We start from the raw sequence: 57,671 nt of genomic DNA, 5'->3' as shown, positions 1-57,671 counted from the left end.
TCAATGTGCTCAAGGGGGAGATGTCGCTGATCGGCCCCCGTCCGGAGCGGCCAGGGATCGCCAACCGGCTGGAAGATGCGGTGCCTTTCTTTATCGAACGTACCTATGAGGTCGCGCCAGGTATCACAGGTCTGGCGCAGGTCAATCAGGGCTACGACGAGTCGCTGGATGATGTACGCAGCAAGCTGGCGTTTGACCTTGCCTACTCGGTCGCGCTGCTCCACCCCTGGCGCTGGCTGGTGCAGGATGTACATATCATCGGCAAGACGATCGCCATCATGGTTGGCAAGAAGGGACGCTAATCCCGCTGCACAAACGTCAGCCACACCTCAACGCCCATCAGGCCACTGCCACTGCCACTGCCACTGCAATGGCATTTTTTATGGGGCATCCGCAGTGATCAAGCACGAGGCGACGGCGTGATCGCCATCATGTGGGAGATCAATCCGCAGGCATTGATGCCACCTTAGCCAATCCCCGAACCCCAAGCGCCGCATGATCACAGAGGTGATCTACCCCATCCCCCCTGCCCCGGCACATAAAAAACGAGTGGCCAGTAGCCACTCGTTTGAGCGGTTATCCCCCGTTATTCAGGCCCCGTAGACGGCCAGAATATCGGTCACTCTGTTGTTTACGCTGTAACCTCTGGCGATGGTGTTGCGCGCCGCCAGGCTCATTCTGCTGCGCGTCGTTTCGTCACTGCGCAGCCAGTAATTGACCAGTTCCGCCATGTCACGAACATGGCCGGGCTCTACCAGCCAACCATTTGATTTGTGATAAATCAGGTTGACCAAGCCCCCCACCGCAAAGGTACAAACGGGGATGCCATGTGCCATCGCCTCAAGGGCAACCAGAGGCAGTCCTTCAAAACGGGAGGTAATACAGAGCAGGTCTATGTTATGCCACTCATTGGCCATGGTTCGAAAGCCATGAAGCTGCACCCGATCCCCATACTGCTGCCACAAAGCGCTCTTCAAGGGGCCATCCCCGTAAAGATGAAATTCCCCGTCCGGACACAATGCGGCCAACTGACAGAACGCCTCCGGCCCCTTTTCTGGCGAGAGGCGGCCGACAAACGCAATACGGTTACCTGCAACCGATGCCGGCGTCGCAGGCATCGGCACAAAGTTGCTGATCACCGTACTCGGCACTGGCAATCTGCGAGCAATCGGCTCACTGACTGCAATACACTTCGCAAAACGCGCTGTGATACGATCCAGCCAGCTGTACAACTTCAGTAATCCTTCTCCCTCGTCACCACTGTGAAACGTGGAAACCACCGATTTGCCGGTACACCAGGCCGTCAGACGCCCCAAGATCCCGGCTTTATAGCCATGGGTGTGGAGCAAAACAGATGCAGGTTGACGAGCCAGCCGCCGCACAAAATCACGGCTATTGCGGCATACCTCGTACGGCAGACCCTGCTGTTTGAGCAGGATCGTAAAGGGGGTCATGCCATGGTTGCTCACCAGCACTACGGTGGGGAACAGCCCTCTTGCCAGCAGATCGTTGGCCAGGTGGATGATGTGAACTTCAATTCCACCGACCTGACGCGCATCGATGGCCAGCCAGATTTTTTGCATGGGTAACATAAGCCCCCTCCTCCCGTGGCACCATGCCACCTGAGATGAAGCACTGCATAGAGTGGGCCAGTCAGGTAAAGAGAGTCAGAATCAGGCTCCGGGACAGGCGACCAGCAAGAGGGTCATGTCGTCGAGGGCTGCATCATTGATGCGCTCATCAAACCAGTGGGCGATACGATGAGCCAGCTGCTCAAGACCGGGACCCGAGGTCAGGCAGATCTCCTTTAGCTGCGACTCCCAGCGCTGACGTTCCACGGCATCACGGCTATCGAGCAAGCCGTCGGTCCAGAACAACAGTATCTCGCCGGGCTTGAGCTGACGTTGATTGGTCACGAAATGGGGGTCCGGGCGCAAACCGGGCAAGGGGCCGGTCACGCCGACCTGGCGAATGGAGCCGGGCCCGACCAGCCAGGGCGCAGGGTGGCCCGCACTGGCCCACTGCACCCGCCCCTCGTTCCCGAGCTCGATGCAGAGGGTGGTGAGCAGGGTGGCTCCCAATAGCGGATCACTGTGGACAGCATTGGACAAGATGGTCAGCAAGCGTGCGGGGGCGCGCTCCAGATCGTGTGCAGTCAACAAGCCACGCAGATAACCGGCATAGGCATGGGCAAAAAACTTGGCTTCCGCATCGTGGCCCATTACATCCCCGAGCCACAACACCCGATCTTTGACCAACAGGAAGTCCCCGCCCCCTACGGTGGCCGCGCGGGTTTGCAACGCCAGCTGGAACTCCCCTATCGAGGTCGCGGGCAATAACGGGCGCAGCGCGGAGGTCATGCGCTGATCCAGCTGCTCACCCCATTGCGACCTGAGCTGTATCGAGCGTTGCAGCACCCGCGAAACTGCCAACAACAGATCCTGTTTGGTGATGGGTTTGACCAGAAAATCATCGATCCCCAAAGCCCCCGCCCGACTCTGGGTCCACTGATCCTGATGACCGGTCAGGAAGATAAAGGGCACCCCCTTCATCTTGGGATCCTTCATCAACTGCTGGCGTAGCCCAAAGCCATCGATCCCTTCCATCTCTATGTCGGAGAGCACCAGCGCGGGGGGCTGCTTCCCCAGCGCCAACAGAGCCGCATGGGAGTCGGCATAACTTTCAACCCGGTAGTGCTCATGGAGATAGGCCGTGAGCAGTGCTCGCATCACCTTGTCATCGTCTATCACCGCAATAACCGGCAATTGATTGACCGTGCCGTGTTGGCGAAGGGTCACGCGATTGCGCGCCCCCTCGCGGGAAAAGTGGACCTCGGCAAACAGCTGATGCACCAACGCCAGCCCGTATCCCCCCTCCTGTAGCTCATCGGGTAACGGCGCACTGGCAAGACCGGGTTGAGGGCCGCCATCATCCTCCAACAATAAACTCAACCCCGTTTCATCTGCTTTCAGGGTGAGCCAGAGGTGGGTAGCGGGAGGGTCTGTGTGCTTGACGCTATTGGTAGCCAGTTCACTGAAACAGAGCAGCCAGTTGGCTTGATCCTGCGTGGAGATCTGAAACAGGGACAGCCCCTGTGCCAGCCGGTTGCGCAGTTCGCGCACCGCCTGCAGGGTTGCCGGAGCAGATCGCAACCAGTCATCCATATCATGCCTCCATCAGCGGGCGATCAGATCCGGAAATTGAGCAAGGCACTGCGCCGACACCAGCGCTTGAGCCATTCGGTCACCCGGTTACTGGGCAGCCGGTTGAGTTCACGCAGGATCTCGCTGGCCAGCCCCGGGTTGAGCTTGTCGTTATAGACAGCGCCAATCAGATTGGCTTCGGCACGAGTCAGTTTATCCACTGCACTTTGCACCACTGTCGTCGGGGTCACCCCGGCCAGTACCACCAGCAGCGCCCCTTCACAGGCACCACAGACCTGATCGGCCGGAATATTGCCCCGATTGAGAGCGGTGAGCGGCGAGGTGTCGAAGATGACTACATCGTAATGTTCCAGCCAGCGAACCAGCAGCTGGCGCAAGGTATCCTTGTTGCGAAAGGCCATCAGATCCTTGCCCGGCGCCGGGAGCAGCGACAAGGAGCGACCATTGGCCACCGGCTCGGGCACATCATTGGGTCCCCAGGCAACCGCCGGGGCGCGGCCGGGGTGATAGAGATTGAGATCCACCAGCAGGGTGCGCAGCCCATCCGCCTCCGAGCGCCTTGCCAGCGCATCGCAGATGGAGCTCACCCCCTCTCCACCTTCCGACGAGGTGACTGCCAACGAGCGGATCCCCCGGGCGACCGTCGCCGCGTAGAGGGATTCGAGCTCCAGATATTGAATGGGGATGCTCATATCAAAGCGTCCCGACCAGGGCCACCACCGAAATCGTGGTCAGAATGTCGCGCATACCATCCATGAAAATGGCCCAGTTGCTGCTCTTGCTGTCAGGGATAAAGACGGTGTCACCCGCGCGCAGCACCGGCAACTGGCTAAAATCAGGCTCTTTGGCAAAGCCATCGAGATCGAAGCTGCGGGCCTGATCCCCCTGACCACTGGTGGCCATGTTGATCACCACAATCTTCTTGATATAGGCGGTGTTGGTCGGGCCTCCCGCCTCAGCCAGCAGATCCAGCAAGGTCATGGAGGAGTCAAAGCGGTAGCGACCGGGGCGGGCTATCGCCCCCAGCACCCGAATGGTGTTCTCCTTGGGCTCATCGAGCCAGGGACGATTCTTTTCCGGCAGGTAGATGGAGTCACCGGGCAGAACCTTGGGCAACAAGGTTTCATCCCCGGTTTCAAAGTACATGGCAAGGTCGAGCTTGCTGACCCGGGCCGTACTGCCATTGCGATGGGCAATGCGCACATTGCGCAGATCCGCCGCCGCCGTCGGGCCATCGGCTGCCGACAGAATGTCGATAAAGCCCATCTGCTCGTTGAACGCATAGCGACCGGGCGCCCCGACCTGACCGAAGATATAGATGGAGCTGTCCGGCGACTGGCGCACCCACTGGGACTTGTTGTCACTGGGATCGGTGGGCAGCTCGGGGATCATGATGGTGAATCCGGCACGGATCTTCGGCAGGCTGGCCAGCGCTCCCCCCTGATGAAGGAACTTGTCGAGGTCAAACAGCGTCGGCGTGGCCTGCCCCCCTTCAGCGGTCAGGATCTGCACCTTGGCGATATCGGCCCGCTCGTTGGGGCCACCGGCGTGGGCGATCAGATCCAGCAGCGACATCTCGTCAGACCATTCATAACGGCCCGGGATCCGCACTGCACCCATCACCATCACCGCCCGACCGGGCGCCACCTTCAACCAGGACTTCTCATTGATATCGGTCTTTTCCGGCACAAAGATGGCGTCACCGGGTTTGACTTGGGGCAGCACCTTTTTCATGCCTTCGGTGTAAGCCTGCAGATCGATCGGCTCAACCGTGCCATCGGTCCGCAGCAAACGGATCTGGCGACTCTCGGCATAGCGGGTCGGGCCACCGGCATTGGCCAGAATATCGAGGAAGGAGTCCCCTTCCCGCCCCTCATAGGCACCGGGTTTGAACACCTCGCCCATGATGTAGATAGTGCGCGCCCCCCGTTTTATCTGCTCTTCATCCTTGGGTACGAAGATGGTGGCGCCCGGCGCCAGATTGGGCAGCAGCTTGTTGTTGCCGGAGTCGAGGTAGGCTTTGAGATCGAACAGTTCGGGGGCATCACCATTGATCACCCGGATCCGCTCCACCCCGGCAAAGCGGGTCACACCGCCAGCCCGCATCAGTAGATCCACGATGGAGTTGCCACTCTTGAAGCTGAAGGCGCCGGGGCTGTTGACCTCCCCAAACACCTTGATCGCCTTGCCGGTATCGCCATCGCCCCCTGCTGCCAGGGTCGCGGCATCAAAATCGATCTGCACGTTGCCGATCAACGGAGAAGCTGGCACGAACACCACATCGAGGGATTGCAATGGCGGCAGGACGCTGGCATCGCCGGTATCGAGATAACGCTTGTAGTCAAAGCTCGAGACCGTGTTGCCGCGCCGCACCTGCATATTGTTGAGCTGGGCACCGGGCACCAGCCCGCCAGCGGCATCGAGGGCCATCTGCACGTTGCCATCGGGCGCAAGATCATAACTGCCGGGTTTTTTGACATAGCCCATCACGCTGATCAGCAGCCGCTTCTCCAGCAAGGTGACGGTCAATTGAGAGAGGTTGTTGTAAACAGGTTTGAGGGCAGTGCGGATCAGCTCATCCGCCTGTGGCAGGGTCTTCCCACCCACCACGACGTTGCCGACTTCAGGCAGTGCAATCTCACCCTGCTTGTTGATCTGGAAAGGCTTATCAAAAGCAGGCTCACCGGGTTGCACTATGGCCAACCGATCGCCAGGAGCCAACAAGGTGGAGGCCAGTAACGGGCAGGTGAACAACAGCAAGAGAACACAGATCAATCCTTCGAGAGCGCCCCGTTTCATAGACATCCTTTTCGTCTGTTACGTCTGCCCCCATTGGCGTAAGGGGAGCCCTGACCAATCAGCACGACAGCCATCCGCTGTTGTCTGTTGCAGCCGCAAACGTACTTGTTGTAGTGATTGTGCCAACACGGTCTGACGCCAGGCTACCTCCGCCCAAAGCCGTCCGTGCATATCCCGTTCGATATCAATACGTTGAGATTGTAGTCGTTTCAACTCGGCAGGCATACACCCCTGCAGGCTCGCTTGCTTTAATTGCGTCAGCTGCAAGTCGAGTTCCTTCTGACGCTCATCATAACGAGACCAGACCCGCCGTTCATCCTTATTGACCGGAATACGGGTGGGTCTTGCCTCTGACATGCCACCATACCCCTCCGGCGGCCATTGCGCGCAACCCGACAGGACAATAGAAGAGAACAGGAGACCCCACCGCTTCATGACGCAACTGCCATCATGCCACGGGAGCGCATATAGGCTTTGACGCTCTCATGGCAGGGGATCACCCTGTCGATATGCAGCATTTCAAGAAGGTCATGGGGTTGGCCAGGGCCACACACAAGCGCCATCTGATGCCCGTTCATAATCAATCTTTTATACAGAAATACCAAGGCTCCGATACCTGACGAGTCGATAAAATGGACATCGCTGATATCAGCCAGGATATCTCCTGGGTGGGTCGAGAGGGTTTCAAACAACGGGCGGAGCTCACTGACGGCCATCGCGTCAAACTCGTTTTCCAGTACCACAACCTGGGTATCATTAAGGGTGTAAGTCATGCTTTCCATCGCTAGCTCCTTGTCGATTCTAAGACTCTGCGCTGTTACGGCATCCACCACGCTGCAAATGTTATGCCGAGAAGCACCAGTGTGCTTGTTCTCCAAATGATACTCTTTGCGCCTTGTTTACCTACCCCAACACCTCGTTTTTGTTGCCAATTTGCAAATAGAACATGTCAAATGTTGCAAACTGCAACTCACTTTATCCGAAGTAACCAGGTAACCGGCTAAAAAGCGGATAATTTGCGATCATTGCACCGGGCCCGATTATTGCTTGTCTCTGGAAACACCTCACAAGCCACCGTTCGCTCGGCACGCATGCCGCTTTATTCCAGGAAGGAGACATCATGAAAGCAGGCCTTTATATCGCACCGCTACTGGCAGCCCTTTGTGGTGCAGCACACGCAGCACCTTTGCCTGACAACGCCGTATTGAAGGTAGAAGGCGCCATCAGCAGCCCCACACATCAGGCCCTGGCCCTGTGGGATAGCGCCATGCTGGATCAATTGCCGGTACACGAAATCAAAACCCATACCCCCTGGTATGACGAAGCCAAAACCTTTCGCGGCCCCCTGCTGCAAGATGTGTTGGCCAAAGTCGGGGCAACCGGCAAACAGCTCACCATTACCGCGCTGAATGACTATTCGGTACAGGTGCCGGCAAGCGATGCCGAGCAGTATCAGGTCATCCTAGCCCGCACGATGAATGGCAAGCCACTGTCAGTGCGCGACAAAGGCCCCCTGTTCCTTGTCTATCCGTTCGATCAATATCCCGAACTGCAAAACAAGCTCTATTACGGCCGGGCTATCTGGCAGATCAGTGCGATAAAAGTGGAGTAGATCCCATCATGCGTTCCATGGCGGCCAGTCAACGTTTCTTGTTTGTGGTGCTCTGCGTACTGCTCCTGGCCTTTGCCGGTATTGGTACCATCCAGTACCGGCAATTTCAGGATCTGCAACGCAGCACCAGCCAGGGCGAAGACAACGTGATGTGGAACTATTTCCAGCTCTATAACGAAGCGCTGCGTTTTCAGAGCTCACTGCTCCATGAGCCGCAACCGTCCTTCCAGCTCAGATACGATATTCTGGTCAGCCGTATGGATCTGGTGCTGGAGAGCAAGGATCGAAATCTGCTTCAACAAACAGAGATCTACCAGCAGGCAAGCAAAGCTATACGACACTACATCTCACTGGCGGATATCTGGCTTGGCCCGGATGCCACCAAAACGCTGGACAATCTTGCCCATCAGGAGCTGCGCCAACAGCTCGCCTCACTGCTCCCCCTGCTGCATCAGCTGACCCTGGAGGTGAACCAGCAGGCGACCCTGTTTGATGTGGCCCGCCGCGACAGCGTCAGGCAGCAGATCATCACGACGACGCTCATCGCGACCCTGCAATTTACGCTGCTCTTTGTGCTCGCCCTGTTGATCTGGCGGCAAATGAACATCTCGTTTCTACAACACAAACTGATGCAGCAACTCAATGACAAACTGCTCAGAGCAAACCAGGCGGCAGAGGCTGGCACAAGAGCAAAAAGCAGCTTTTTGGCCAATATGAGCCATGAGATTCGCACCCCCATGAATGGCATTCTCGGCATGCTCTCACTGCTGGCCGACAGGGATATGGATCCGAGGGAGCGAGACTACCTAGAGACGGCACGCGAATCGGCTAACCATCTATTAGGCCTGCTCAACGACATTCTGGATGTATCAAAGCTGGAAGAGGGCAAGATCGAGCTGCAACTAACCCCCCATCACTTGCCCCAGCTGTTGGAGGATATTCGGGCCCTGATGCAGAGCAACTGCGATGCAAAAGGGATCAAGCTGACCCTGACCGTTGCCCCCGATACGCCGGGGTGGTTGATGATCGACCCGCTGAGAGTGCGCCAGATCCTCTTCAATCTGGTGAGCAACGCCATCAAGTTTACCCATCAGGGTGAAGTCAAGATCCACGTTGATAGCACCCTGTTAGCGCAGGATCGCCACTCGGTACGCATCTCGATTCAAGACACCGGGATCGGCATGAGCAAAAATCAGCTGAAGAACCTGTTTCAACGTTTCGCCCAGGCGGATGTGTCTATCACCCGCCAATATGGTGGGTCGGGCTTGGGTCTTGAAATATCCCGTAACCTAGCGCGCTTGATGGGCGGTGATATCTCGGTAGAAAGCAACGAAGGGCATGGCAGTACCTTTACCTATATCTGGCCCACCAGAGCCACGACCCCATCGATTGTTTGCCTGCCATACAAACCGATGGATCAGGAAAGCTATCGCATCTTGCTGGTTGATGACAATGCCACCAACCGCAAGGTGATCGGCGCCATGCTCGATTCCGTGGGCCATCACGTCACACTGGCCGTTCAGGGTGAAGAGGCGCTGGAAAAACTGGGTCACACAGCATTTGATCTGGTCTTGATGGATGTCCAGATGCCAGTGATGGATGGACTGGTGGCAACCACCCGGATCCGTACCTCTCAGATGCAGTGGGCACATATTCCCATCATCGCACTGACGGCTGATGCCATGCCTGAATCCAAGCAATACTATCTGTCCCATGGTATGAATGGATATATCACCAAACCTATAAATAAAGAAACGCTTGTCAATGAAATAAATAAAAGCATGTCTAACGAGTTAATAAGACATAACTACGTGAGTTCAGATAATAAGTGCAATGCCCATGGTACATAGGCGAGATGAGGTCAACTGCCTATTTTTGTACGCTTCTTCTTGCCAAAGAAAAACTGATACATCATAAAATACCAGCAGTTGACCAAGGGGTTACGATACCGTCCTGGGCAAACAAGGGATAGGCACCATCGTCAATTTGGTAGAGCGTAAAAGCAGGTTCCATCTGATGATATATGTTCACAACAAGACGGCCAATGCGGTGGCTGACGCCATTATCAGCATGTTCATACGATTACTGTCGACAATGGAACCGAGGTTGTTGAACACGAGCGGGTGTCCGCAGAGCTGATGGTACAGATCTATTTTGCCCACCCCTATTGTTCATGAGAGCGCGGCAAAAATGAGAACAGTTATGGCTTGCTGCGGCAGTATGTGCCCAAAGATAATTATTTGAGATTGGTGACAGAGAAGGTACTTTCAGGATTCGAAAAAAGGCTTAACACAAAGCTCCGTAAATGTCTGGAGTTCAGACAACCTCAGGTCGTTTTTGATAAATTGTTCGAAGATACCTGATTTTTAATCTGGCATTGAACTTCAGAGCTTAATCCACAGCTTAGCCGCCGAACTCACTTACTATTTATTTGGCAAGTTAAGATACAAAGAATGCTTAGCGCTTACTATTACCCTCTGTGTTCCCATGCAGTTTTAAATCATTTAGATGCAATATTATGAATGAGATCTTCCGTGACGTTAACTTATCCTCGCAGCAGTTAAAAACTATTAAGTTACACATGGCAACCCCCACCAACAACATTGAAACAGACAGAGTTGTTACGCTCTGAGTTGCTTTTTATTTCGCCATTACCAGTAAAGAAACTCGTTCTAAATAAATAGCAAATCGATTGCTATCTAACTCCCAAGCGACCTTAGACCCATTATTAAAATAAAAGTTGTTATCTCTCGTTTTCGTAGAATTTCTCCCTTAAAAATTAACACAATGCAGCCGCATGAAAAAATTCTATATCACGCCCTGTTTCAACAAACTGTTGTGCAGCAAGCGACATCAACAAACCAAGCTACCACCATTAAAACACCATCCTCCATGCAAGTTAATGACAGGCCTTGCTTGATGGCATATAGCGAGGCCATTGCCATATTATGGCAATTTTTATCGGAGATTTTTCCAGATTTTTGCATGCAAATCGCTATGGTTTTATCATGTACACAAACCCTAACCATTAAATAATAGCTCTTTAAAAAACAAAGTCTTAAGCTAGTAAAACTACTATCTCAATGTCAAAAATCCGTGCCATTATATGGCAATGAACATTTGGCGCTGCCATATGGTGGCAGACACTTCTACACAACGCCTTGCTGAACCGGCTTGCTACACAGACAATTCACTAAAACCATTAAAAATGAGATTTTAGTGGGTGTTTATGCAAAATAAGCCACTCCAACACTCACCTCCAAGCATTGTTCAACGATAGTACAATGGGATACCATTAATTATAACCAGGACACCTTGCTGCACCTCAAACGAACCCCTTATCGTGGATGCTTTTTTATGCATATTATGAAGTCTTCGACGCTACCTTGATCGATGCTCAAAAAAACATCTTTTCATCCTGCTCTTCATTTACATCTGTATCTGTATCTGTATCTGTATCTGTATCTCAGGATGAATATTACCCATTTAGAGAACCATATTGAAAATATTGAGTGATGGTTCAGATCTCTTTATTTATCATCACCCTGTAGCTAACTATTTTAGTTAGCTATCAGATTAATACTTATAGTAGGTATCAAAATCACACTGTTGATAACATATAAATGCGGCCTCTATTTTAATCTTGAATTAAAATATGAAGAAAACAGAATATGAGCATCAAAAATAGACACAGCACTCATCAATGCTGAATTCCCGTGAACACACTATCTAAGACCTGTTTTTCGTATCCATAGTGCTGAAGCGCGGAGTAACAGAAGCATGGTGAGTAAAGATAGCTTCACCGCTCGTGCACAAAAAGCCATTGCAGCCCCCCCATTATCTACATTTTGCAATATGCCTATTTTTAATAGACTGATTTATATTAGCTTATGTATCTTATGCAGATGGGTGTGGTACACAATGGGGACAATATGAAATTTGAGGGCTATTGCTACAAATAGCAACGATGTTCGTTTGAGTAACTTGACCGTCAGGACTTCATCCACTTTTGCCGTAATAGATCCAAGCCAGACCCGTCCAGCTATTTCATATGTGAAACACAGCATGCAGAAGTTCGTGGTCACAAACTGCAGAAGTTCATTTTTGTTTTATATTTCAATCTCTTGCTGCAGCATTAAAACAACCTTATCCGAGTCTGAAGGACTCATCCATGTAGAAAGCACCAACTAACAGACCATAGACCAACCGCACCCGATCATCCCTGCCCAGCAGCACACCGAGTAGCACTTCGCCGCTTGCCAAATCGTCACCATGCCAGAAGCACCAGAGGGCGGCTTCTACCACATCCAGCCAGCTGGCATGGCCCAGCTGATTGCGTGACTTGCGCCGCCAGCTGCCGCGCACCACAGCGCCGCTATTCGGGGAGCGGGCAGCCAGCGCCCGCTACTCCATCACGCTTGGCGTGAGTCCATCCAGCTTGGCCTGACGGCTACCGCGCCCTCCTCGCAGCAATTTGTCGAGTAGCAGCGCCAACAAACGAAACGCATCCTGATCTTCGAAGCTGGCATCCTCCCCCAGCAAATCGGCAGCACCGGCCATCAGTTGCTCACGCCCCAGATAGATGGGCAGTGACGTGCTTTCCAGCCTATGTTGCTCGACATGGATAGCCAATGCCGTCACCACCGCCAACGGTGAAGTCTCACCCTGTTGGTGAAACGCGTCTTTGGCAAGCAGAGCGGTCAGCTCCTTAGCCCGCTCGGCTGACAGTAGGCAATAGATCCCCTTGATCAGGGGCATGGCCGCCTGACCTGATAACAGACTTGAGTTCATAGCGCCTCAGTGACGATCGCGTTTGAAGTGAGTGGTTTTATGACCGACGGTGACAATCTCGCCGTCTTGCAGGACCAGATAGTGACGGCGCAGCCGCTGGCAGCATTCCGCTGGCACTCCGTACTCGGCTCGCAGCATCGTAACTCCTTTGCTGTCGAGATAAACCAGCTCGCGCCCCTGGTGATAAGAAGAACGTCCGATGCTCAGCAGCATGTCCACCAGCTCGGGTGAAATACCGCGCTGCTGCATCCGGCACGCGGCGTGATGGCTGTATGCACTATCCAGCTTCCCGTTCATGACATGCTCCTTTGGCGCTCATTTCGATGGACTCATTATATGTAGCTTGTATACTCATGCCGATACTGGTTACATAAACATGTCGCATTTTGGAGCACGTATGGCACCCAAAGAGCTCACCTGGGATCAAACCCTGCGTTTTCGTCTGCTGGAGATCGTCTTGCAGTGGGAGGGACGGCTGACCACCAATCATTTGATGACCGCCTTCAATATTGGTCGCCAACAGGCGTCACGGGATATCAACCACTACCTGACCCACTACTCACCGGAAGGGTTGGTCTATGACAGAAGCCTGAAGGGATACAAACCCACAGAGCACTTTGTCCCGCGCTTTAGTGAAGGCAAGGTAGACGAATACCTGATGCTGCTACACCGTGAAAAGCAGCACCAGCGACAACATGAAGCGGGCCTGTTGACACTGCCGCTGATGGATCTGCGCTACGGCCATATCGAAATCCTGGATGTGCCAAACCGCCATATCGACCCGAAAATCGTGCGTGGCTTGGTGCAAGCGGCGCGCGGCCAACTGCGGGTCGATGTCGATTACGTATCACTCAGTTCAGAGGAGCAGAGTGGCCGCAATATCGTGCCTCACACTCTGGTCTATGACGGGATCCGCTGGCACGTACGTGCCTACTGCGAGAAGAAAGGGGAATATCTAGACTTTGTGATGAGTCGTTTTCGCGGCGAACCGGATCTGCTGGATGCCTCCCCTCACGGCCGGGATCAGGATCTGGAGTGGAACACCCAGGTGACTGCGGTAGTCGTTCCCAATCCAGGGCTCAGTGAAGGACAACAGGCCATCATTGCCAGAGACTATGCCATGACAGGGAAACAGCTGTTGATCCGCCAACGGATCCCCTTGGTGCATTACGCATTGGAGCGGATGCAGGTGAGCTATAACGGTGAACACCAACAACATCCCCTGCTCTACCCGCTGGTACTGGCCAACCGGGAGGAGCTCATCCAGCAAGGCTGTACCTTCAAGCTCAAGAGTGCGGACCTACAAATGCGACCAAGTTAACCCTGGCGCCATGATGTCCGACTTCTCCACACATCCGGCAAAGGGAGATAGAAATAAGAAAGGCTCCCGACATGGCGGGAGCCTTGACTGTAATAAATCGTTTAATCGGAATTCGTGTTTTGGGGACGCCCGTAATGATTCCCGGCAACACTCATAACATCTGGGTGCTTTGGCGACTCACCATGCCAACGCAGCTTGACCACCTTGCCATAATGATGAAAAAGGTATTGGTACAAGGCTTATCAACACATTTTAAGCCGGCGAACCAACCCGCAGATAACCAAAGTCAGCAATGAGATCGGTCCTGTCGAACCACCGCCACCATTGTCGCCGCCATCGTTGCGACCATCATCGGTGTTGGCACCTTGAACAGTGATAACGATTGGCTGGGTAATCACATTACCGCCAGTACCGCTACGCAGGCCGAGGGTGAAGTTCTTGGCACCGACGAACGCCAGGTCACGAGCTGTCACGCGCACTGTGTAGGTCGGGTTGCCCGTAGCATCCAGAGCAGTCTGTCCAGTCGTAGGGTCAAAGCGCACCAGTTGCGAGATACCATCATTGTAGTGCTGACCCACTACAGCGCTACCTGATTCACTATACAGTTCAACAGAGAGGCGCTTGCCTGCTGCATCAGTACCGGAGGCAGTGATGGTAACGTCGATATACGGCTTCGCATTGGTCAGGGTAGTGCTGTCTACTTTCATTGTGAAAGTGCGGTCAGCAACATCCGCACTCGGCATGACGCCTGCACCAGTGCCTTTTGTCCATCCGTAGTAAGCACGGAGGTTGCCATCAGGCATCGTCAACAGGCGAGCGGCATCAGGGCTGTCAGGGTTGTTGTAGAAGTTTTGGAGTAAATACCTCTCGCTTGGGCCGTAAGGGTAAATATCCCCTTGGTCAATGGCGGAAGGACTGCCACCGAACATGTTGTTCTTGGCCAGATCACCGTAACCACACATCAGACGACCAGCCCAGATGCCTCCTTGGTCGCAGAATCCTTCCGCACCTTTACGGTTGTAAAGATCTTCTGCGCCGAACAGGTGGAAGGCTTCATGTGCGTAGGTATCAGCGGTAGTGTCATAACGACTCACCATAAAATCAGCGCCGGAAGTAGCCATCCCATCAAACTTGCCATCAGTGCCGCCCTTGGTGGAAATCCACATGTCGGCACCAGAGCTGTACGCAGCGAAGGTCAGGTCTTGAATGTCCTGCTCGTTGGTGCATACACCGTCCCACAGTGGAGGCGCCATGATGCCGAAGTTCGGGCCATAAGAGCTACGAACACCGATAACCTTTTCGTTGAGCAGAACAACCGCGGCTGAGTAGCCTGTTTTACACGTCGGGTGCAGGACGGTATCGCTCATAACGAGGATCTGCTTCACCTCGAAATGCAGGTTCTCAGGATTGCCATTTTTGACGATGCCGGTGCGCTGACTAGTGTAATACTCGTCCATAGCCGCTACGCGCTGGTGAATAGTGTTAAACACTTTTTCGGCACCATCTTGATCAACGATGGATTTAGGAAGCATTACGTTTACATCAATAACCGTAGTGGCCATCACCGCATTGCTTGCAACTAAGGTTGCAGCCATAAGGAGTAGCTTTGACATCAATAGTTTCTCCGGAACTAGTATAACCATATGAAACCGCAAACAATACTCCAACGAATCCAATTTGCAATGCGTGACATGATGTTTTTAAAAAAACGTCATGATTTGTGAACGGATTAACAATCCCATGAAACACAAAGACTTTATTAACTCTCTGCTTAACACCCACTTTATTACCCCCTCGGGGCTAACCTAGCCAATCACTTTTACAACTTTACCAATAATGAATAGAGCCACCCGTTGACTTAACAACACGAACACACTCCATACCCAACCATCGAGAGCTAAAACGAGCCAAAAATGTTATTGAAATTTACATGTCATGACCATAAGCCATATTGTTCCATAGCCATTTTCATTGCTTTTATAATACACAAAAACAATTATTAAATTGATTTTAGCAGTATGAAAATGACGACTTGTTTTTCTATATCATAAAAGCAAGCCGTCTAAAAATATGGCAAATTGACACATATAGCAATCATGTTTAACCTCCTAAAAAAATAGGAGGCTATATGAACAACAATGAACCAGCACTAATAAGAACCAAAACACTATTAAAAAAACTTGGCATATCTAGATCGACGCTGTATAGATGGATTAAAGAAAACAAATTCCCACCACCTCTCAACAAAGGCTTTTATTCGACCGCTGCGGTAAATAGCTGGATATCAAGTGAAAAGCACTCATCTTAGATGATGAATTACACCATTTTATGGTTCGGTTATATTTTTAGTTCCTGCAAGGATTTTACAGCTTCCATTAATTTTTTATCCCATAACTCATATGCCTCACGTTGCTCATTGGTCCAATCATGAAGATTGTAAATAGCCATCACACCCGCCATTCGGTGGCCAAGCATTTTCTCGGTTACCTGTGGCATGACGCGTTCTTCCGATAAACGCGTACTCAGCGTCCGACGCATGTCATGCATACGCCAATACGGCAGATCCAGTTTATCTCTCACCCGCTCTGCTAGCTGGATGAGAGATGCACTACTTAATGGCATCTTTGGATTCACCGGTGAGCGACATACAGGGCCGCCCTTGAGCCGAGATTTCGCCGCCGCTTCTTGAAGCAAGAGCATCACCCGGGTAGGAATAGGTCGACGTATTGGCGCCCCACTTTTGGCACGAGAAGCGGGAACCGTCCAAATTTGCTCCTCCATATTGAACTCACTCCACTGCGCACCCAATGCCTCACCACTGCGACAGCCAAGCAGGATCACCAGTTTGGCGGCCAATTTTAATCCGCGGCTGGCCCTACTCTGTTCAAATGCAATCCAAATCTGAGCGAGTTCACGCATGGTCAGTACGCGAGTGCCTCTCTCAGGTTGAGAGCCCACGTCTTCGGTGCGTAATTGCAACACCGGGGAGCCGCCAATGAGATTACGTCGAATACAAAAGCTAAGAATGGACTTTAATCTGCGCAATAAATGACCCGCATTTTTGGGCTTTTTCTTGCCAATTTTATCAAACCACTCCAGCCAGCTGGAAAACGGGATCTGTTCCACCGGAATACCAATAAACAGAGGTTCGAAATAGCGCTGCATGGTATGCTCATAGAGCATGACCGTACGGGGCCGCAGCTTCGGCAGATGGTGCTCACGAAAATGCTCGCAGCACTGTTTAAGTGTGACATTATGCTTCTGGTGGAGCTTATCCCAGAAAACTCTGGGGTGTTCGTTACGCTCCAGTGCACCACGGATAGCAGGGATCAATGCCCTGGCATCAGCGAGTTTAAGGTCGGGATAGCGTCCAATTTTGAGTCTCGCCGCCTTTCCTTGCCAGCGATAGCGATATTGCCATGAAATGGTGCCACGCTCGGTGACCCGAGCTGACAATCCATCACGATCTGACAATTCCGTCTTGCCAAAGTAGGGCTTACCATAGAGGGCCCGTAGCTTCGCATCAGTAAGTGGCATATGACTCTCCTGTGATTGGTCATCTGATTTTTCACTGACACATTAACGCGTCCTGACCTGTACGCAGATACGTACCAAACTGGTCTGAAACGGACTGAATCAAGATCGGACAAAGTGAGACAATCTGAGATGACGCACCGTATAACGACTTGTTTTTCAAGCATATAAACACAATTCAGAACCACGAAATGAGCCAGCAGACAAATCCTACTTTCTATTTCCACGATTACGAGACCTTCGGGATCAGTCCGGCGAAGGACAGGCCGTCGCAGTTTGCCGGTATTCGTACCGATGCGGATTTCAACATCATCGGCGAGCCACTGGTCATCTATTGCAAGCCGCCGGCGGATTATCTGCCGGATCCGGAGGCGTGCCTCATCACTGGCATCACGCCGCAAAAGGCGATGAAAGACGGACTGTGCGAGGCAGATTTCATCCGCCAGATCCACGAGCAGTTCGCTACACCGAATACCTGCGTGCTGGGCTACAACAGCATCCGTTTCGATGACGAGGTGACCCGTTACACCCTCTATCGCAACTTCTATGACCCTTACGCCTACGCCTGGCAAAACGGCAATTCCCGCTGGGATATCCTCGACATGCTGCGGGCCTGCTATGCCCTGCGCCCGGAGGGGATCGAGTGGGCCTTTGATGAGGAGGGCAAGCCAAGTTTTCGCCTCGAAAAGCTCACGGTAGCCAACGGTGTGTCCCACGCCAATGCCCACGATGCGCTCTCGGACGTGCTGGCCACCATAGAGATGACCAAGCTGGTGAAAAAAGCCCAGCCCAAGCTGTTTGAGTACCTGTTTGCCCTGCGCAACAAGAACAAGGTCAAGGCGCTCATCGATGTGGTGACCATGAAGCCGCTGGTCCACGTCTCCGGCATGTTCTCCCCCTGGCAGGGGTGCGTGAGCTGGGTATCGCCACTCGCCTGGCACCCCACCAACCAGAATGCGGTGATCATGGTGGATTTGACCCGCGACCCGACCCCGCTCATCGAGCTTTCCAGCGAGGAGATCCGCGAGCGGCTCTATACCCGCAAGGACGAGCTGGGGGAACTGGCCGCCATTCCGGTGAAACTGGTGCACATCAACAAGTGCCCTGTGCTGGCGCCAGCCGCCACCCTGACACCGGAACGTGCCGATGAGCTCACCATCGACCGGGAGCAGTGCCGCAAGAGCCTGAACCTGCTGCGCGCTCACCCCGAGGTGCGTGAAAAACTGGTGGAGGTGTTCAATCAGGAGTTCGCGGGCAGCAATGACCCGGACCCCGATACCCAGCTCTACGCCGGCTTCTTCGGCCACGGCGACAAGTCCACCATGGATCTGGTGCGGGCCACCCCGGCCGATCTGCTGGGTGAGCGTGAGTTTGCCTTCACAGATGCGCGACTGCCAGAGATGCTGTTTCGCTACCGCGCCCGCAACTGGCCCCACACTCTGAGCGAGGCGGAGCAAAAACGCTGGCGTCTGCACTGCAGCGACTATTTCAGCCGCCGCCTGCCGGACTATGCCCCTCGTCTCGAGGCACTGGCGGAGCAGAATCAGGGGAACGAACGGAACTTTGCGATTCTCAAGAGTCTCTATCGCTACCTCGAAGATCTATGAGATGTGATCGGTTTCACAGTTAAATGACTGTATGCTCCCCTCACCCCATTCATAATGGGCAGGGGAGTAAAGACTCCCGAAATTTCAACTATTTGTGCACTAACATTGCATTGACTGTGTTTGGCTATCGACCCTTGGAGATGCTTCATCTGATGCGCTCAGGATTGCCCGGTTTCGGTTTGTTCGTCTGCTCCCTGCTGCCATCGGCCAGCATGGCGGCAGTACGTTTTGATGTCCCCGACTACCTGTTGCGGTTGCCGCAGCAAACCTATCAACTGATCGAAAGCAACTTCAACCACCTCTACCAGCAGACCGACTTCACCCCCCAGATCACCAACAGCTATTTCAACCGCTCCGATCTCTACAACTTTGTGGGGGTGCCGCTGGCCATTACCCCCCAGGCCGGTTTCCAGCTGGAGGTTTTTGGTCAGCTCTATAACCAAAGTTCACAAAGCTATGTGCACATGAGCAAGGATCTGTCGCTCTATCGCATGATCCGGGCCGACGTGATTGGCAACCCCAATGATGAGGTCGCCATCGGCCTGGGGCTCGGTATCCCGCTTAGCGCCCGGCTCACTTTCAAGGCGCTGCTCTCCAGCAACGAGATCCCCGGCTATGGCGCCGCCAACTACGCCATCGGCTTCGAGTGGCGTTACTGACCTCACGCGGTCGGTATATTGACAGGATTTACCAACAATTCAGGCTCCCGATGGGAGCCTGAATTGTTTATGGCAGCAAAGGATCAGAGGTAGCGGATCACCCGCCCCTCGCCCCCTTGCAGAGTGAGCGAGGTACCGATGGCGCCCTCGTCCCAGAAATCCTTCCCACCTTCCGGCAACAGGCACTCCTGGGGTTGCGCTTCCCAGTTGAACAGGCAAAGCAGGCTGCCCCCTTCAGGCAACACCACTTCGCCGCAGACAAACTCCATCGACTCGAAACGGGCAGACGGGGCTCTAACTGCACACAAGGCCAGCAGCTTTTGCAGTTGCCCCCCTTGCTCACCATCAAGCGCTTGCAGTCTGTCTCCTGCCAGCATCATGCCGCCGCTTGCAACCAGCGCCGCCAGATGGAAGCTGTAATCCACAGGGCTGGCCTGCTGACTCGGCAGATCCCGCAGGCAGATGCAGTCAGGATCGAGCACCCATAGTCTGTCGTTCTGCCAGGCACGGCAGAAGACCTCGCGGGCGATCTGGCGAAAACGGTGGCCATTGCGCTCCACGTCGTCGCTCACCCGCATGCCGTGTACCAGTCCCAGGCTCGGCCAGATTGGCGCGTTGCAGCCAAGCAGGAAAGCCCCCTCACCCGCCCCGTGCAAGATAGCCGCCATCCCACGACGATAGGCTTCCACCCGGGTGGCGGAGGTGTCGTGAAAGCGGCCGCCATGGATGGCGCCCCAGAAGTTGGCATCCAGCTTGAAGTAGTGAATGCCCCACTGCTCGCGCAGGGTGCGGAACACGCCCTCGAGGTGAACCTGCACCTCGGGGTGGGTGCCATCGAGTACGTACCAGGGGGTGCAGCGCCAGCCGCCATAGGTGACTCGCTCGGAGGGCAGCGGCAGGCCATCTTCCCCCTTCACGAACCAGTCGGGATGCTCCTGAAACACCTGCGAACCTGGTTCGGCAATAAAAGGGGCGACCCAGAGTGCGGGCTCGCACCCGGCGGCGTGGATCTCGGCCGCCAGCGCAGCCACCCCTTGCTCGAACTTGGGCGAAGGAGCAAGCCAGTCCCCCATTTTTGCCTGATAGCCATCATCGATCTGCACGTAGCGCAGAGCCGGGAAACGCTCGGCACGCACCGCCAGATTCTCGCGAATGTCATCGGCGCTGACGTCCGCATAATAGTGATACCAAGAGCACCAGCCATTGGGGCGCTCGCCCACCTGACCGATCAGCGAGCCGTGTTCGGCGGCGATCCGCTCCGCCAGTTCGGCCAGCAGCGCCTCCCTGTCAGCCCCTTCCAGGCAGATCAGCGCCTCGCTTTGCCAGTGCTGGCCGGCAGACAACAGGCGATCTTCGCAGTTCATCAGGATCTGCAAGCGGCCATCCGGGTAGAGGCGAAACTCGCCGCCAAAACGGTGACAACTAGCAAAGGCGAGCAGCAGCCAGCCCTTGTCATGCTCCACCAGCAACAGGTTATGAACTGTGTGATAGCCATCATCGTCCGTGATGCGATAGGCGCTTGAATCGGGGCAACGGCCGACAGGTTGCGGGGATTGCCAGCTGCCCATGGTCTGGGCCAGCATCTGGAATCCTTCGCCATAGAGAGGGGTATCGAGCGGGAGGCCGAGCTTGCCATCAAACAGTACCCAGCGAGCGACCCGGGTATCGTCACTGCCCGTGTTGTCGAGCCGGACCCGGCACAGGGACCCGTCCCACTGACGGGTCTGCAACAACTGAGGGGGCAGATCACTATCGGCCGCCAGTTGACGCACGCGGGACAAGAGGGATGTCATGGCTACTCCTTGTTATTGGTGATTGGTTATTGAAAAATATGTGTTCAGCACGCCATGGTCTTGAAAATCCATGGTTCAGAAAGATCTGCTATCAAAGAATCTTCAATGAAATCAGCCATCATCGAACTAATTTCAGCTGTTATTGTTTTAATGCCGCGCCTCTGCCTCTCTGGTAAACTGCCCATTCATTCACAGTTTCCAAGTTGAGGCTCAGGTGATTGCGCAACGTGCCTTGCTCTACCTTCGCGACTTCATGGTCATAGTCGCCTGCCTGCTGGTGGGTAAAACCCTGGCCGCCATACTGCCTTTTGCCTTCCCCGGCAGCATCATCGGCATGCTGTTGCTGTTCGTGCTGCTCTCCTTGCAGCTGGTGAAGCTGCACTGGGTCGAGCTCGGTGCTGGCCTGCTGCTGCGGCATATGGGCGTCCTGTTCGTGCCGGTAGCCGTTGGCCTGGTCGCCTGGCTTGAGCCCCTGCGCCAGTCCTTCGGTCTCATCATGCTCTGTATCGTACTGGGGATAGTCTTGATCCTGGGCACTGTCGGGCGCCTGTACCAAAGGATGAACAAATGATCTTCTGGCTTGCCATTCCCCTGACCCTGGCACTCTATTTTGCCACCCGGGCCCTCTATCGCCGTCTGCCCTGGCCCATCATCAATCCCGTGCTGGTGCCCACCGCCGTCATCATAGGCCTGCTGCTCTGGCTGGATCTGCCCCTTGAGCAGTACGAGAGTGGCACCCTCCCTATCACGGCCCTGCTGGAACCCGCCGTGGTGGCACTGGCGCTGCCGCTGTATCAACAGGCCCGCCAGATCCAGGCCAGGCTCAAGCCCATCCTGGTCTGTACTCTGGCCTCCGTCTTGATCTCGGTCTGCACTACTCTGGTTGTCGGTCATTTTATGGGCGCCGACCCGACGTTGCTGGCATCGCTCGCCACCAAGTCCATCACAACCCCGCTTGCCATGAGCGTCAGCCAGTCCATCGGCGGTATACCCGCCATAGCGGCGGCCGTGGTGGTGGTGGTCGGGATCGTCGGCGCTCTGATCGGGTACCCGCTGCTCACGCTGATGCGGGTCACAGATCCTGAAGCCCAGGGACTCGCCATGGGGGCCTGTGCCCACGCCATCGGTACCGCCACCTCCGCCGAGAAGGGCATTACCCAGGGCGCCTTCTCGTCACTGGCCATGGTGGTGTGCGGCATCCTCACCGCCGCCGTTGCCCCCCTGCTGTTTGCTCTTTATCACTGGTTGACCTGAGGGTCACCCATTTACTGGCGCTGCGGGCCTGTTGGCCCGCCACTGTGCGAGCTGACGCACAATTTGCGCAAGACAAACGTTTCCTTTATCCTCCTCCTCCTTTTGCCCGTCAGGGCGTGAGCGCGCTCACACATTTTGCCGAGCTTGCTCCCTACAATGGCCCCCCAATTGGCCTTTGAGGACACACTATGCATCCCCGTTTTGCCAAGCCACTCGATACCCTGTCCGCCCCGCTCAAAGCGGCGCTGCTGCCCATGCTGGACAACGATTTCCAGGCCCGTTTTACGCCACAGCAGGTGGCGACCCTGAAAGCCGCCACAGGGCTCGACGATCGGGCCCTGCGCCTGGCCCTGCTGCCGCTGGCGGCCGCCTGCTCGGTCGCCCCCATCTCCAGGTTCTTCGTCGGCGCCATCGCCTGCGGCCTGAGCGGCAGCTGGTATTTTGGCGCCAACATGGAGTTTGCGGGCCAGGGGCTGTTCCACTCGGTCCACGCCGAGCAGTCCGCCATCTCCAACGCCTGGCTGGGCGGTGAGACAGGGATCAGCGAGATCACGGTCAACTACACCCCCTGCGGCCATTGCCGCCAGTTCATGAACGAGCTGAGCACCGCCAAGACCCTGAAGGTCTCCCTGCCGGATGACTTGAGCGAGCTGCAGTCCTTCCTTCCTCACTCCTTCGGCCCCGCCGATCTCGACATCACCGATGCCCTGATGAGCCCCCAGGCCCACGACGAGCTCAAGCTTGAGAGCGACGACCCCCTGTGGCAGGCCGCGCTGGCCGCCGCCCGCCAGAGCTATGCTCCCTACAGTCAGGGCTATGCCGCGGTGGCGCTGCAGTTCGAGGACGGCCGCATCTTCTGCGGCCGCTACGCCGAGAACGCCGCCTTCAACCCAAGCCTCCCTCCGATGCAGATGGCTTGCGCCCACGCTGTGCTGTGCGGCGAAGATCTCGCCAGCATCCGTCGCGCCGTGCTGCTGGAGAGCAAAAACGGCCAGATCAGCCAGCGGGATTCCGCCCAGTCCACCCTCAAGGCGCTGGGTTCGGTCGAGCTGGAATACCAGGCCGTCTGAGGTACATGACGCCCAACAACAAGGGGAGCCATTGGCTCCCCTTGTTGTTGCAGTTGATCGCTGAGTCACGTCAATCTGTCAGGATTCCCAGATGATGCTCTGGGAGGAGGACCACTGCTCGCCGATGTTTGCGTATTTTTGCTCCAGCAGGTGGCGCTTGATCTTCATGGTGGGGGTGAGTACACCGTTTTCAATGTTCCAGGGCGTCTTCACCACCAGGATGCCACGAATTCTGGCGTGAGATTCCAGTTGATCGTTGACCCGGTTGCGCGCCGCCTCCAGCTGGGCATTGATGCTTTCCCGATTACCCTTCATGGCGCTCTCGGCCAGCTGCACCAGCGCAATGGGCTGGGGCATACCGTAACCAATCACGCACAGCTGCTCTATGATGGGCTCCTGTCCCAGCAAGCCTTCAATGGGCACAGGTGCCACATACTTGCCCTTGGCGGTTTTGAACACATCCTTCATGCGACCTGTGATGGTGAGATAGCCCTCTCTATCCAGCTTGCCCATGTCGCCGGTATGGAGCCAGCCGTCGGCATCGATGGCTTCGCTGCTGTGTTCAGGATCCTTGTAGTACCCCAGCATCATGCCCTCACAGCGACAGAGGATCTCCCCCTCATCGGAAATCTTGATGGTCACCCCGGGCCCCGCCTTGCCGACCGTGCCTATCTTGTCGGCGCGGAAGGGGTAGTTGAGGGTGGAAAAAGCGTGGTTCTCCGTCATGCCCCAGGCTTCGGTTATCTTGATGCCGATGCTGTTGTACCACTGCAGCAGGGCCGGTGACACTGGCGCCGAGCCGCAACCCAGCACCCGCGCCTGATCCAGCCCCAGCCCTTTTTGCAACTTGCCCTTGATGAGACCCGAGACAAACGGGATCTTGAGCAGCAGTTCCAGCTTCTTCTGGGGCAGCTTTTCGTGGATCTTGATGCGGAACATGGCCCACAGCCGGGGCACAGAGATAAAGACGGTGGGACGGCAACGCTTGACGTCATCAATGAAGGTGTCGAGCGACTCGGGGAAGGCGATGGTGGCGCCGCTGAACAGGCTGCCGCCATAGATGTAAACCCGCTCCGTGATATGGGCGAGCGGCAGATAGGAAAAACCGCGATCGGTGGCGGTCAGCTCCACCGCTTCCACCAGCTTTTCACAGGACCAGGCATAACGCTCGACGCTCAACATGGCACCCTTGGGCTTGCCGGTACTGCCTGAGGTGTAGACCAGGCTCAGCAGCGCATCCGGCACCTGCTCCGGGCTGTCGGAGATTGGTTCGTGCGCCTCCAGCAGATCGTCCCACTGATGGCTGGCGGGCATGGTCTCATAGGGCATGGCAATGCGCAGCAATGAGGCAGGCACACCCGCCTCCTGGCTCTTCCAGTCGTCCAGCTTGCCGACGAAGATCGCCTTGGCTTCGCTGTGACGCAGCACATATTCGATGGTATCGACGTTGGCGGTCGGATAGATGGGCACGCTCACGTACTGCCCCATCTGCATGGCCAGATCGGCGATAAACCACTGGGCGCAGTTCTTGGAGAGCAGGGCCACCTTGTCACCGGGCTCCAGCCCCAGATGGCGCAGCGCCGTCACCATGCGTCGCGCTTCGTCAGCCACTTCACCCCAGGTAAAGTCGACGTATTCGCGGTTGATGGTTTGACGAAGATAGACTCGGTCAGGACAGTGCCGCTCCCAATGGTAGAGCATCTCGAGCGGCAGTTTATTGGCAATACGTGAGGAAGAAGCCATAGTTTAATCCCTGAAACAAAAGGCGAAACTTATTATTAACCTTTCACTAACTTCAGGGAAGCGTCAACTAAAACTTCTGTTTGAAATGTGTATTCGATCAAGCTTCTGCTTGTTGTTGCAGACGCTGCCACATGGCTTGTACCAGCTCTTCATCCTGTTCAGAGAGCTCCCCCTCCAGGATGGCCTCGTTCAGGCTACGCAGTACATAACTCTTTACATCCCGCACCAGGGTCTTGCCCTCCAGCTCGGCACGCGCCACTGCCAGCGAAATGTGACCGCGCAGATAGCCCCCTGCAAACAGCTCATCTTCCGTCGCCGTGGCCACCATGGCGTCTATCAGTCCCAACAACTTGTGCTCAAATTCATGAATCGTCATGTAACGCAGCCTCATTTTCAGAGTGGCTGGCAAAAAATTGCCGGCAAAATAATTCGGGGGAGTGGAATCGCGATCAGGTTGATCGCGGCTCTCTGGCGCAAGGGCCAGCCGCATCCTTGATGTCCTATTCCGGGTTGGCCACCGGGTAGATGACCTGATCCTTGTATCCCGTGGTTATGCGCAGATAACCACTTAACGACCGGTTCAGTGCCGGATCATCGGTATCCACCAGCAGCGGCCTGCCCCCGAGGGCAGCCAGCTTGGCTTTGGTAGCCAGGACCTGGATCTGGTCCAGCCCGACAGCCCGGATCACCTCTGGACTCAGTTGCTGATTTCCGCGCCCGAACAGATGTCCCTGACCGCCGATCAGGGTAATGATCAGACGACAGCGACGACCGCGGATCCGGGTCAGGATCTCGGCGGCGGACAGATCCTGCCCGATAAGCCGGCCATTTTCCACCAGATCCACGCCGAGCAAGGTATTTTCCAGCCCCAGCGCCGCCATGCAGGCAGCGACAGTGCTGCCGGAGCCCATCAGGTAGAGGGTATCTGGCTCCATCTGCTCCACCACACCCGCGGCAAGATCTGCCAGTACCAGCTCTTCGGACTCCCGCCCCCCCTGCTTGACCGCCTGCACGTAGCGCAGATCCCCCGGTACCAGCAGCTGGCCATAGTGGCGGGCTCGCACCTTGCCCAGGCGAAATGCCTCCTCGTCGATATCCATCACATCGGCATCCACCAGACTCAGCCATTCGCCGGCGATCATGCGGGCGGCCACGCGACCACTGGCCGCGGGGGTCACGCCGTAAACGCCGGAGTGGATCTTGCAGCCCGCCGGAATACCGAGCACATGGCAGGATTCCCCGACAGCAGCGCAAATGTCCCGCGCCGTACCATCGCCACCGGCAAACAGCAAGAGATCGACGCCGGCCGCACGCATCAAGTCGGCGGCGGTGCGAGTGTCAGCCGCCGTGGTGGCCCCTGCGGCGGGCTGATAGACTATGCGACAAGGCAACTGAAGAGACGCCGCGAGATCAGCCCCCATCTCGCCTGCGACCGTGAGCAGCTCAAATGGGGTGGCAAGGTCACACAGGGGCAACAAGGCTTGTCGTGCCCGCTCCTGCGCCTTGGGCACAGCCCCCCGAGCCAGCGCTTCAGCCACCACACCGTCACTGCCCTTGAGACCAACCGCGCCACCAATGCCGGCGACCGGGTTAATGATGAGCCCTAAACGAAACATAGATTTCTCCCTCTGGTCGGTCGCCATTCTATCTTTTCAAGGCGCTGAGACAAGCCATGTCGGGCCAGCACTCATCCTCCTTTTCCATCATTTTGCCAAGAGCAGTCACCACGGCTGCAAACAACTCGAGCAGCAAGCGGGTCAGCCACAAAAAAGAGCGCCATCAGGCGCTCTTTTTTTATCCACACAACCGGCTTATTCGTTGCTGATGATGATGCCAACGCGGCGGTTCTCTGCCCGACCAGCAGCCGTCTTGTTGTCTGCCACCGGATCCCGTTCACCGCGGCCACGGATGTCCAGGTTGGCCGGCTGCATGCCGACCGACACCAGCACATCGGCCACCGATTTCGCCCGTTTCAAAGAGAGCTGATCGTTATAAGCCTCAGGTCCGTTGGAATCGGTGTGACCATCGATCCGCGCCTTGTTCAGGCCAACCCCCAGCAAGGTCATGCCCAGCTTTTCCACCAGGACACGGGTGTCAGGGTTGAGGGTTTCCGAATCGTTGGCAAACAGCACACGGTTGGAGAAGTCCAGAGTCCAACCCTCATCGGTCAGGCGAAAGCCTTGCTCCTTGAGTACGCCGATCTGCTCCGCCGTCAGACCGCGAGGGGCACTTTGACAGCCCGCCAACACGCTCAACAGCAGGCCGATCAGGCCGGTTTTCATCAGGACAGTGATCTTCATTGTTATTTTTCCTCAGCAGAAACATCAAATTCCAGCTGGTCATGAAGTGCAAGCTCCCGACGCAGCCGTTTGGATTGGTACATGGCATTGTCAGCCTGCTGCAACAGTTCACCGGCAGTGAGTCCCTCATCCGGATACACGGCGAGGCCTATGCTGATGGCGGCCACCAGCTGACGACCATCCCCCAGTACCACAGGGTCGGCCATCGCCAGCTGGATGCGGGACACCACATCCTGCGCTTCGCTCTCTTGCAACAGAGGTGTCAGCAAGATGGCGAATTCGTCGCCGCCCAGCCGACATACCAGATCCATCGGCCGAAGCTGATGTTGTACCCGTCTGGCCAAGGCGATCAGCACGTCATCCCCGGCGGCATGGCCCAGGGTGTCGTTGATCTGTTTGAAGCGATCACAGTCGAGGTAGAGCAGCGCAAACCGCTCCTCTTGCAAACGGCCCGTGGTCACAGCTTGATCCAGACGAGCCTCAAAAAGAGCACGATTGGGCAGACCGGTCAAGGCATCATGAGTGGCCTGATGCAGCAGGCTGGCGTTCTCCCGCCGTTGGTGGGCCTGCCAGGCCTCCAGTTCATCGAGCAGGGAGTTGAAATCCTGGCCAAGTTCGTGCAACTCGGCGATGTCGGCCTCGGGCACCCGCATGGCAAGGGTACGTTGACGACTGACACTGTGGGCCACCTGAGCCAGCTTCTTGAGCGGCACAGTGATGGAGTTTTGCATCCAGCGCGCCACATAGAGCGACCCCACTGCACTGAGGATGAGGCAGACCAGCATGGCCATCAGGGTTTGCAGCAGAAACAGCAGCAGGTACTGACCGTGGCCGACCAGATGGACGCGGGCTATCTCGACGCCGCCCCGCATGATGGGCTGCTCGATGGGGCCAGGCAGGATGATCTGTGCAAGATACTGCTCAAGGCCAGACCAGGGGGTGGTCATGGCCCGGCTCCAACTTGCCAGCGGTCTGCCATTGGGCAACAGGATGCTGGCCAGTGCTACATCCTCGTGGGTGACAATGGCCTGCAGCGCCTCTTTGGCGACCTCTTCGTCATGGAATACCACGGCCGCTTCACTGGTGTAACTGATGGCACGCGCCACCAGCTCAAGGTTGTGGTCCGCATAGATACGTAAGGCCAGCAAAGCAATACAGGTCAACAGCAGACCGGCCATACAAACAGCGGTCAGGGACGTCACCATATGGGTGCGTCCCAAGCTCTGTCGCAAAGTGAGCCGCTGCGCCTGTGAACGAAAAAACGCCTTCATGGTGTCTCCTCATCCGCCCTGGCCAGCTTCAGCACGGCGGGGTGAACCCGCACTCCGCTCCTGGCGAGGGCATCCAGATTGACCCGAAAGCGAATGCGCTCCGACCCTATCAGCAAGCAGAATACGGCGTCGGCGGTACACTCGGCGCTCTGCTCGCTGATGCTGAGAATCGCATGGCCGCGCAGCCGCTGGAACAATGGCAGGCGCCGCTCTGGCGCCAGCACTCCCAGATAGAGCACATCGCACTGCCGCCCCAGCATCTCATCCTCGACATCGTAACGGCGTACACTGACCGGCCGGCCATTGGCCTGCTGCTTGATGGCAAACAGCGCTGTGGCATATTCCGTCGGCGCGGCGATGCACAAGCGCAGCGCCTCTGGCTCGGTGGGCCAGCGGGTGTAGCTGAGTATGTCGAGCACCGTCTGTCGCACCTGCTCTGAGCGCAGCTCGGCAGAGGTCAAAGGAAGGTGCTCGCGGGCCAGCGCCAGCGAGCAGAACAGGAGCGTCAACCACGCCAGGGACCGGGTCAGAGAAAAAAAGTGCATCATGCCTGCGCTTATTGAACATGCGGTCTATTTGAAGGGCTGATGCCCGTTCAGGGAGATCCGGATGAATGTGGTATTGAACTTGTCAGCAGCATGACAAGGCAACATCGACAGAGCAAGGGGGTGCGCCAGCAATTGTCGCTATAAGAAGAGGGCCCACGCTGGCGTGAGCCTCGATATATCACTTGAATTCATTCGCTTACTTCTTGCTGATCCCGTATTCACGCAATTTGTTGGCGATGGCGGTGTGCGACACGCCAAGGCGCTTGGCCAGCTGACGAGTGGAAGGAAACGCTGGATAGAGCCGCTCAAGCAGCCGGCTCTCGAAGCGTTTCACTGCCTCGTCCAGGCCCCCTTCGAACCACTCGTCGATGAGCGGCATGGCATCGGCGGCCACCGGCAGATCCACGTGCTCCGGACCGATTTCGTCCCCTTCCAGCAAGGTCATGGCGCGGTAGAGGCAGTTTCGCAGCTGACGCACGTTGCCGGGCCAGCGGTAGGCCGTCAGGTACTCGGCCATGTTGCGGGTAAAGCGCGGTCTGGGCCGTTGCAACTCGCTGGCGAAGCGGGAAACAAACTGCTGGGCCAGCGCCATTATGTCCGCCTTGCGCTCGCGCAGAGGGGGCAGCGCCAGACTCAACACGTTGAGGCGATAGTAGAGATCTTCCCGGAACTTGCCGTCGTGCACCAGATCCAGCAACTGCTTCTGGGTGGTACAGATGAAGCGCACATTGACCTTCACCTCCTGCTCGTCACCGACCCGGCGAAAGACCCCGTCCTGCAGCACCCGCAGGAACTTGGTCTGCAGATGGGCAGACATGTCGCCGATCTCGTCCAGCATCAGGGTACCGCCGCTGGCCAGCTCCAGCACGCCGCGCTTGCCTTCGGTGTTGTTGCCAAACGCACCGGGGGCGTAACCAAACAGTTCGCTCTCGGCCACGTTGTCCGGCATGGCGGCGCAGTTGAGGGCCATGAAAGGGTGACTGGAGCGCAGGCTGGCACCGTGGCAGGCGCGGGCCAGCAGCTCTTTGCCGGTGCCAGTCTCGCCGACGATGAGCAGCGGCGCATCCTGCATCGCCAGCTTGCTCGCCTCTACCAGTACCTGCTTCATCTTCTGGCTCTCGGCCTGCAGGTGCTCGAAGCCCCCCACTTCCACCGCGTGCAAGGCACTGAAGTGCATGCCGACCCGGCGGGCAGATTTGAGCACCACGACGGCGCCGGCCAGGGCCTGGCGGCCCTTCTCTTCGGCCACGAACAGCGGCATCAGATCCGCCAGATACTCTTCGCCGTTGAAGCTGAGCTTGCAGGTCTGCGGCTTGATTTCGCTCGCCTCCAGCCAGCGGCTGAAGGAGAACCCCTTGACCAGAGAACCAAGGGCCATGCCACGTATCTCTTCCACCGGCAGGGCCAGGGTCGTCAGAGCAGACTGGTTGGCCTGGGTCACCTTGCCTTTGGCGTCGAGAGAGAAGACCAGATCCGGCAGCGCCTTGAGCAGGGCCTCAATCTCGTGGTGTTCACGCTCTGATGGCATGTAGGGGATGGTCTTGACGTCATAGACGCCGGGAATGCGGCGGATCTCAGGCATCAGGTGCTGAAAATCGCGAAACTCCAGCTCGGGAAAGTTGAGATAGATGATGCCTGAGGTATCGATTTCGATGCCGCGCAGATCGATGTTGTGCTCCACCAGACGGTCGAGCAGTTCCCGGGTCAGGCCCAGGCGGTCTTCACAGCTGACTTCAAGACGCATTCGGGACACACTTCCTAGCTAACTCTATGAATGACCGGATAATACAGACTCGATCCCGCCAGTGCGAGCGCTGGCCCATAAAAATGCGGGCCTGCCCCGCTTTCGCCGGGCAGGCCCGAGTCACTGGGGGAGGCTTATTTGTGCAGCGGATCGCTGAGCAACTGATCGGTACGCGCCGCCATGATAAAGTCGTTGCGGTGTAATCCGCCTATCTTGTGGGTCCACCAGCTGACGGTCACCTTGCCCCATTCGGTCAGGATCGCAGGGTGATGAAACTCAGCCTCCGCCAGTTCACCCAGACGGTTGGTAAACGCCAGCGCCTCCTTGAAGTTGCGAAAAGTAAATTCCCGCCTCAGTTGCAGCTCTCCTTTCACCACCAGCGGCTGCCAGTCGGGAATGAGGTGCATCAGTTCGCTCAGCTCCTGCTCGCTCACCTTGGGGGCATCGGCGTGGCACGCTTCACACTGCTGGCTGGCCAGTTCGGACATGGGTCTCTCCTTGTTCATCAATGGGAATGAGATAACGAAAAATCGTGGTGAGTTCAGCTCGCCTGCTTGCCTGCCGCCGGCTCAAAGCGTGGCGGGCGCAGGCCGAGGCGCCTCGCCTCCCCCACCATGGCCATGATGTCCTGCTCCGCCAAACGGTAGAGCGCCGCCAGCTCAGGCAGCACAAAATAGGTGGGCTGCATGATGTCGATACGGTATGGGGTGCGCAGCACTTCTATGGGATCGAAGGGTTGCAGCACAGGCTGGCCACCGAGGGCATAGGCGGTCTCGCCGATGGAGGAGAGAATGCCGCCGCCGTAAATTCTCAGCCCGGCAGGGGTATTGAGCAGGCCGAACTCCACCGTGAACCAGTAGAGCCGGGCTAGAAAGACCCTATCCTCCTTGCTCGCCTGCAGGCCAAGCTGACCATAGACATGGGTGAAGTGGGCGAAGGCGGGATTGGTCAGCATGGCGCAGTGGCCGAAGATCTCGTGGAAGATGTCGGGCTCTTGCAAATAGTCGAGTTCATCCCGGCGCCGGATAAAGGTAGCCACCGGAAACTGGCGATTGGCCAGCAGGGCAAAGAAACGGTCGAACGAGATTAACGCGGGCACGGCAGCCACCGACCAGCCGGTGGCGGGTTGCAGCACCGCATTGATATCCATCAGCTGGGGGATGCGATCACGGGGTAACTTCAGGCATTCCAGCCCCGCCAGATAGTCGTCGCAGGCCTTGCCGGCAAGGGCTGCGAGCTGGCGCTCGATCAGGATTTGCCAGGTGCCATGCTCCTCATTCGAGTAATGGACAAGACCCAGGGGATCTGGCTGGTGTGCTGTGTAGAGACTTGCCATGAGCGGTTCCATCCTGTGCGCACGCCCGGACATCCAAGCATCGGCGACTCATCGTTGACTGACAGGATCACTGTAACGGTTTGCCCCTCAAAAAAGCAGCCGACCCCGGGGTCGGCTATCGATGCAAATTGTAAACAATTTGTGACAACCACAATCGAGGCCCGGGCCGTCACCCCCTGTTGAGATACCCCGCCAGCTGACCGATGAGCCGCTTGCGCAGCTCACCGAGCTTGGGCTTCTCGTCACCACACCAGGGCAACGGGCGGCACGCCTCTATGGTACGCAGGCCAAGGCGGGCAGTGAGCAGACCCGCGCCCACCCCTTGCGCGGCGCGGGCGGAGAGCTTGGCGGCCAGCTCGGCTCCCAGCAAGTCCATCCCCACCTCGGTCACCAGCTCGGTGGCACCGGCATAGAGCATGTTGCGAAATACCTGACGAATGAGGCGGATGCGGCTCCAGTAACCGAGCTCGATGGCATAGACGTCGGCGATGTCCTCGATCATCCGCAGGTTGCGCCACAGCATCAGCATCATGTCGACGGTGGCAAGGGGGCTCAGGGCCACCAGCACGGCGGCCTCCCCCGACCATTTGGCCACCCGGGCCTGGGCCAGCTTGTCACGCTCGGTGAGCACCAATTGGCTGTATAGGGTCAGCACTTCCCGATCGCTGTGGCTCTCGTCAAGCTGGCTCAGCCAGCTTTGATACCCCTCGCGCCCCTTGTCGTCACTCTTCTCGGCGAGCGCCTCGCAAAAAGCCTGCCCCTGCCCGACGCCCTGACGGGCCAGCAGATCGTCGGCGCGCGAGCGCACATCTTGGCGCCGCTTGAGGGTGCGCAGCCGCAACCACTCGCGCCCCACTACGCCGGCTGTGCCCACGGCCACCAGACCGGAGGCCAGCAACCAGGCGCTGCCCCAAAGCGGTGTAGTGAGCAACTGGTCATAGAGAAAGACGCCATATTGCCCCAAAGAGAGCAGGCCAACCGCCCCCAACCCCCAGCCGAGCAGCCGATGGCGACGACGCGGCTTGATGGTGAGGGCGGGCTCCACGTCGGTGAAATCATCGAGCTCGTCAAGGCGCTCGAAGCTAGCCTCTTCCAGCAGCTGGGCCGGAGCAGGCGGGCACTCTTCGCTCGCCACCGACACGCTGGGCTCGAGGATCACCTTGCCCTGCAACGGCGTCGTCTCATCGGCCCTGTGTTTTGTCTGATCGTTCATCTTTTTGCTTGTTCCTCCACGCGGCTGTGCAGCCATGCCTGATCTGTATCCATTGCCACAGAGCCTGGGTTATTCGAGGTGATCCCCGAGCAGAAACTCCAGCGCAGCATCGAGCCGGATATGGGGCAGCGCCTGATGGGCGCTCATCGCCAAGGGGCGAAATGCCTGAAAATCAAAGCCCTGATTGTTCCACCACTGTGCGGGCGGGATATGGGCAGGCACCTCCCCCGGGAAGAGCAATAACGGCTCCCCCGAGAGACTGGTACCGCGGATGGCGGGAAACTCGCGGCCATTGGCCACCCCCTTGCCCACCTCGGTCGCCTTGATGGCGGCCAGCGCCAGACACTCTGTGGTGATCCCCTCAAAACGTGCCTGACCCCGGCCGCTGCGCACCAGGTGCTGGAGCAAAGAGACCAGAGGGCCGTGCTGCTCGGGGGTGACGTGATCGGCCTTGCTCGCCACAAACAGCAGCTTGTCGATGCGCGGCGAGAAGAGCCGTCGCCACCAGTTGCTCTTGCCGTAGGCAAAGCTCTCCATGATGCGGGCGATGGCCTGCTGCATGTCACCAAAGCTGGCGGCGCCGGCATTGAGGGGTTGCAGGCAGTCCACCAGCACTATCTGACGATCGAAACCGGCAAAGTGCTGCTCATAAAACCCCTGCACCAGATGCTGCTTATACTGCTCGAAACGCTGCTTGAGGGTGGTATAGAGGCTGCCATCGGCGGGCTCGCCAGCAGGTTTGTCCCACATCCAGGGCACAAACTGCAGCATGGGGGCACCGGCATACTCCCCCGGCAGCACAAAGCGACCGGGTTGGATGAGGTGCAGCCCAAGCTCGCGCTTGCAGGCATGGAGGTAATCGGTATAACGCTCGGCAAGCTCCGCCACAGGCCGCTCTTCGAAGGCCTGCCCGGCCTGCCACGCGGTTGTCAGCCACGCGGTCGCCAGCGCCTGCAACTCGGGGCGACGCAGCTGGTCACGCACCTGCTCGCTCCACTGCTCATAACTCAGTTCAAGCAGCGGCAAGTCGAGCAGCCACTCCCCCGGATAGTCCACCAGATCCACATAGAGGGTGGACATGTCTCCCAAGTGCTTGCGCAAGGGATGGCGGGTGCGATAGCGGATCTCGAGGCGTACCTCGGCCACCCCGCGGGTAGGCTCGGGCCAGGCAGGGGGATCACCGAACAGGGCATCGAGCCCGCGCTCATAGGCAAAGGTGGGAATGTGGGCATTTTTCTGGGGCACCCGACGGGCGCCCAGGATCCGCCCCTGCCGCTGGGCATCCCACAACGGCAAGCGGCCATCAATGGCCGCATGTTCAAGCTGGTTGACCAGCGCCGTGATAAAGGCGGTCTTGCCGCTGCGGGAAAGACCCGTCACTGCCAGTCGTATGTGGCGATCCCGTACCCGGTTCACCACGTCGGTGGCCTTGTGCTGCAAGAGCGACCATTTTTGTTCGAGTTTGTTGCGTATCAAAGCGGATCCCGTTCTCCCGTTTGTCCCATTTATTCTCGATCGTACGACCCGCTTGCACTCACCGAACCTGCCAACCAGATTGGTCATGCAGGTTCGATGAGTCCGGCAGGCCTCATCGAACCGTCAAGGATTCACAGCTTGCTGAATTCCCGTTGCAGGGTGAACTCCTTGGAAGTCACCAGCTTCTCGATGCGCTGCAGCCTGGGCTCCAGAGTATCGAGCTCCTGCGCGATACGACCCAGTGCCTGATGGGGCGTGATCCCCGCCTGCCAGCTGCGCGCCTTCATGCGCACCTCGGCAAAATCTCCCTCCTCGTTTTGATAGAGAGTGACCGGCTTTTTATCGAGCAGAAACCAGGCTGCTATGTAGGCGGTGAAGGTGATGAAACCTGCAAAGATGAGACCGCTGATGGCCAGCAGCCGCACGATCCAGGTCTCCACCCCGAAGTAGTCGGCAAGGCCGGCACACACACCGGCTATCTTGCCCTGTTGGGGGTCGCGATAGAGATTGCGCCCCTCACGATTCGATGGACTCATACCTTGTTCCTCCAGCCCGGGACTTCCGCATCCAGAATGGACTCCAGCGCGCCGACCCGCTCCTGCATCTTCTCGGCGCGGGCCAGCAAGCCTTGCAGTTGCTCCCGTTCGCTATCGGCGAGACCGGTACCGATCCGCCCCTTGGCTCTGTAGTGCAGCACCAGCCAGATAGGGGCCACCACCACCATGAAGACCACCATGGGAACCATCAATACGCCCAGCAGATCTTCCATCCGTTACTCTCCCTGTTTTGGTGTGGTGTCGCCCTGGCCCAGCTTCTGACGCATGGCCTCGAGCTCCTTGCTTATCTGATCGTCGGCTTCCAGCTCGGCAAACTGCTGGGCCAGGGCCTTGTCCGATTGTCCCAGATCGGCACGGGCTTCCATCTCGTCGATGCGACGCTCCATGCGCTCGAACTTGCTGACCACGGCCTGACTGTCGCCACGGGCAACCTGGCTCTGCACATTGAGGCGGCTGCTGGCAGCTTCGGTGCGGATCGCCATCGCTTTTTGACGGCTGCGGGCATCTTCCAGCTTGGCTTCCAGCTGACGTATTTCGTCACCCAGTTTCTCGATGCCGCTGTCCACTGCCTGCTGCTCGCGATAGAGGGTCTCGGCCAGCTCGCTCTGCTTCTTCTTCTCGATGAGGGCGGCACGCGCCAGATCTTCGCGCCCCTTGGCCAGCGCCAGCTCGGCCTTGCCCTGCCACTCGTTCACTCGCTCCTGATGGCGACTGACCTGGCGGCCTATCTCTTTCTGGCTGGCGAGGAAGCGAGCCAGATTGGAGCGCTCCTTCACCAGTTCATCTTCCATCTCCTGGATGATCAGGCGCACCATCTTCTGTGGATCTTCTGCCTTGTCGAGCAGGGACGTCAGGTTCGAATTGATGATGTCGGCCAGACGGGAAAAAATACTCATGATAGAACTCCTGTGGTTGGCATACGTTGTTTCTCCATTGACAATGGCAACTTGTGTGCCAATCTGGAACGGAATTTAACTTGTTGATTTATATGGGCCTATGGGTCGAGTTTCAAGATAGCCCATGCAAGTGATGATTAAAATCACCAACTTTTGGTAAGATTGACCAGCTTTTACAACTGACAGGGATCACTATGAGCACGGCCACGGAAAGCCTGTTGGGGGAATCCAACGCATTCCTCGAGATCATTGAGCAGGCCTCCCGCCTCGCACCGCTGCGCAAACCCGTGCTGATCATCGGCGAACGGGGAACGGGCAAGGAGCTCATCGCCCACCGCCTACATTATCTCTCGGGGCGTTGGGATCAAAGCTTTGTCACCATCAACTGCGCCACCTTGAGCGAGAGCCTGCTGGAAACCGAGCTGTTCGGCCACGAGGCAGGCTCCTTCACCGGCGCCGCCAAGCGCCATCAGGGCCGGTTCGAGCGCGCCGATGGCGGCACTCTGTTCCTCGACGAGCTGGCCACCACCAGCGCCCGGGTACAGGAAAAACTGCTGCGGGTCATCGAATACGGTGAATTCGAGCGAGTGGGTGGGGCCAAAGCCCTCAAGGTGGATGTACGGCTGGTATGTGCCACCAACGAGGATCTGCCGGCATTGGCCGACAAGGGGCACTTTCGCCACGACTTGCTGGACAGGCTTGCCTTTGATGTCATCACTCTGCCCCCCTTGCGGGAGCGGCGCGAGGACATACTGATGCTGGCGGAGCACTTCGCCCACGGCATGACCCGGGAGCTGGGTTATCCCCTGTTTGCCGGATTTTCGCGCAAGGCGACCCAGCTGCTGCTGGATTACCCCTGGCCCGGCAACGTGCGGGAGCTCAAGAACGTGGTGGAGCGCAGCATCTATCGTCAGGGCAATCCCCAGTTGCCGCTCTCGGATCTGGTGCTCAACCCGTTCGATTCCCCCTGGCGCCCCCGTGCGCAAGGCGCCCCTGCCACGCACATCGCCAGTGAGTGCCTGCCACAGACTAACCCGGCCGCTCAGAGCCTGCCGCTGGATCTCAAAAACGCGGTGGCTGAGTATGAAATTGATTTACTCAAGCAAGCCATGCAGCAATCCCAGTATAATCAGCGCAAAGCCGCCCAGTTGCTGGCCCTGAGTTATCACCAGTTCCGTGGCATGCTGCGCAAATACCAGCTACTGGACAGTGATAACGATGCGGATTGACGCCACAGGAAATGCTGGCCCTGCGCTATCACCAGTGCCGTGGCATGCGGCGCAAATACCCGCTGCTGGACAGTGATAACGATGCGGATTGAAACCACAGGGAGCCCGGTTCAGGCCGACTCCTGCAACTCGCCAGCCCCGATGCTGGCACATTTGTATAAAAACATGGTTCTACAATGAGAATGCTCAAACCCTTGCTGCTTGGATTGCTGGTGCTGGTTACCGGTTGTCAGAAACAAGACGACGCGTCCAGGACGGGACTCATCTACTGTGCGGAAGGCTCGCCCCAGACCTTCAATCCCCAGGTCTCCAACTCCGGGGTGACCCTGGATGCAAGCTCCCGCCCGCTCTACGACCGTCTGCTGGAGGTGAACCCCAACACGCTGGCGCTGGAAGGGGGGCTTGCCACTCGCTGGAACGTAAGTGACGATGGTCTCTCCTACACCCTGACTCTGCGCAAGGGCGTCACCTTTCACCACACACCCTGGTTCAGTCCCTCACGCAACCTGAATGCCGACGATGTGCTGTTCACCTGGCAGCGGCTGCTGGACAAGCAGCACCCCTATCACGCCATTTCGGGGGGCGAGTATCCCTACTTCTACAGCCTGGGGCTGGATCAACTGATCAAGCGGGTCTACAAGAAGGGACAGCTGCAGGTGGTGTTTGAACTGAATCGGCCGGATGCCTCCTTCCTCGCCACGCTGGCCAGCGACTACGCCATAGTGCTCTCCGCCGAATATGCCGACCAGATGCGCCGCGCCGGCACACCCGCACTGCTGGACACCCAACCGGTCGGGACAGGTCCGTTCAGCTTCAAGGAGTATCGCCACAACGAATATGTGCGTTACCTGCGCCACCCGGGCTACTGGGGCGGCGAAGCCAAGATTGAACAACTGGTCTATGACATCACGCCAAAATCCGCCAAGCGCCTGGCCAAGCTGCTGACGGGCGAGTGCGATGTGATGAGTACCCCCGTTGCCAGCCAGTTGTCGGTGATCAAGCAGAACCCGAAGCTGAGCCTGTCCATACAGTCGGGCATGAACGTGGCCTTCCTGGCCCTCAACACCCGCAAGGCCCCCTTCAACAAGGTACAGGTACGTCAGGCCATCGCCAGTGCCATCAATATCGACAACCTGTTGCAAGCGGTCTACTTCGAGACAGGACAACCGGCCAACAGCCTGCTCCCTCCCCTCTCCTGGGGCTACAATCCTTCTCTGCCGATGCGTCAGCAAGACTTGAAGCGATCACGTCAGCTGCTCAAGGAGGCCGGGCTTGAGCACGGATTCGAGATGCAGGTGCTGGTACAGCCGGGCTCGCGCCCCTACAACCCGGATGCCCTCAAGACAGCCCAGCTGATGCGCAGCGATCTGGCCAAAGTCGGCATCAAGCTGAAAATCGTGCAGCAGGAGTGGCCTGTCATCGAAACGCGCCTCGCCCACGGCCAATACGACAGCCTGCTATCGGGCTGGATTGCCGACAACGCCGACCCCGACAACTTCTTTCGCCAGTTGTTGAGCTGCACCGCCGTCGAGCGTGGCAACAACTACAGCCGCTGGTGCAGTCCAGCCTTCGATCAACTGCTGGATGACGCTGTGACCACACCCCAGCTGGCGTTCCGGTTGCGCAACTACTATTACGCCCAGACCCTGCTCAACGAGCAGTTGCCGCTCATCCCGCTGGCCCATGCCCTGCGCACCCAGGTCAGTCGCAGCGACATTGAGGGGCTCTCCCTGATGCCTTTTGGCGGCACCGTCTTCTACCAAGCCCACAGGGAGTAAGCATGTTTCTCTATATTTTGCGCCGCATCAGTCTGCTGCTCATTACCCTGCTGGCCCTGACCTTCGTCGCCTATCTGCTGGATTATCGGCTCATCGGCCTGCAAGCCAGCTTCTGGAGCGGCTATCCTGACTTCCTGAACAAGATTCTGGACGGGGATCTGGGGCTCTCCAGCGTCTCCGGCCTGCCTGTGCTGGACGAGATCGGCCACTACTTCCCGGCCACCCTGATCCTCTGTGCAACGGCGTTTGCCATCTCGCTGCTGGTGGGCATTCCGCTGGGCACCCTGGCGGCGCTCTCACAAGGCAAGCCGCTGGATCTCTCCATCATGACCGCCAGTCTCATCGGTTATGCGGTGCCGGTATTCTGGCTGGCGCTGCTGGTGGTGATGTTCTTCTCGCTGGATCTCGGCTGGTTGCCCGCCTCCGGCCAGATCAGCCTGCTCTACGACGTGCCCTCCATCACCGGCATAGCGCTGTTCGACGTGCTGATGAGCCATGAACCCTGGCGCCAGGCGGCACTGCACGATGCCCTGCGCCACCTGATCCTGCCCTCGCTGGTGCTTGCGGTGGTGCCCACCACAGAGGTGATCCGCCACGTGCGCAGCTCCCTCATCGACGTGATGAAGCAGAACTACATCAAGGCGGCAGCGAGCCGTGGTCTCTCCCGCCGGCAGATTGTCTGGCGCCATGGCCTCAAGAATGCCCTGCCACCCGTGTTGCCGCTGCTGGGTCTGCAACTGGGCAGCGTGCTTACCTCCGCCATGATCACGGAGGTGGTGTTCGAGTGGCACGGGATCGGTCGCTGGCTCATCAGCAGCATAGCCCTGCAGGACTATGCCGCCATCCGTGGCGCCACCCTGGTGGTAGCTGGCTTCGTTATCTTTACCAGCGTCAGCACAGAGCTGCTCACTACCATCATCTATCCGGCACGACGTAAAGAACTCTATGCAAAACAAGACTGAACGCGCTCATGGCATGAGCGGGAGCCCCATATCCCATGCAAGATAAAACTAGCCTCTACCCCGAGCTCAAGATCCTCTCCCCGCTGGAGCAGACCTGGGCCTCCTATCGCCGCAATCCGCTGGCCATGGGGGCACTCTGGTGCTTCGTGATCCTGCTGCTCATCACCTTGATTGGCCCCTTCCTGGTACCCTATGGCATCGATGAGCAGCACAGTACCCACCTGCTGCTGGCACCCTCCTGGGCCAACAGCGGCAACATAGACTACTTTCTTGGCACAGACGATCTGGGCCGTGACATCCTCTCCCGGCTGGTGGTGGGCGCGCGCTTCACCTTCGGCAATGCCTTGCTGGTAGTGCTGATCGCCATGGTGGTCGGCACGGCCATCGGCATCCTGGGCGGCATGAGCAAGGGGCTCAAATCGAGCGTGCTGCACCACCTGCTCGACACCCTGCTCTCCATCCCCTCTCTGCTGCTGGCCATCATCATGGTCGCCATCCTGGGGCCCGGCCTGTTCAACACCCTGATTGCCATCACGCTGGCGCTGATCCCCCCCTTTATCCGGGCGACCTACAACGCCGTTCACACCGAGATGCAAAAGGAGTACATCATCGCCAGTCGCCTCGACGGCTCGCCCCCGTTTCGGATCATGCGTCTGGCCGTACTGCCGAACATAGTGGAGACCCTGGTCGCCCAGACCACTCGCACCCTCTCTGCCGCCATCCTCGATATCTCGGCGGTGGGTTTTCTCGGCCTCGGTGCCCAGTCTCCCCAGCCAGAGTGGGGGGCCATGCTGGCCGACTCGAGCGATCTCATCTATCTCGCCCCCTGGACCGTGACCCTGCCGGGCATGGCCATACTGTTCAGCGTGCTGGTAACCAATTTAGTGGGTGAAGGCATCCGTGAAGCACTCAAAGAGGGGAATGATTAATGCCCTTGCTCGATATTCGCAACCTCACCATCGAAATTGACACGCCACAGGGCAAGGTCAAGGCGGTGGACAAGGTGAGCCTGACCCTGACCGAGGGGGAGATCCGCGGCCTGGTGGGGGAATCCGGCTCCGGCAAGAGCCTGATTGCCAAAGTGATCGTCGGCATCCAGAAAGACAACTGGACGGTACGTGCCGACCGGATGCGCTTCAACGACATGGATCTGCTGACCATGGCCCCCAAGGAGCGGCGCCGGATCATGGGCCGCGAGATAGCCATGATTTTTCAGGACCCCATCAGCTGCCTGGATCCGTCCGGGGAGATTGGCGCCCAGCTGGAAGAGGCGATCCCGACCGATTCGTTTGAAGGGAAATTCTGGCAACGCTTCCAGTGGCGCAAGAAAAAAGCCATCGCGCTGCTGCACAGGGTCGGCGTCAAGGATCACCGCAAGGTGATGCGCGCCTATCCCCACGAGCTCTCTGACGGCATGTGTCAGAAGGTGATGATCGCCATGGCCATTGCCAACAAGCCGCGCCTGCTGGTAGCCGATGAGCCCACCAGCGCCATGGAGTCCACCACCCACTCCCAGATCCTGCGGCTGCTGGACAAGATGAACAAGCTGGGCAACACCACCATTCTCATCATCAGCAACGACATTGCCGCCATCGCCAACCTGACCGACACCATCAATGTGATGTACTGCGGCCAGATGGTGGAGGTCGGTACCCGGGATCAGATCCTGGATACCCCGCACCACCCCTATACCGATGCCTTGCTCAAGTCCATTCCCGACTTTGACAAGCTGGTGCGCCACAAGTCGCGACTCGAAACCCTGCCCGGTGTCATTCCACCGCTGCAGCATCTGCCCATAGGTTGCCGACTCGGTCCCCGTTGTCCCTATGCCCAGAAGCAGTGCGTACAGACGCCGCTGATGAGCAAGATCAAGGGCCACCAGTTCAGTTGCCACTTCCCGCTGAACATGGAGGAGCCGAAAAAATGATGTTCGTTAACGCCCCCGTCAAGGAGCACAGCTTGTGATTGAACCCTCCCTGTTGCAGGTCAGAGGCCTTAGCAAGACCTATCAAAACCGCACCGGCCTGTTTCGCCGCCGGGCGGTGGAAGCCATCAAGCCGCTCTCGTTTGATCTGGACGTGGGCCAGACGCTGGCCATCGTCGGTGAGGCTGGCTCCGGCAAGAGTACCCTGGCACGGATCCTGGCCGGCATGATAGAGCCCACCAGCGGCGACATCGCCATCGAGGGTCAGACCTTGGTGCATGGCGACTACCAGACCCGCTGCAAGCTGCTGCGTATGATCTTCCAGGACCCCAACTCCTCCCTCAACCGCAAGATCCGGGTCGGCCAGATCCTGGAGACACCGCTGCGGCTCAACACCGAAATGAGTGACGAGGAGCGACACGACAAGGTGGTGCAGACCCTGCGCATGGTGGGCATGCTGCCGGATCACGCCCTCTTCTACCCCCAGATGCTCTCCGCCGGTCAGCAGCAGCGGGTGGCGCTGGCCCGCGCGCTCATTCTCAACCCCAAGATAGTGGTAGCCGATGAGGCACTCTCCACCCTGGACATCTCGGTGCGCTCCCAGATCATCAACCTGCTGCTGGAGATGCAGGAGACCATGGGACTGAGCTATGTGCTGGTAGCCAACGATCTGGGGGTGGTCAGCCACATCAGTGACGAGGTACTGGTGATGCACGACGGACGAGTGGTGGAGCGCGGCAAAACCCTCAAGGTGTTCGCCGATCCCCAGCATGAGGTGACCCGCCGCCTGATCCAGAACTACAACAACGAATACCGCCGCTGATCCCGTGGCCGGTGCCAGCCTTGGCACCGGCACTCTCCCCTGCTCACCTGCTTGAAAACGCGCAAAAAAATCCCGGCTCAGGGGCCGGGAATTGCGCTCAAAAATGATGCGTCGCTCGTAGTAGGAACATGGCCATGGTAGGCAGCCCCCTTGACATCAACAACTGTCAGATCTGACAGGCAGCCCGCTATGGAACCTGAATTGCGGATCCGGCGAGCAGACAAGCTCGGCTTCGAGTTTGCCAAAATACGCCACCCGCTCGCTGATATCCTCACCCGCATATTGCTCGGCCAGGGCCAGATAGTCCTGATAGTGGCGCGCCTCGGAACGCAGCAGGGAGACATAGAAACGGCCCAGCTCCTCGTCCAGATGGGGCGCCAGCTTGGCAAAGCGCTCGCAGGAGCGCGCCTCTATGTAGGCACCGATGATCAGCTTGTCAACTATGGTTGCAGGCTCGTGGGTGCGTACATGCTGCATCAGGTTGCGGGCGTAGCGGGAGGCGGTCACGGGGCCATAGGGGATGTTGCGCGCGGCCATCAGCGCCAGTACCTGCTCAAAGTGGTGCAGCTCCTCCTGAATGAGGCGCACCATGGGAAACAGCAGCGGGTTGCGTGCCAGCTCCTCAAACACGGTGCGATCGGACTCCCCCATACTGCGCTTGCCCAGGATCTCGGCCTTCTCCGGGATGGCATCCAGCTCCCGATAGAATTCCAGCTTGGGCAGCAGATGACGTTTTCCCTTGGGCAGGCAGTAGCGACGCACCAGGCTGTGGGCAGTGAGCGCAGCCTTGTTCTCGCAGTTGGCGTGATCGATGAGCAGGGTGGGCAGATGGGCGGCATCGCGCGCCATTGCCACCCACTCGTCCGGGGTCTCGCACTGCAAAAACTGGCGCACGGGGGCTAACAAGTCATCCATCTGAATTCTCGTCTGTTCTGGTTGATACGGCATTTAGTCGAGTGGATACGACTGCGCGAAGGGCGCGACAGGGTGACTATGCTAGCGGATCCCGCCGCCACTGCCCATACCCGGCTGCATAAGTGCTTTTTTTTCAATCAGATAACATCCCTTCCCCATTGCCCAGACACAACAATGGGGGCCGTAGCCCCCATCTCATCTCTGTCATTGACAACGAAAACGTTTAACTGCCTTCGTTGAAAATTTCCAGATTGCTGGTGCCTTCCTGCCACTCACGCACCGCCTTGTTGTCATCGCTGCGCATGGCGTTCAAGTGATCCAGATAGGACTGATCCACGTCGGAGGTGACATAGTGACCGTTGAACACTGAAGTCTCGAAGTGGCGCAACTCTGGGTTGATCTCCCGCACCGCTTCTTCCAGATCTTCCAGATCCTGGAAAATCAGGCCATCGGCACCAATCAGTGCACACACCTCTTCCACTTCCCGGCCGTGGGCGATCAGCTCGTTGGCGGTGGGCATGTCGATGCCATAGACGTTGGGGAAACGGATTTCCGGTGCCGCCGAGGCGAAGTAGACCTTGGCCGCGCCCGCTTCTCGAGCCATCTGGATGATCTGCTCAGAGGTAGTACCGCGCACTATGCTGTCATCCACCAGCAACACCTTCTTGCCCTTGAATTCGGAGCTGATGGCGTTGAGCTTGCGGCGTACCGACTTCTTGCGCTGGGTCTGACCCGGCATGATGAAGGTACGGCCTATGTAGCGGTTCTTCACGAAGCCCTGACGGTACGGCAGGTTCAGGGTATGGGCTATCTCCAGCGCCACGTCACAGGAGGTCTCCGGGATGGGGATGACCACATCTACGTCGAGATCTTCCCACTCGCGCGCAATCTTCTGGCCCAGCTTGCGACCCATGTTGAGGCGGGCGGCGTAGACGGAGACCTTGTCGATGCACGAGTCGGGACGGGCGAAGTAGACATATTCGAAGATGCAGGAGCTCATCTGCGGGTTTTCCGCACACTGCTCGGAGAAGAGCTGGCCCTGCTCTGTGATGTAGATGGCTTCACCCGGCGCAACATCGCGCACCGTCTCGAAACCGATGGCGTCAAGCGCCACGCTCTCGGAGGCGAGCATGTACTCCACCTGGCCCTGCTCGTCTGCCCGACGACCCAGGATCAGCGGACGAATGCCGTTGGGATCACGAAAGCCGATGAGGCCATGACCAATCACCAGGGAGACCACGGCATAGGCGCCACGGATCTGCTGATGGGTCTTGCGCACCGCAGAGAAGATATCCTCCGGACGCAGCGCCATCTTGTCGCAGAGATCCAGCTCGTGGGCCAGCACGTTCAGCAGCACTTCCGAATCGGAGGTGGTGTTGATGTGACGACGGGCCACCTTGAACTGCTGCTCCTTGAGATCCTTGGCGTTGGTGAGGTTGCCGTTGTGGGCCAGCACCATGCCGTAGGGAGAGTTCACGTAAAAAGGTTGGGCTTCAGCGGCACTTGAGCTGCCTGCGGTGGGATATCTGACATGACCTATGCCGATATGCCCCTTCAGTCGCTGCATGTGACGCACTTCAAACACGTCCTTCACCAGGCCATTGGCCTTGCGTTGCCGGAAGTTTCCACTGTCTATGGTCACGATCCCGGCGGCATCCTGTCCCCTGTGCTGCAACACCGTCAAGGCGTCGTAGAGGGCCTGATTGACGGGGGTGGTGCCAACTATACCGACAATACCACACATGTCTTTGCTACCTCGAAGTCACTATACCTGTTTAAGAAAACTGGATGAGTTCAACATGAACCCGAAAAACCACTGGATAACCGGTTTGAACTCGGGTACCAGCTTGGACGCCACCCACCAGTCGCTCTGGGAGAGGCTGGTGAAGGTATCCATAAAAAACAGCAGGGCACTGACGATCAGCACTCCGCGAATGGCGCCAAAACAGATGCCAAGCACCCGATCCGTTCCTGACAGGCCTGTTTTTTCCACCAGCAGCCCCACCACATAGTTCACTACCCCGCCCAGGATCAGGGTCGCCACGAACAGGGCTGCAATGGCCAGGCCGTTGCGTACCAGGGGATCGGAGAACGAGGTGAAATAGACGGCGAGATCGGGATAGAAATGGCTGGCGATAAAGAAGGCGATAAACCAGGTGACGAGCGACATGGCTTCCTTGACGAAGCCGCGCACCAGGCTGATGAGAGCGGAGAAACCGACGATGCCGATGATGGCGTAATCAATCCAGACCATAGGAAAAAGTGTCCTGCGAAATTGCGGCGCAGTCTAACAAAAACGATTGCGCAATGCTTGATAAAAATGTGTTAAATGTTCGACCAGGGGCCGGATGAAGCACTTTTTTCGGTGCCAACGCGAAGATTTGGCGCCCAAATGCACAACGCCATGGCATGGCCATGGCGTTGTATTTACGCGAGTGCGCTTAGCCTATGTGGGTCAGGCCACCCATGTAGGATTGCAGCGCCGCCGGAATGGCGATGCGGCCATCTTCCTGCTGGTAGTTCTCGATCACGGCCACCAGAGTGCGGCCCACTGCCAGGCCGGAGCCATTCAGGGTGTGCAGCAGCTGGGGCTTGCCATCGATACGCACGCGAGCCTGCATGCGGCGCGCCTGGAAGTCGGTGCAGTTGGAGACGGACGAGATCTCGCGATAGGTGTTCTGGGCCGGCAGCCACACTTCCAGATCGTAGGTCTTGGCGGCGCAGAAGCCCATGTCGCCGGTGGCCAGCGCCATCACGCGATACGGCAGCTCCAGCAGTTGCAGCACCTTCTCGGCATGACCCACCATCTCTTCCAGCGCTTCCCAGGATTTTTCCGGGTGAACCAGCTGCACCATCTCGACCTTGTCGAACTGGTGCATGCGGATGAGACCGCGGGTGTCACGGCCATAAGAACCCGCTTCAGAGCGGAAGCAGGGGCTGTGGGCCGTCATCTTGATGGGCAGCTCCTGCTCATCGAAGATCTCGTCGCGGGCCATGTTGGTGAGCGGCACTTCGGAGGTCGGGATCAAGGAGAACTTGCGCACCTTGCCCTCTTCTTCCCCTTCACCATTGATGCCGGTGTTGAACAAGTCTTCGGAGAATTTGGGCAGCTGGCCGGTGCCGTACAGGCTGTCCGGGTTGACCAGGTAAGGCACGTAGCACTCGGTGTAACCGTGCTGCAGGGTGTGCAGGTCCAGCATGAACTGCGCCAAGGCGCGGTGCAGGCGGGCAATCTGGCCCTTCATCACCACGAAACGGGCGCCGGAGAGTTTGACGCCGTTCTTGAAGTCGACGCCCTTGGCCGCTTCACCGAGATCGATGTGATCGCGCACCGGGAAGTCGAACGAGCGCGGGGTACCCCAGCGGCGCACTTCAACGTTGTCGTTCTCGTCACGACCCACCGGCGTGGTGTCACTCGGCAGGTTGGGAATGGCATCGGAGATGGATTTTATCTCAGCCAGCAGCGAATCGAGCTCAGCCTTGCTGGTTTCAAGCTCGTCGTTGATCTTGGTCACCTCGGCCTTGAGCGGGGCCACATCTTCACCACGACGGGCAGCCTCACCGATGGACTTGGAGCGGGCGTTGCGCTCGGCCTGCAGCTCCTGGGTACGGGACTGCAGATCCTTGCGTTTCTCTTCCAGAGCATTGACAGCCGCTACGTCCAGAACGTAGCCACGTGTCGCCAGACGAGCAGCAGCTTCGTCAATCTCGCTACGCAGATATTTGGGATCCAGCATGGTTTACCTACTTTTTTAAAATGGGATCTGGGCCTGGGTCATCAGACCGGGCGAGAAAACAGATCCGGAAGTTAACATCGGTTGGCGCACCCCTATCGTCTTCAGCTTCGGGCCTTCAAAATCAGGCCTTCGAAATCAAGAAGATGGCATCAGGCCAAGACAAGCGGGGTCAGAGGGGCAGTGTATCAGACCGCCCCCCCGCGCGAACAGGGACTATTTATGTCGTTTTTACTGACGTTACCTGCCATGCGAGGGCAAATACGCCCCCTGCTGGCCCCTTTACGATGCAAGGCTCATATAGCACCGGGGATCACCCAGCACACTTGGGCGAATGCACATAGGCTGGCTCGCCCTGTCAGGTGTCCCGCTTGCGTGGGCTCTGTTTATCCAGCTCGTGGAGATAATCGAGCTTCTGGGCGATCTGCTTCTCGAGACCGCGATCCGTGGGCTGGTAGTACTGCTTGCCAGCCAGCTGTGGCGGGAAATAGCTTTCCCCGGCGGCATAGGCCCCGGGTTCGTCGTGGGCATAGCGATACTCGGCGCCATAGCCCAGATCGCTCATCAGCTTGGTGGGTGCGTTGCGAAGGTGCGGCGGCACCTCGAAATCGGGCAGGTTTTTGGCGTCGTTGAGCGCCGCTTTCCAGGCGGTGTAGACCGCATTGCTCTTGGGGGCGCAGGCAAGGTAGACGATGGCCTGGGCGATGGCCCGCTCCCCTTCGGCAGGACCGATGCGGTGGAAGCAGTCCCAGGCCGACAGCGCCACCTGCATGGCTCTTGGGTCGGCATTGCCCACATCTTCCGAGGCAATCGCCAGCAAGCGGCGGGCGATGTAGAGGGGATCGCAACCTGCGCTCACCATGCGGGCATACCAGTAGAGGGCCGCATCGGGGGCCGAGCCGCGAATGGACTTGTGCACCGCCGAGATGAGGTCGTAGAAGTGATCGCCCCCCTTGTCAAAGCGCGCCACGTGCTCACCCACCACGGCGGCGAGCAGGGCACTGTCGATCACCCTCTCCCCTGCCCCATTGGTTTCGGCCATGTCGGCCAAGAGCTCCAGGTAGTTGAGGGACTTGCGCCCGTCACCATCCACGGCTTTGGCCAGCGCCTCCTTCACTCCGGGGGCAAAGGTGAGTGCCGGATCATTGAGACCGCGGGAGTCTGTCATTGCCTGATCGATCATGGCGAGGATGTCGTCCTCCTCCAGCCGCTTGAGCAGATAGACCCGGGCCCGGGAGAGCAGTGCGTTGTTGAGTTCAAACGAGGGGTTTTCGGTGGTGGCACCGATAAAGGTGATGGTGCCGTCTTCGATGTGGGGCAGGAACACATCCTGCTGGCTCTTGTTAAAGCGGTGCACCTCATCGACGAACAATATGGTACGCACCCCGCGCCAGCTGTTCTCCTTTGCCTTGTCGATGGCGGCGCGGATCTCCTTGATACCGGAGGTCACCGCGGAGAGCCGCTCCACCTCGGCCTGGCAGTAGTGCGCCATCAGTTCCGCCAGGGTGGTCTTGCCGGTACCGGGCGGCCCCCACAAAATCATCGAGTGGCAGTGACCGGCCAGGATCGCTTTGCGCAGGGGCTTGTCAGGCCCCAGGATATGCTGCTGACCTATGTACTGGTCGAGGTTTTGCGGCCGCATCCGGGCCGCCAGCGGACGAAAGTCCGACGAAAAATCCAGGGATAAATTGCTCATCTGCATTGACCATCCAGCGTCATGCCGACCGCCAGTGGAGGACTGCTCGACGATAGATCCAAAGACATCATGCGGGCCGCCAGCAGGTGATGGCCCGACGAGACATCCAAAGAGAAATTGCTCATCAGCGCTGGTCGTCCAGCTCGACCCCCTTCGGGATCTTGAAAACAAATTCGTTGCCCTTGAGCACCGGCTTGCGGTTGAAACTGCTCAGGGTAAATTCGCTCCATTGCCCCTGTGCCTCTTTCACATCGAAACGACTGATGTTGTTCTGCCTGTCGAACGTGACGCGAAAGGAGGCGATCAGCTCATCCTTGTTGTGGCTGGTAACGGTGTAGACATTCCCTTCCTGGGTCACGTCATAGTGCTTCCAGAATTTGTCATCGTTGCCGGCGATCAGGATGAAGGGGGTATTGAGGACCGCATCCTTGAGTTTGAGGGCGGTTACCTGCTCGACGAAGGGGTCATAGACCCAGACGTCCTTGCCATCCGCCACGATCAGGCTCTCGTCCGGCGAGGTGGTATGCCAGTTGAAACGATTCGGGCGCTGCACCAGCAGATCGCCACCGGCCTTTTGCAGCTCCTTGCCCTTGCTGTCGTAGACGGTCTGGGCAAACTTGGCGGAGAAGAGGCTCACATCGGCCAGCTTCTGCTTGAGGCTGCTGGCCGCATCCGCCCACACCTGACTGCTGGCAACCAGCAGCACAGACCCTATCAACAGTTGTTTTTTCATCACGCTTTTCATGAAGACGCTCTCGATAAAAGGCCACACCCGATGAGGGCATGGCCAGGGTAGAGGAAGGGTGAGCCTTAGTCCCGTACCGGCGGCGGTGCCAGCACATCGCGCTGACCATTGCCGCCCGGCGAGCTGACGATACCCTGATTTTCCATCTGCTCGATGAGACGAGCCGCACGGTTGTAACCAATCTTGAATTTGCGCTGCACGCTGGACGTCGAGCCACGGCGCGACTCCACCACGAAAGCCACCGCCTCGTCAAACAGGGGGTCGAGCTCTTCGTCGCTACCACCGCCATATTCGCTGCTGCCACCCTCGCCGCCTGACTCACCGGAGAGGATCTCTTCGATGTAGTTCGGCTCACCGCGCAGTTTCCAGTCCGCCACCACCTTATGTACCTCGTGATCATCGACGAAAGCGCCGTGGACACGGGTGGGGTTGGAGGTACCGGCCGGCATGTAGAGCATGTCGCCCATGCCAAGCAGGGATTCGGCCCCGCCCTGATCCAGAATGGTACGTGAGTCGATCTTGCTCGACACCTGGAACGAGATCCGGGTCGGTATGTTGGCCTTGATAAGACCGGTGATCACATCCACCGACGGACGCTGGGTCGCCAGTATGAGGTGAATACCGGCTGCCCGCGCTTTCTGGGCAATACGAGCGATAAGCTCTTCGACCTTCTTGCCGACAATCATCATCATGTCGGCGAATTCGTCCACCACCACCACTATGTGGGGCAGCTTTTCCAGCTCCGGCGGCATCTGATCCATGGAGTCACCCGGGCGCCACAAGGGATCCCGCATCGGTTCTCCCTCAGCAGCCGCAGCCAATACCTTGTCGTTGTAGCCCTTGAGGTTACGCACCCCGACCGCCGACATCAGCTTGTAACGGCGCTCCATCTCGCCCACACACCAGCGCAGGGCGTTGGCAGCATCCTTCATGTCGGTGACCACTTCGGTCAGCAGATGGGGGATCCCTTCGTAGACAGAGAGCTCCAGCATCTTGGGGTCGATCATGATGAAACGCAGATCGTCCGGGGACGACTTGTAGAGCATGGAGATGATCATGGTGTTGACCCCCACCGACTTGCCCGAACCGGTCGTACCGGCCACCAGCAAGTGCGGCATCTTGGCCAGATTCACCACCACGGGCTCCCCTGCAATGTCCTGACCGAGCCCCATGGTAAGGGGGTTGCGGCTATCACGGAAAGCATCGCAATCGAGAGTCTCGCGCAGGTAAACGGTCTGGCGCACCCGGTTGGGCAACTCGATACCGACGAAAGTCTTGCCCGGGATCACTTCCACCACCCGCACACTGCTGGCGGAAAGTGATCGGGCCAAGTCCCGCGACAGGTTGGTGATCTTGCTCGCCTTCATGCCAGGGGCCAGATCCAGCTCGAAACGGGTGATGACAGGGCCCGGATAGACACCGACCACCTTGGCCTGCACGTTGTAGTCGGCCAGCTTGGCTTCCACCAAACGGCCCATACGGTCCAGCTCGTCTTTGCTCATCATCTGGGTCTTGGCGGGCGGTCTGTCCAGCAGCTCGATGCTCGGCAAGGGGGGCATGCTCAGTTGCACACGGCGCTTGGGCTTGCCCGGCGCGGCGGCAACCGGTGCGACCGGCTCATCCTCACCCTCGGCCCAGGGCAGATCGAATTCGTCATCCTCGTCATCGGCCGTGGTCAGGGCCGGCTGGCGACGGGCATTGGCAGCGGCAGCGCGCTTGGGTTTGGCCACGGGTGCCGGCTCGTCATCTTCATCATCAAACCGCGGGTCGAACTGGAAGGTATCGTCATCGAGCTCCGGCAGCCACTCATCGGAGGTTGCCTTCTGGCCTTTGGCGGTACCGTTACCCTTGGGACGACGGGTCCAGCTGGAGTGCGGCTCATCCTCGTCTTCATCATCAAGCTCGAGGGCACCGACGCCCCCTTCCAGCAAGGGATCGGCTCCCTCGTAACGGGGCTGACGCCAGCCACCGGTCAACCAGCGACCCAGTGTGGTGGGGAAGTGGTAGATGGCGCTGACCGAACCGGTACAGGTGGCGCCAATCCGCTCGACTATGGTGAGCCAGGACCAGCCGGTAAACAGTGTGATGCCGGTTGCCACGAAGCAGAGCAACATCAGATTGGCACCGACGCCGCCAAACAGCGGCACCACGGCGGAGGCGATCACGTCCCCCACCAGGCCACCGGCGGAAAAATTCTGCATGTCATTGAAGTTCATGCTGGCAATGGCGGACATGCCGAGCACGGTCAGCACGAAGCCGACAATGCGCACCGACAGGGTGAGATAGTCCACATCCAGCAGCCGGCTCGGACGCCAGAACAGGCTCCAGCCCAGTAAAGCCACCAGGGGGGGAACCAGATAGGAGAAAGCCCCAAAGGTAAACATGGTGATATCGGCGAGCCAGGCCCCCGCGCTGCCGGCGAGGTTCTTCACCTCCCCTTGCCAGGAGGTCTGCGACCAACCGGGATCGGCGGGATGATAGGACAACAGGGCAAGCAAGAGATAGGCAGCCATCAGAGTGATGGCGATCAAGACGGCTTCGAAGATCCGTTGTGTACCTGATAAAGGAGTAAACAGCTTTTTATCGGCCAAACTCCGGCTCCTTTCTGAAAACATATAATGCGGGGGGATAAGGGGGCCTAGTATCCCTGAAAAGCCCACCGATTGTCAGCCAGTGCCTGATGGGCTGGGCCATATTCACAACCAACTCGATAAGAAGAAACGAGCGGACCGGCCGCTCGTTTCTGACTGTCGTGACTTGTCATTAGCCTGGCAAGCCACAGCATAACCCAACTCAACGGGTGCTGATCACCAGACGACTGCTCTGCTTGACCTCTTCCATCACCACATAGGTGCGGGTGTCATTGACGCCGGGCAGTCGCAGCAGGGTTTCCCCCAGCAGGCGGCGGTAGGCCGACATGTCGCTGACGCGGGTCTTGAGCAGATAGTCGAAATCGCCGGAGACCAGATGGCACTCCTGGATCTCTTCAAGCACCTGAACAGCCTTGTTGAACTGTTCAAACACATCCGGCGCACCGCGATTGAGGGTAATTTCCACGAACACCAGCAGAGACGCATCCAGATAATGAGGGTTCAGAATAGCGGCATATCCTTCGATATAACCTTGTCGCTCGAGGCGACGAACCCGTTCCAGACACGGTGTAGGACTCAGGCCAACTCGCTTGGACAACTCAACGTTCGAAATCCTGCCATCCTTTTGCAGTTCATTCAGAATGTTGCGGTCAATCCTGTCCAAATCCTTTAGCCGACTCTTAGCTTCCATCATTTTATTCCATCCTTTGGCTATTTTTTGGTAAGAATCACCAGTCATTTTATAATTATGGTCACAAATCCTGTCAATACCTGAATATGCTAGGCGCAAATGTTACGTAACCTTGAAGCAACATAAAACACCGGTCGATAGACGAGGGATAGCATGATTATCGGTGTACCTAAAGAAATAAAAAACCATGAATATCGCCTAGACATGGTTCCGGCCAGTGTACGTGAACTGACAGCACGAAACCATACTGTTTTCGTCCAAAGCGGCGCAGGAAGCGGCATTGGCTTGGATGAGGCAGATTATCGCGCTGTCGGTGCCGATATTTTGGTCTCTGCAGCAGCCGTTTTCGCCAAGACCGGATGATCATCCAGACCAGATAACTCCGCACATCAAACATGCCTGACCCGCGGGGAACATCCCCTCTTTAATCCCGTTGTGTCACCTGTTTGCATTGGGTCCCGGGTACTGGCCCTGTCAGTCAATCGCGCCCCCCTCTAAACCATCCGCCCGAAATGACCTGACGCTGCCGCCCATGGCGAAGAAAGTGGCTGAACGCATCTCTATTCATTCGAATAGCCCGCACGCTCCTCTTCTGCCTGACTGTCTTGGCGCTCTGCTGAGCGTCATCTCGCTGTTGAAGTGGTCAAGACAGGGATCTGCTACGCAATGATGGCTCCGGGCGCCACTGCGCCAAGAGTTGTCAATCATGACCATATTGTCCGCATGAAGCCGGGTTCGGCCATCGTCGGCATGACACAGATACGGGCAAAGACGAGAAGCCCCTCACCCGTACCCATCCGGTTTGCGGCTTCGTCAACGAGGCAAGACACGACAACGCAGCCGAAATACCGGGGGGACCAAGGCCATCCCGGGCGAACTCGCAAGCCACGCCCAACCTGGCGCCGGCAAACGCACTTCTCTGAGTCAGGATCCGTCCAGAATGGACCCTTTTCACCTCAAAATGAGCATCCGCCTGCACCTATGGTCGATTGGCACAATCGACTCACTGACCTTTGACCCCATATCACGAATTACCTACAATCGCGCAAACTCATCACGTCTCGGAAATCACATCATGAGCCAAGTCACTCACAGCAAACTGCTGATCCTGGGGTCAGGCCCGGCCGGTTACACCGCCGCCGTCTACGCAGCCCGCGCCAACCTGAATCCTCTGCTCATCACAGGCATGCAGCAAGGTGGTCAGCTGACCACCACCACAGAGGTGGAAAACTGGCCCGGTGATCCCGAAGGTCTGACCGGTCCAGCCCTGATGGAGCGCATGAAGGCCCATGCGGAGAAGTTCGATACCCGCATCCTGTTTGATCACATCAATGAAGTGGAGCTGACCCAGCGTCCGTTCCGCCTCAAGGGCGACAGCGCCGAATACACCTGCGATGCGCTGATCATCGCCACCGGCGCCTCCGCCAAGTATCTGGGGCTGCCTTCCGAAGAAGCGTTCAAGGGCCGCGGCGTCTCCGCCTGCGCCACCTGTGACGGCTTCTTCTATCGAAACCAGGAAGTGGCCGTGATCGGCGGCGGCAATACCGCAGTGGAAGAGGCACTCTATCTGGCCAACATCGCCAAGAAGGTGCACCTCATTCACCGCCGCGATGAGTTTCGTGCCGAGAAGATCCTGATCAAACGTCTGCACGACAAGGTAGCGAGCGGCAACATAGTGCTGCACACCCACCAGACCCTCGACGAAGTGCTGGGGGATCAGATGGGCGTGACCGGTGTGCGCCTGCGCAGCACGCAGGATGACACCACAACGGATCTGCCGCTGATGGGCGTATTCATCGCTATCGGTCACCAGCCGAATACCCAGATCTTCGAGGGCCAGCTGGCGATGCAAAACGGCTACCTGATCGTACGTGGCGGACTGGACGGCTTTGCCACCCAGACCAGCATTGAAGGGGTATTTGCCGCCGGCGACGTGGCCGATCACAACTACCGTCAGGCCATCACGTCTGCCGGCACCGGCTGTATGGCCGCCCTCGATGCCGAGCGATATCTGGACGCGCAATAAGCGCAAGGGATATAAAAGGCATGCCGTGAGGCATGCCTTTTTACGTTAAGGAGCCGGATGAAACAGAAAATATTGATTGTCGAAGATAGCATGACGATCCGTCGCATGTTGATCCAGGCCATCGCGCAGCAAACTGGCCTGGAGATTGATGCCTTCGATACCCTGGAGGGGGCACGTCACTGCCAGGGAGACGAATACGTGGTCGCGCTGGTGGATCTAACCCTGCCTGATGCTCCCAGCGGGGAAGCCGTCAAGGTGCTGCTGGAGCGAGGCTTGCCAGTGGTGATCCTCACCGCCGATATCAGCGAAGACAAGCGGGAGGCCTGGCTGGAAGCAGGGGTGCTGGATTATGTGATGAAAGATTCACGTCACTCCCTGCAATACGCGGTCGGTCTGGTGCATCGCCTCTATCTCAATCAGCAGATTGAAGTGCTGGTCGTCGATGATTCACGCACCTCCCGCCACCGCACCATGGCACAGCTACGCAAGCAGTTGTTGCTGGTCCACGAGGCGAGCCATGCCCGCGAAGCCCTTGCCACCCTTGAGCAGCATCCGGCCATCCGGCTGGTACTGGTCGACTACTATATGCCGGAAATTGACGGCATCAGCCTGGTGCGGATGCTGCGAGAGCGCTACAGCAAGCAGCAGCTCGCCATCATAGGGATCTCGGTGTCGGACAAACGGGGCTTGTCTGCCCGCTACCTCAAGCAAGGGGCCAACGACTTTCTCAACCAGCCGTTCGAGCCGGAAGAGTTGCAGTGTCGGGTCAGCCATAACCTGGAGGCGCTTGAGCAGTTCAACAGCATTCAGGAATCCGCCAACCGCGACTACCTGACCGGGCTTTATAACCGGCGCTACTGGTTCAACGAGGGGCAAAAGTGGTTTGAGGAGCATCAGCGCCAGCAGACGCCGCTCGCGCTGTGTGTCCTCGATGTGGATCACTTCAAGCAGGTCAACGATCACTGGGGTCATGCCATCGGCGATCAACTGCTCTGCCACCTCACCCGGTTGCTGACCCAGTTCTTCCCCGATGCCATGATTGCCCGCTTTGGGGGAGAGGAGTTTGCCCTTATGGTGCCCCATTGCACAGTGCCAGTGCTGCTCAAACGGCTGGAGGGACTGCGCCAACAACTGCGTCAGCAACCCTTGTCACGGGAGACGCCGCTGTTCGTTCGCGCCAGTTTCGGGGTGATCAATGTCGGGCGAGTCTCCATGGACGAGGCACTGAGTGAAGCGGATCGCCTGCTCTATCAGGCAAAAAACACAGGTCGCGACAAGGTAGTGTCTCAGGGCTCATCTGCATGAGCTAGATGAGTTCCGTGTAGTACCGCCCGACTGGCTCCTGTCAATGGAGACCGTCGGGTTGCTCCCCTTCCCTCTTGCTCGATATGCCTTGCCTCAGTAGGTCTTGTCGACTCGTACCCCATCGTCGAAATAGAGGATGCGCACCTTGTCTCCGTTCATGAACACCATGGCCGGATCGTAATCCTGGATAACGTTGACCAAACCGTTTTGCTCGTTGCGAATGAGCAGCTCTACCAGCTTGTTCTCCACCACGGATCCACCTGATTGATAATGCTGCGCGGCAGCGGCCCCTGCCAGTGCCCCAACGGCGGTAGCAATTTCACGGCCATGACCACCACCAAACTGGTTGCCAAGCAGGCCGCCCAAAACGGCGCCGCCCAGGGTTTTCCAGCCGGAATGTTCAGACTCCAGTATCTGGCGCTGGGTGATGTTGCGCACCGTCTCCACCTGGCCAAACACCACCTGATTGACGGGCCGCGCCGTGTTGCGCTCGTAAACCTGGGCCCCGGCGGGCGCAGTGACAAAGCAGAGCAAGCTGGATACTATCAGGATAATGGCCTTCAT

General features: G+C 57.8%; 52 protein-coding genes and 2 pseudogenes (1 of these 54 only partly in view). 20 read left to right on the top strand and 34 right to left on the bottom strand.

Annotated elements, in window-relative coordinates; genetic code table 11:
- Positions 1–302, top strand: the end of a protein-coding gene (locus AACX78_RS11135) for a sugar transferase (protein ID WP_159166226.1). Its footprint begins 334 nt before the window's first position; only the last 302 of its 636 coding nucleotides appear in the window; its start codon lies beyond the left edge, outside the window; the stop codon is at positions 300–302.
- A 288-nt stretch (positions 303–590) separates the two neighbouring features.
- On the opposite strand, the gene AACX78_RS11130 is transcribed toward AACX78_RS11135, so the two are convergent.
- From AACX78_RS11130 to AACX78_RS11110, 5 genes are all read right to left on the bottom strand, one after another.
- Positions 591–1,592: a glycosyltransferase family 4 protein gene (locus AACX78_RS11130; RefSeq protein WP_159166225.1), complete on the bottom strand. Its 1,002-nt coding sequence runs from the start codon at positions 1,590–1,592 to the stop codon at positions 591–593.
- 81 nt (positions 1,593–1,673) lie between these two features.
- The gene (locus AACX78_RS11125; protein WP_159166224.1) at positions 1,674–3,164 is read right to left on the bottom strand and encodes a SpoIIE family protein phosphatase; all 1,491 of its coding nucleotides are present in this window, start codon (positions 3,162–3,164) and stop codon (positions 1,674–1,676) included.
- A gap of 23 nt (positions 3,165–3,187) precedes the next feature.
- Complete coding sequence (locus tag AACX78_RS11120) at positions 3,188–3,856, bottom strand: tyrosine-protein kinase family protein (protein ID WP_040068147.1); 669 nt, start codon at positions 3,854–3,856, stop codon at positions 3,188–3,190.
- 1 nt (position 3,857) lies between these two features.
- Complete coding sequence (locus AACX78_RS11115; protein WP_159166223.1) at positions 3,858–5,963, bottom strand: SLBB domain-containing protein; 2,106 nt, start codon at positions 5,961–5,963, stop codon at positions 3,858–3,860.
- Positions 5,964–6,394: 431 nt separating this feature from the next.
- On the bottom strand, positions 6,395–6,745 hold the full coding sequence (locus tag AACX78_RS11110) for an STAS domain-containing protein (RefSeq protein WP_159166222.1): 351 nt from the start codon (positions 6,743–6,745) through the stop codon (positions 6,395–6,397).
- A gap of 338 nt (positions 6,746–7,083) precedes the next feature.
- On the opposite strand from AACX78_RS11110, the gene AACX78_RS11105 reads away from it, so the two are divergent.
- From AACX78_RS11105 to AACX78_RS11095, 3 genes and pseudogenes are all read left to right on the top strand, one after another.
- Positions 7,084–7,575, top strand: a complete 492-nt coding sequence (locus AACX78_RS11105; protein WP_159166221.1) for a molybdopterin-dependent oxidoreductase — start codon at positions 7,084–7,086, stop codon at positions 7,573–7,575.
- An 8-nt stretch (positions 7,576–7,583) separates the two neighbouring features.
- Positions 7,584–9,425: an ATP-binding protein gene (locus AACX78_RS11100; protein WP_159166220.1), complete on the top strand. Its 1,842-nt coding sequence runs from the start codon at positions 7,584–7,586 to the stop codon at positions 9,423–9,425.
- Between the two features lie 94 nt (positions 9,426–9,519).
- Positions 9,520–9,938, top strand: a pseudogene (locus AACX78_RS11095) (IS30 family transposase); the annotation flags it as partial.
- 1,783 nt (positions 9,939–11,721) lie between these two features.
- On the opposite strand, the gene AACX78_RS11090 reads toward AACX78_RS11095, so the two are convergent.
- Genes AACX78_RS11090 through AACX78_RS11080 form a run of 3 tightly spaced genes read right to left on the bottom strand, consistent with a single transcriptional unit; the run spans position 11,722 to position 12,663 of the window.
- The gene (locus tag AACX78_RS11090; protein ID WP_236556324.1) at positions 11,722–11,940 is read right to left on the bottom strand and encodes an ADP-ribosylglycohydrolase; all 219 of its coding nucleotides are present in this window, start codon (positions 11,938–11,940) and stop codon (positions 11,722–11,724) included.
- 39 nt (positions 11,941–11,979) lie between these two features.
- Positions 11,980–12,366 carry a hypothetical protein gene (locus AACX78_RS11085; RefSeq protein WP_236556323.1) on the bottom strand — a complete coding sequence of 129 codons (387 nt, stop codon included), beginning with the start codon at positions 12,364–12,366 and terminating at the stop codon, positions 11,980–11,982.
- A gap of 6 nt (positions 12,367–12,372) precedes the next feature.
- Positions 12,373–12,663, bottom strand: coding sequence for a DUF4258 domain-containing protein (locus tag AACX78_RS11080; RefSeq protein WP_159166219.1), 291 nt, complete (start codon positions 12,661–12,663; stop codon positions 12,373–12,375).
- Between the two features lie 100 nt (positions 12,664–12,763).
- Here AACX78_RS11080 and AACX78_RS11075 point away from each other — a divergent pair, with 100 nt between their 5' ends.
- Complete coding sequence (locus AACX78_RS11075) at positions 12,764–13,687, top strand: WYL domain-containing protein (RefSeq protein WP_159166218.1); 924 nt, start codon at positions 12,764–12,766, stop codon at positions 13,685–13,687.
- Between the two features lie 242 nt (positions 13,688–13,929).
- On the opposite strand, the gene AACX78_RS11070 is transcribed toward AACX78_RS11075, so the two are convergent.
- The gene (locus tag AACX78_RS11070; RefSeq protein WP_159166217.1) at positions 13,930–15,300 is read right to left on the bottom strand and encodes an SVAGG family GlyGly-CTERM protein; all 1,371 of its coding nucleotides are present in this window, start codon (positions 15,298–15,300) and stop codon (positions 13,930–13,932) included.
- Positions 15,301–15,815: 515 nt separating this feature from the next.
- Between AACX78_RS11070 and AACX78_RS22180 the strand changes: the two genes are divergently transcribed.
- On the top strand, positions 15,816–15,995 hold the full coding sequence (locus AACX78_RS22180; protein ID WP_083221109.1) for a helix-turn-helix transcriptional regulator: 180 nt from the start codon (positions 15,816–15,818) through the stop codon (positions 15,993–15,995).
- Between the two features lie 29 nt (positions 15,996–16,024).
- On the opposite strand, the gene AACX78_RS11065 is transcribed toward AACX78_RS22180, so the two are convergent.
- On the bottom strand, positions 16,025–17,224 hold the full coding sequence (locus tag AACX78_RS11065; protein WP_159166216.1) for a tyrosine-type recombinase/integrase: 1,200 nt from the start codon (positions 17,222–17,224) through the stop codon (positions 16,025–16,027).
- Positions 17,225–17,412: 188 nt separating this feature from the next.
- On the opposite strand from AACX78_RS11065, the gene sbcB reads away from it, so the two are divergent.
- Entirely contained in the window at positions 17,413–18,828 is a 1,416-nt protein-coding gene (gene sbcB / locus AACX78_RS11060; RefSeq protein WP_159166215.1) for an exodeoxyribonuclease I, read from the top strand.
- A gap of 152 nt (positions 18,829–18,980) precedes the next feature.
- On the top strand, positions 18,981–19,487 hold the full coding sequence (locus tag AACX78_RS11055) for a hypothetical protein (protein WP_005310800.1): 507 nt from the start codon (positions 18,981–18,983) through the stop codon (positions 19,485–19,487).
- A gap of 83 nt (positions 19,488–19,570) precedes the next feature.
- Here AACX78_RS11055 and AACX78_RS11050 read toward each other — a convergent pair whose 3' ends face one another.
- Positions 19,571–21,280: a glycoside hydrolase family 36 protein gene (locus AACX78_RS11050; protein WP_159166214.1), complete on the bottom strand. Its 1,710-nt coding sequence runs from the start codon at positions 21,278–21,280 to the stop codon at positions 19,571–19,573.
- Positions 21,281–21,494: 214 nt separating this feature from the next.
- Between AACX78_RS11050 and AACX78_RS11045 the strand changes: the two genes are divergently transcribed.
- The 3 genes from AACX78_RS11045 (at position 21,495) to cdd (ending at position 23,604) form a co-directional block, all read left to right on the top strand.
- Positions 21,495–21,851, top strand: a complete 357-nt coding sequence (locus AACX78_RS11045) for a CidA/LrgA family protein (protein ID WP_005310798.1) — start codon at positions 21,495–21,497, stop codon at positions 21,849–21,851.
- Positions 21,848–22,534, top strand: coding sequence for an LrgB family protein (locus tag AACX78_RS11040; RefSeq protein WP_059112396.1), 687 nt, complete (start codon positions 21,848–21,850; stop codon positions 22,532–22,534). Before AACX78_RS11045 ends, AACX78_RS11040 begins: the two co-directional genes overlap by 4 nt.
- A 188-nt stretch (positions 22,535–22,722) precedes the next feature.
- Positions 22,723–23,604 (top strand): cytidine deaminase, encoded by an 882-nt coding sequence (cdd, locus tag AACX78_RS11035; RefSeq protein ID WP_159166213.1) that lies wholly within the window; start codon positions 22,723–22,725, stop codon positions 23,602–23,604.
- A gap of 78 nt (positions 23,605–23,682) precedes the next feature.
- Here the strand turns inward: cdd and AACX78_RS11030 are convergent, their stop codons facing one another.
- From AACX78_RS11030 to pspA, 14 genes are all read right to left on the bottom strand, one after another.
- On the bottom strand, positions 23,683–25,347 hold the full coding sequence (locus tag AACX78_RS11030) for an AMP-binding protein (protein ID WP_159166212.1): 1,665 nt from the start codon (positions 25,345–25,347) through the stop codon (positions 23,683–23,685).
- 97 nt (positions 25,348–25,444) lie between these two features.
- The gene (locus AACX78_RS11025; RefSeq protein WP_034523848.1) at positions 25,445–25,723 is read right to left on the bottom strand and encodes a YfcL family protein; all 279 of its coding nucleotides are present in this window, start codon (positions 25,721–25,723) and stop codon (positions 25,445–25,447) included.
- 124 nt (positions 25,724–25,847) lie between these two features.
- A complete protein-coding gene (locus AACX78_RS11020; RefSeq protein WP_159166211.1) occupies positions 25,848–26,963 on the bottom strand; it encodes an ATP-NAD kinase family protein in 1,116 nt (371 codons plus the stop codon).
- 195 nt (positions 26,964–27,158) lie between these two features.
- Positions 27,159–27,647 carry an OmpA family protein gene (locus tag AACX78_RS11015; protein ID WP_021139593.1) on the bottom strand — a complete coding sequence of 163 codons (489 nt, stop codon included), beginning with the start codon at positions 27,645–27,647 and terminating at the stop codon, positions 27,159–27,161.
- 2 nt (positions 27,648–27,649) lie between these two features.
- Complete coding sequence (locus AACX78_RS11010; protein WP_159166210.1) at positions 27,650–28,918, bottom strand: diguanylate cyclase domain-containing protein; 1,269 nt, start codon at positions 28,916–28,918, stop codon at positions 27,650–27,652.
- Positions 28,915–29,466 (bottom strand): YfiR family protein, encoded by a 552-nt coding sequence (locus AACX78_RS11005; protein ID WP_159166209.1) that lies wholly within the window; start codon positions 29,464–29,466, stop codon positions 28,915–28,917. The genes AACX78_RS11010 and AACX78_RS11005 overlap by 4 nt, the downstream gene beginning before the upstream one ends.
- Before the next feature lie 196 nt (positions 29,467–29,662).
- Positions 29,663–31,210: a transcriptional regulator TyrR gene (tyrR, locus tag AACX78_RS11000; protein ID WP_021139596.1), complete on the bottom strand. Its 1,548-nt coding sequence runs from the start codon at positions 31,208–31,210 to the stop codon at positions 29,663–29,665.
- A 134-nt stretch (positions 31,211–31,344) separates the two neighbouring features.
- Complete coding sequence (locus tag AACX78_RS10995) at positions 31,345–31,698, bottom strand: 4a-hydroxytetrahydrobiopterin dehydratase (protein WP_021139597.1); 354 nt, start codon at positions 31,696–31,698, stop codon at positions 31,345–31,347.
- A 53-nt stretch (positions 31,699–31,751) separates the two neighbouring features.
- The gene (phhA, locus tag AACX78_RS10990) at positions 31,752–32,546 is read right to left on the bottom strand and encodes a phenylalanine 4-monooxygenase (RefSeq protein ID WP_159166208.1); all 795 of its coding nucleotides are present in this window, start codon (positions 32,544–32,546) and stop codon (positions 31,752–31,754) included.
- A 169-nt stretch (positions 32,547–32,715) separates the two neighbouring features.
- Entirely contained in the window at positions 32,716–33,759 is a 1,044-nt protein-coding gene (locus tag AACX78_RS10985; protein ID WP_159166207.1) for a YcjF family protein, read from the bottom strand.
- Positions 33,760–33,828: 69 nt separating this feature from the next.
- Positions 33,829–35,235: a YcjX family protein gene (locus AACX78_RS10980; RefSeq protein WP_159166206.1), complete on the bottom strand. Its 1,407-nt coding sequence runs from the start codon at positions 35,233–35,235 to the stop codon at positions 33,829–33,831.
- Between the two features lie 131 nt (positions 35,236–35,366).
- A complete protein-coding gene (gene pspC / locus AACX78_RS10975) occupies positions 35,367–35,771 on the bottom strand; it encodes an envelope stress response membrane protein PspC (protein ID WP_005310766.1) in 405 nt (134 codons plus the stop codon).
- Entirely contained in the window at positions 35,768–36,004 is a 237-nt protein-coding gene (pspB, locus tag AACX78_RS10970) for an envelope stress response membrane protein PspB (RefSeq protein WP_005310764.1), read from the bottom strand. The genes pspC and pspB overlap by 4 nt, the downstream gene beginning before the upstream one ends.
- 3 nt (positions 36,005–36,007) lie before the next feature.
- A complete protein-coding gene (gene pspA, locus AACX78_RS10965) occupies positions 36,008–36,688 on the bottom strand; it encodes a phage shock protein PspA (RefSeq protein ID WP_005310762.1) in 681 nt (226 codons plus the stop codon).
- Positions 36,689–36,882: 194 nt separating this feature from the next.
- Here pspA and pspF point away from each other — a divergent pair, with 194 nt between their 5' ends.
- The 6 genes from pspF (at position 36,883) to AACX78_RS10935 (ending at position 43,404) form a co-directional block, all read left to right on the top strand.
- Positions 36,883–37,917, top strand: coding sequence for a phage shock protein operon transcriptional activator (gene pspF / locus AACX78_RS10960; protein WP_159166205.1), 1,035 nt, complete (start codon positions 36,883–36,885; stop codon positions 37,915–37,917).
- Between the two features lie 182 nt (positions 37,918–38,099).
- On the top strand, positions 38,100–39,695 hold the full coding sequence (gene sapA / locus AACX78_RS10955) for an ABC transporter substrate-binding protein SapA (protein ID WP_201302941.1): 1,596 nt from the start codon (positions 38,100–38,102) through the stop codon (positions 39,693–39,695).
- Positions 39,696–39,697: 2 nt separating this feature from the next.
- Complete coding sequence (locus AACX78_RS10950; protein WP_021139605.1) at positions 39,698–40,657, top strand: ABC transporter permease; 960 nt, start codon at positions 39,698–39,700, stop codon at positions 40,655–40,657.
- 35 nt (positions 40,658–40,692) lie between these two features.
- Positions 40,693–41,586 (top strand): ABC transporter permease subunit, encoded by an 894-nt coding sequence (locus AACX78_RS10945; protein ID WP_099993628.1) that lies wholly within the window; start codon positions 40,693–40,695, stop codon positions 41,584–41,586.
- Positions 41,586–42,584, top strand: coding sequence for a peptide ABC transporter ATP-binding protein (locus AACX78_RS10940; RefSeq protein ID WP_017411679.1), 999 nt, complete (start codon positions 41,586–41,588; stop codon positions 42,582–42,584). The genes AACX78_RS10945 and AACX78_RS10940 overlap by 1 nt, the downstream gene beginning before the upstream one ends.
- A 34-nt stretch (positions 42,585–42,618) precedes the next feature.
- Positions 42,619–43,404: a peptide ABC transporter ATP-binding protein gene (locus AACX78_RS10935; protein WP_005310752.1), complete on the top strand. Its 786-nt coding sequence runs from the start codon at positions 42,619–42,621 to the stop codon at positions 43,402–43,404.
- Positions 43,405–43,560: 156 nt separating this feature from the next.
- Here the strand turns inward: AACX78_RS10935 and miaE are convergent, their stop codons facing one another.
- The 8 genes from miaE to lrp form a co-directional block, all read right to left on the bottom strand.
- Positions 43,561–44,319: a tRNA isopentenyl-2-thiomethyl-A-37 hydroxylase MiaE gene (gene miaE, locus AACX78_RS10930; RefSeq protein WP_159166204.1), complete on the bottom strand. Its 759-nt coding sequence runs from the start codon at positions 44,317–44,319 to the stop codon at positions 43,561–43,563.
- A gap of 223 nt (positions 44,320–44,542) precedes the next feature.
- Complete coding sequence (gene purF / locus AACX78_RS10925) at positions 44,543–46,063, bottom strand: amidophosphoribosyltransferase (protein WP_005310748.1); 1,521 nt, start codon at positions 46,061–46,063, stop codon at positions 44,543–44,545.
- 21 nt (positions 46,064–46,084) lie between these two features.
- The gene (locus AACX78_RS10920; RefSeq protein WP_005310746.1) at positions 46,085–46,573 is read right to left on the bottom strand and encodes a CvpA family protein; all 489 of its coding nucleotides are present in this window, start codon (positions 46,571–46,573) and stop codon (positions 46,085–46,087) included.
- 187 nt (positions 46,574–46,760) lie between these two features.
- On the bottom strand, positions 46,761–48,056 hold the full coding sequence (gene serS, locus AACX78_RS10915) for a serine--tRNA ligase (RefSeq protein WP_159166203.1): 1,296 nt from the start codon (positions 48,054–48,056) through the stop codon (positions 46,761–46,763).
- A 355-nt stretch (positions 48,057–48,411) separates the two neighbouring features.
- Positions 48,412–49,755 carry a replication-associated recombination protein A gene (locus tag AACX78_RS10910; RefSeq protein ID WP_058394660.1) on the bottom strand — a complete coding sequence of 448 codons (1,344 nt, stop codon included), beginning with the start codon at positions 49,753–49,755 and terminating at the stop codon, positions 48,412–48,414.
- A 118-nt stretch (positions 49,756–49,873) separates the two neighbouring features.
- The gene (lolA, locus tag AACX78_RS10905; protein WP_159166202.1) at positions 49,874–50,482 is read right to left on the bottom strand and encodes an outer membrane lipoprotein chaperone LolA; all 609 of its coding nucleotides are present in this window, start codon (positions 50,480–50,482) and stop codon (positions 49,874–49,876) included.
- 77 nt (positions 50,483–50,559) lie between these two features.
- Positions 50,560–53,085 (bottom strand): DNA translocase FtsK, encoded by a 2,526-nt coding sequence (locus AACX78_RS10900; RefSeq protein WP_159166201.1) that lies wholly within the window; start codon positions 53,083–53,085, stop codon positions 50,560–50,562.
- Positions 53,086–53,287: 202 nt separating this feature from the next.
- On the bottom strand, positions 53,288–53,779 hold the full coding sequence (gene lrp / locus AACX78_RS10895) for a leucine-responsive transcriptional regulator Lrp (protein ID WP_005300047.1): 492 nt from the start codon (positions 53,777–53,779) through the stop codon (positions 53,288–53,290).
- 150 nt (positions 53,780–53,929) lie between these two features.
- Here lrp and AACX78_RS10890 point away from each other — a divergent pair.
- From AACX78_RS10890 to AACX78_RS10880, 3 genes and pseudogenes are all read left to right on the top strand, one after another.
- Positions 53,930–54,130: pseudogene (locus AACX78_RS10890) on the top strand (alanine dehydrogenase); the annotation flags it as partial.
- A gap of 721 nt (positions 54,131–54,851) precedes the next feature.
- Complete coding sequence (trxB, locus tag AACX78_RS10885) at positions 54,852–55,802, top strand: thioredoxin-disulfide reductase (RefSeq protein ID WP_021140586.1); 951 nt, start codon at positions 54,852–54,854, stop codon at positions 55,800–55,802.
- Positions 55,803–55,859: 57 nt separating this feature from the next.
- On the top strand, positions 55,860–57,107 hold the full coding sequence (locus AACX78_RS10880) for a diguanylate cyclase (RefSeq protein WP_159166200.1): 1,248 nt from the start codon (positions 55,860–55,862) through the stop codon (positions 57,105–57,107).
- A 93-nt stretch (positions 57,108–57,200) separates the two neighbouring features.
- Here AACX78_RS10880 and AACX78_RS10875 read toward each other — a convergent pair whose 3' ends face one another.
- Entirely contained in the window at positions 57,201–57,671 is a 471-nt protein-coding gene (locus AACX78_RS10875) for an outer membrane lipoprotein (protein ID WP_005310731.1), read from the bottom strand.

This window comes from Aeromonas sp. 9A, from assembly GCF_963900955.1.
GTDB classification, from domain to species: Bacteria; Pseudomonadota; Gammaproteobacteria; order Enterobacterales; family Aeromonadaceae; genus Aeromonas; species Aeromonas salmonicida.
The sequence above is the reverse complement of the archived record's forward strand: the minus strand, read 5'-3'. Positions and strand labels throughout refer to the sequence as shown.

Coding starts and splice junctions, on each gene's coding strand:
- purF (WP_005310748.1), bottom strand. CDS start 46,063: ATGTGTGGTATTGTCGGTATAGTTGGCACCACCCCCGTCAATCAGGCC.
- AACX78_RS10945 (WP_099993628.1), top strand. CDS start 40,693: ATGCAAGATAAAACTAGCCTCTACCCCGAGCTCAAGATCCTCTCCCCG.
- AACX78_RS11070 (WP_159166217.1), bottom strand. CDS start 15,300: ATGTCAAAGCTACTCCTTATGGCTGCAACCTTAGTTGCAAGCAATGCG.
- trxB (WP_021140586.1), top strand. CDS start 54,852: ATGAGCCAAGTCACTCACAGCAAACTGCTGATCCTGGGGTCAGGCCCG.
- AACX78_RS10880 (WP_159166200.1), top strand. CDS start 55,860: ATGAAACAGAAAATATTGATTGTCGAAGATAGCATGACGATCCGTCGC.
- AACX78_RS10985 (WP_159166207.1), bottom strand. CDS start 33,759: ATGAACGATCAGACAAAACACAGGGCCGATGAGACGACGCCGTTGCAG.
- AACX78_RS10995 (WP_021139597.1), bottom strand. CDS start 31,698: ATGTCCGAACTGGCCAGCCAGCAGTGTGAAGCGTGCCACGCCGATGCC.
- tyrR (WP_021139596.1), bottom strand. CDS start 31,210: ATGCGTCTTGAAGTCAGCTGTGAAGACCGCCTGGGCCTGACCCGGGAA.
- pspC (WP_005310766.1), bottom strand. CDS start 35,771: ATGAGTCCATCGAATCGTGAGGGGCGCAATCTCTATCGCGACCCCCAA.
- AACX78_RS10910 (WP_058394660.1), bottom strand. CDS start 49,755: ATGCAGATGAGCAATTTATCCCTGGATTTTTCGTCGGACTTTCGTCCG.
- serS (WP_159166203.1), bottom strand. CDS start 48,056: ATGCTGGATCCCAAATATCTGCGTAGCGAGATTGACGAAGCTGCTGCT.
- AACX78_RS11105 (WP_159166221.1), top strand. CDS start 7,084: ATGAAAGCAGGCCTTTATATCGCACCGCTACTGGCAGCCCTTTGTGGT.
- AACX78_RS11080 (WP_159166219.1), bottom strand. CDS start 12,663: ATGAACGGGAAGCTGGATAGTGCATACAGCCATCACGCCGCGTGCCGG.
- AACX78_RS11015 (WP_021139593.1), bottom strand. CDS start 27,647: ATGAAGATCACTGTCCTGATGAAAACCGGCCTGATCGGCCTGCTGTTG.
- AACX78_RS11055 (WP_005310800.1), top strand. CDS start 18,981: ATGCGCTCAGGATTGCCCGGTTTCGGTTTGTTCGTCTGCTCCCTGCTG.
- sapA (WP_201302941.1), top strand. CDS start 38,100: ATGCTCAAACCCTTGCTGCTTGGATTGCTGGTGCTGGTTACCGGTTGT.
- phhA (WP_159166208.1), bottom strand. CDS start 32,546: ATGGCAAGTCTCTACACAGCACACCAGCCAGATCCCCTGGGTCTTGTC.
- AACX78_RS11120 (WP_040068147.1), bottom strand. CDS start 3,856: ATGAGCATCCCCATTCAATATCTGGAGCTCGAATCCCTCTACGCGGCG.
- AACX78_RS11110 (WP_159166222.1), bottom strand. CDS start 6,745: ATGGAAAGCATGACTTACACCCTTAATGATACCCAGGTTGTGGTACTG.
- AACX78_RS11075 (WP_159166218.1), top strand. CDS start 12,764: ATGGCACCCAAAGAGCTCACCTGGGATCAAACCCTGCGTTTTCGTCTG.
- AACX78_RS10940 (WP_017411679.1), top strand. CDS start 41,586: ATGCCCTTGCTCGATATTCGCAACCTCACCATCGAAATTGACACGCCA.
- AACX78_RS11020 (WP_159166211.1), bottom strand. CDS start 26,963: ATGTTTCGTTTAGGGCTCATCATTAACCCGGTCGCCGGCATTGGTGGC.
- pspB (WP_005310764.1), bottom strand. CDS start 36,004: ATGGAAGATCTGCTGGGCGTATTGATGGTTCCCATGGTGGTCTTCATG.
- AACX78_RS11010 (WP_159166210.1), bottom strand. CDS start 28,918: ATGAAGGCGTTTTTTCGTTCACAGGCGCAGCGGCTCACTTTGCGACAG.
- AACX78_RS11100 (WP_159166220.1), top strand. CDS start 7,584: ATGCGTTCCATGGCGGCCAGTCAACGTTTCTTGTTTGTGGTGCTCTGC.
- AACX78_RS11040 (WP_059112396.1), top strand. CDS start 21,848: ATGATCTTCTGGCTTGCCATTCCCCTGACCCTGGCACTCTATTTTGCC.
- pspF (WP_159166205.1), top strand. CDS start 36,883: ATGAGCACGGCCACGGAAAGCCTGTTGGGGGAATCCAACGCATTCCTC.
- miaE (WP_159166204.1), bottom strand. CDS start 44,319: ATGGATGACTTGTTAGCCCCCGTGCGCCAGTTTTTGCAGTGCGAGACC.
- lrp (WP_005300047.1), bottom strand. CDS start 53,779: ATGATGGAAGCTAAGAGTCGGCTAAAGGATTTGGACAGGATTGACCGC.
- AACX78_RS11130 (WP_159166225.1), bottom strand. CDS start 1,592: ATGTTACCCATGCAAAAAATCTGGCTGGCCATCGATGCGCGTCAGGTC.
- lolA (WP_159166202.1), bottom strand. CDS start 50,482: ATGAAAAAACAACTGTTGATAGGGTCTGTGCTGCTGGTTGCCAGCAGT.
- AACX78_RS10875 (WP_005310731.1), bottom strand. CDS start 57,671: ATGAAGGCCATTATCCTGATAGTATCCAGCTTGCTCTGCTTTGTCACT.
- sbcB (WP_159166215.1), top strand. CDS start 17,413: ATGAGCCAGCAGACAAATCCTACTTTCTATTTCCACGATTACGAGACC.
- AACX78_RS22180 (WP_083221109.1), top strand. CDS start 15,816: ATGAACAACAATGAACCAGCACTAATAAGAACCAAAACACTATTAAAA.
- AACX78_RS11025 (WP_034523848.1), bottom strand. CDS start 25,723: ATGACGATTCATGAATTTGAGCACAAGTTGTTGGGACTGATAGACGCC.
- AACX78_RS11050 (WP_159166214.1), bottom strand. CDS start 21,280: ATGACATCCCTCTTGTCCCGCGTGCGTCAACTGGCGGCCGATAGTGAT.
- AACX78_RS11030 (WP_159166212.1), bottom strand. CDS start 25,347: ATGGCTTCTTCCTCACGTATTGCCAATAAACTGCCGCTCGAGATGCTC.
- AACX78_RS10920 (WP_005310746.1), bottom strand. CDS start 46,573: ATGGTCTGGATTGATTACGCCATCATCGGCATCGTCGGTTTCTCCGCT.
- AACX78_RS11115 (WP_159166223.1), bottom strand. CDS start 5,963: ATGAAACGGGGCGCTCTCGAAGGATTGATCTGTGTTCTCTTGCTGTTG.
- cdd (WP_159166213.1), top strand. CDS start 22,723: ATGCATCCCCGTTTTGCCAAGCCACTCGATACCCTGTCCGCCCCGCTC.
- pspA (WP_005310762.1), bottom strand. CDS start 36,688: ATGAGTATTTTTTCCCGTCTGGCCGACATCATCAATTCGAACCTGACG.
- AACX78_RS10950 (WP_021139605.1), top strand. CDS start 39,698: ATGTTTCTCTATATTTTGCGCCGCATCAGTCTGCTGCTCATTACCCTG.
- AACX78_RS11125 (WP_159166224.1), bottom strand. CDS start 3,164: ATGGATGACTGGTTGCGATCTGCTCCGGCAACCCTGCAGGCGGTGCGC.
- AACX78_RS11005 (WP_159166209.1), bottom strand. CDS start 29,466: ATGATGCACTTTTTTTCTCTGACCCGGTCCCTGGCGTGGTTGACGCTC.
- AACX78_RS11065 (WP_159166216.1), bottom strand. CDS start 17,224: ATGCCACTTACTGATGCGAAGCTACGGGCCCTCTATGGTAAGCCCTAC.
- AACX78_RS11085 (WP_236556323.1), bottom strand. CDS start 12,366: ATGAACTCAAGTCTGTTATCAGGTCAGGCGGCCATGCCCCTGATCAAG.